Annotated in this window: 41 protein-coding genes, 2 tRNA genes, 1 other RNA gene and 5 pseudogenes (2 of these 49 only partly in view); 27 read left to right on the top strand and 22 right to left on the bottom strand. The window is 70.8% G+C overall.

Annotated features, from left to right (window positions below; genetic code table 11):
* From OP04_RS10590 to OP04_RS10580, 3 genes and pseudogenes are all read left to right on the top strand, one after another.
* A pseudogene (locus OP04_RS10590) lies at positions 1–19 on the top strand (GGDEF domain-containing protein) (its annotated part extends 626 nt beyond the left edge of the window); the annotation flags it as partial.
* Positions 20–64: 45 nt separating this feature from the next.
* The gene (locus OP04_RS10585; protein ID WP_033339338.1) at positions 65–1225 is read left to right on the top strand and encodes a L,D-transpeptidase; all 1161 of its coding nucleotides are present in this window, start codon (positions 65–67) and stop codon (positions 1223–1225) included.
* Positions 1226–1447: 222 nt separating this feature from the next.
* The gene (locus OP04_RS10580; RefSeq protein ID WP_051797430.1) at positions 1448–1987 is read left to right on the top strand and encodes a calcium-binding protein; all 540 of its coding nucleotides are present in this window, start codon (positions 1448–1450) and stop codon (positions 1985–1987) included.
* Between the two features lie 44 nt (positions 1988–2031).
* Here OP04_RS10580 and leuA read toward each other — a convergent pair whose 3' ends face one another.
* Positions 2032–3765: a 2-isopropylmalate synthase gene (gene leuA / locus OP04_RS10575; RefSeq protein ID WP_033339337.1), complete on the bottom strand. Its 1734-nt coding sequence runs from the start codon at positions 3763–3765 to the stop codon at positions 2032–2034.
* A 283-nt stretch (positions 3766–4048) separates the two neighbouring features.
* Positions 4049–4855: a hypothetical protein gene (locus OP04_RS10570; protein ID WP_085066358.1), complete on the bottom strand. Its 807-nt coding sequence runs from the start codon at positions 4853–4855 to the stop codon at positions 4049–4051.
* Positions 4856–5134: 279 nt separating this feature from the next.
* Between OP04_RS10570 and OP04_RS10565 the strand changes: the two genes are divergently transcribed.
* The 3 genes from OP04_RS10565 (at position 5135) to OP04_RS51555 (ending at position 7887) form a co-directional block, all read left to right on the top strand.
* A complete protein-coding gene (locus OP04_RS10565) occupies positions 5135–6400 on the top strand; it encodes an aspartate kinase (RefSeq protein WP_033339336.1) in 1266 nt (421 codons plus the stop codon).
* A 6-nt stretch (positions 6401–6406) separates the two neighbouring features.
* Positions 6407–7483 carry an aspartate-semialdehyde dehydrogenase gene (locus OP04_RS10560; RefSeq protein WP_033339335.1) on the top strand — a complete coding sequence of 359 codons (1077 nt, stop codon included), beginning with the start codon at positions 6407–6409 and terminating at the stop codon, positions 7481–7483.
* Positions 7484–7680: 197 nt separating this feature from the next.
* A complete protein-coding gene (locus tag OP04_RS51555) occupies positions 7681–7887 on the top strand; it encodes a DUF397 domain-containing protein (RefSeq protein WP_085066357.1) in 207 nt (68 codons plus the stop codon).
* Here OP04_RS51555 and OP04_RS10555 read toward each other — a convergent pair.
* Positions 7844–8752, bottom strand: a complete 909-nt coding sequence (locus OP04_RS10555) for a helix-turn-helix domain-containing protein (protein WP_269746676.1) — start codon at positions 8750–8752, stop codon at positions 7844–7846. The genes OP04_RS51555 and OP04_RS10555 overlap by 44 nt on opposite strands.
* A gap of 174 nt (positions 8753–8926) precedes the next feature.
* On the opposite strand from OP04_RS10555, the gene OP04_RS10550 reads away from it, so the two are divergent.
* Together OP04_RS10550 and OP04_RS10545 are read left to right on the top strand one after the other, a co-directional pair.
* Entirely contained in the window at positions 8927–9562 is a 636-nt protein-coding gene (locus tag OP04_RS10550) for an HNH endonuclease family protein (protein WP_232323531.1), read from the top strand.
* Positions 9563–9586: 24 nt separating this feature from the next.
* Positions 9587–9817: pseudogene (locus OP04_RS10545) on the top strand (hypothetical protein); the annotation flags it as partial.
* A gap of 184 nt (positions 9818–10001) precedes the next feature.
* Here OP04_RS10545 and OP04_RS10540 read toward each other — a convergent pair.
* The 10 genes and pseudogenes from OP04_RS10540 to ffs all read right to left on the bottom strand — a co-directional run bounded on the left by OP04_RS10540 (position 10002) and on the right by ffs (position 23480).
* Positions 10002–10814 (bottom strand): hypothetical protein, encoded by an 813-nt coding sequence (locus OP04_RS10540; protein ID WP_033339332.1) that lies wholly within the window; start codon positions 10812–10814, stop codon positions 10002–10004.
* 72 nt (positions 10815–10886) lie between these two features.
* Positions 10887–11960, bottom strand: a complete 1074-nt coding sequence (locus OP04_RS10535; protein ID WP_051797426.1) for an ABC transporter ATP-binding protein — start codon at positions 11958–11960, stop codon at positions 10887–10889.
* A complete protein-coding gene (locus OP04_RS10530) occupies positions 11957–13024 on the bottom strand; it encodes an ABC transporter ATP-binding protein (protein WP_051797424.1) in 1068 nt (355 codons plus the stop codon). Before OP04_RS10530 ends, OP04_RS10535 begins: the two co-directional genes overlap by 4 nt.
* Positions 13025–13034: 10 nt before the next feature.
* Positions 13035–14036 carry an ABC transporter permease gene (locus OP04_RS10525; RefSeq protein ID WP_033339330.1) on the bottom strand — a complete coding sequence of 334 codons (1002 nt, stop codon included), beginning with the start codon at positions 14034–14036 and terminating at the stop codon, positions 13035–13037.
* 88 nt (positions 14037–14124) lie between these two features.
* Positions 14125–15861, bottom strand: coding sequence for an ABC transporter substrate-binding protein (locus OP04_RS10520; protein WP_033339329.1), 1737 nt, complete (start codon positions 15859–15861; stop codon positions 14125–14127).
* 99 nt (positions 15862–15960) lie between these two features.
* On the bottom strand, positions 15961–16974 hold the full coding sequence (locus OP04_RS10515; protein ID WP_033339328.1) for an ABC transporter permease: 1014 nt from the start codon (positions 16972–16974) through the stop codon (positions 15961–15963).
* A gap of 420 nt (positions 16975–17394) precedes the next feature.
* Complete coding sequence (gene recR, locus OP04_RS10510) at positions 17395–17988, bottom strand: recombination mediator RecR (RefSeq protein WP_033339327.1); 594 nt, start codon at positions 17986–17988, stop codon at positions 17395–17397.
* Between the two features lie 7 nt (positions 17989–17995).
* Positions 17996–18301: a YbaB/EbfC family nucleoid-associated protein gene (locus OP04_RS10505; RefSeq protein ID WP_033339326.1), complete on the bottom strand. Its 306-nt coding sequence runs from the start codon at positions 18299–18301 to the stop codon at positions 17996–17998.
* Positions 18302–21668: 3367 nt separating this feature from the next.
* Positions 21669–23267 (bottom strand): annotated as a pseudogene (locus tag OP04_RS56780) (DNA polymerase III subunit gamma and tau); the annotation flags it as partial.
* Positions 23268–23385: 118 nt separating this feature from the next.
* Positions 23386–23480, bottom strand: an RNA gene (gene ffs, locus OP04_RS51050) — signal recognition particle sRNA small type.
* 105 nt (positions 23481–23585) lie between these two features.
* On the opposite strand from ffs, the gene OP04_RS10495 reads away from it, so the two are divergent.
* The 4 genes from OP04_RS10495 (at position 23586) to OP04_RS10480 (ending at position 26186) form a co-directional block, all read left to right on the top strand.
* Positions 23586–23670: transfer RNA gene (locus OP04_RS10495), tRNA-Ser, on the top strand.
* 140 nt (positions 23671–23810) lie between these two features.
* Positions 23811–23882 (top strand) — tRNA-Lys (locus OP04_RS10490).
* A 286-nt stretch (positions 23883–24168) separates the two neighbouring features.
* Positions 24169–25788, top strand: a complete 1620-nt coding sequence (locus OP04_RS10485) for a PP2C family protein-serine/threonine phosphatase (protein WP_051797422.1) — start codon at positions 24169–24171, stop codon at positions 25786–25788.
* Positions 25785–26186 carry a response regulator gene (locus tag OP04_RS10480; RefSeq protein WP_033339324.1) on the top strand — a complete coding sequence of 134 codons (402 nt, stop codon included), beginning with the start codon at positions 25785–25787 and terminating at the stop codon, positions 26184–26186. The genes OP04_RS10485 and OP04_RS10480 overlap by 4 nt, the downstream gene beginning before the upstream one ends.
* A 100-nt stretch (positions 26187–26286) precedes the next feature.
* Here the strand turns inward: OP04_RS10480 and OP04_RS10475 are convergent, their stop codons facing one another.
* The 5 genes from OP04_RS10475 to OP04_RS10455 form a co-directional block, all read right to left on the bottom strand.
* The gene (locus OP04_RS10475; RefSeq protein WP_033339323.1) at positions 26287–28515 is read right to left on the bottom strand and encodes an ATP-binding protein; all 2229 of its coding nucleotides are present in this window, start codon (positions 28513–28515) and stop codon (positions 26287–26289) included.
* 4 nt (positions 28516–28519) lie between these two features.
* Positions 28520–30499, bottom strand: coding sequence for an ATP-binding protein (locus tag OP04_RS10470; protein ID WP_033339322.1), 1980 nt, complete (start codon positions 30497–30499; stop codon positions 28520–28522).
* Positions 30500–30598: 99 nt separating this feature from the next.
* On the bottom strand, positions 30599–32038 hold the full coding sequence (locus OP04_RS10465; RefSeq protein ID WP_085066355.1) for an acyltransferase family protein: 1440 nt from the start codon (positions 32036–32038) through the stop codon (positions 30599–30601).
* Positions 32031–33146, bottom strand: coding sequence for a D-alanine--D-alanine ligase family protein (locus OP04_RS10460; RefSeq protein WP_063746575.1), 1116 nt, complete (start codon positions 33144–33146; stop codon positions 32031–32033). Before OP04_RS10460 ends, OP04_RS10465 begins: the two co-directional genes overlap by 8 nt.
* A 3-nt stretch (positions 33147–33149) precedes the next feature.
* On the bottom strand, positions 33150–34217 hold the full coding sequence (locus tag OP04_RS10455) for an alanine racemase (protein WP_033339321.1): 1068 nt from the start codon (positions 34215–34217) through the stop codon (positions 33150–33152).
* A gap of 241 nt (positions 34218–34458) precedes the next feature.
* Between OP04_RS10455 and OP04_RS10450 the strand changes: the two genes are divergently transcribed.
* Both OP04_RS10450 and OP04_RS10445 read left to right on the top strand, forming a co-directional pair.
* The gene (locus OP04_RS10450; protein ID WP_033339320.1) at positions 34459–35631 is read left to right on the top strand and encodes a UDP-N-acetylglucosamine--N-acetylmuramyl-(pentapeptide) pyrophosphoryl-undecaprenol N-acetylglucosamine transferase; all 1173 of its coding nucleotides are present in this window, start codon (positions 34459–34461) and stop codon (positions 35629–35631) included.
* A gap of 800 nt (positions 35632–36431) precedes the next feature.
* A complete protein-coding gene (locus OP04_RS10445; RefSeq protein WP_033339319.1) occupies positions 36432–37325 on the top strand; it encodes a DUF72 domain-containing protein in 894 nt (297 codons plus the stop codon).
* Here OP04_RS10445 and OP04_RS10440 read toward each other — a convergent pair.
* A complete protein-coding gene (locus OP04_RS10440) occupies positions 37291–38499 on the bottom strand; it encodes a hypothetical protein (protein ID WP_085066354.1) in 1209 nt (402 codons plus the stop codon). The two genes, OP04_RS10445 and OP04_RS10440, sit on opposite strands and share 35 nt — an antisense overlap.
* A gap of 64 nt (positions 38500–38563) precedes the next feature.
* Between OP04_RS10440 and OP04_RS49460 the strand changes: the two genes are divergently transcribed.
* The 6 genes and pseudogenes from OP04_RS49460 to rho form a co-directional block, all read left to right on the top strand.
* The gene (locus OP04_RS49460; RefSeq protein WP_051797418.1) at positions 38564–39256 is read left to right on the top strand and encodes an HAD family hydrolase; all 693 of its coding nucleotides are present in this window, start codon (positions 38564–38566) and stop codon (positions 39254–39256) included.
* Between the two features lie 225 nt (positions 39257–39481).
* Positions 39482–39892, top strand: a complete 411-nt coding sequence (locus OP04_RS10430; RefSeq protein WP_033339317.1) for a TOBE domain-containing protein — start codon at positions 39482–39484, stop codon at positions 39890–39892.
* Positions 39889–40683, top strand: a complete 795-nt coding sequence (modA, locus tag OP04_RS10425) for a molybdate ABC transporter substrate-binding protein (protein ID WP_033339316.1) — start codon at positions 39889–39891, stop codon at positions 40681–40683. The genes OP04_RS10430 and modA overlap by 4 nt, the downstream gene beginning before the upstream one ends.
* Entirely contained in the window at positions 40661–41461 is an 801-nt protein-coding gene (locus OP04_RS10420; protein WP_033339315.1) for an ABC transporter permease, read from the top strand. The genes modA and OP04_RS10420 overlap by 23 nt, the downstream gene beginning before the upstream one ends.
* Entirely contained in the window at positions 41458–42489 is a 1032-nt protein-coding gene (locus OP04_RS10415) for an ABC transporter ATP-binding protein (protein ID WP_033339314.1), read from the top strand. Before OP04_RS10420 ends, OP04_RS10415 begins: the two co-directional genes overlap by 4 nt.
* Before the next feature lie 260 nt (positions 42490–42749).
* Positions 42750–43865, top strand: a pseudogene (gene rho, locus OP04_RS10410) (transcription termination factor Rho); the annotation flags it as partial.
* On the opposite strand, the gene OP04_RS10405 reads toward rho, so the two are convergent.
* Both OP04_RS10405 and OP04_RS10400 read right to left on the bottom strand, forming a co-directional pair.
* Positions 43862–45562 carry a LamG domain-containing protein gene (locus OP04_RS10405; protein ID WP_033339313.1) on the bottom strand — a complete coding sequence of 567 codons (1701 nt, stop codon included), beginning with the start codon at positions 45560–45562 and terminating at the stop codon, positions 43862–43864. The pseudogene rho and the gene OP04_RS10405 overlap by 4 nt on opposite strands.
* 117 nt (positions 45563–45679) lie before the next feature.
* Complete coding sequence (locus tag OP04_RS10400; RefSeq protein WP_033339312.1) at positions 45680–47455, bottom strand: hypothetical protein; 1776 nt, start codon at positions 47453–47455, stop codon at positions 45680–45682.
* Positions 47456–47694: 239 nt separating this feature from the next.
* On the opposite strand from OP04_RS10400, the gene OP04_RS10395 reads away from it, so the two are divergent.
* The 3 genes and pseudogenes from OP04_RS10395 (at position 47695) to OP04_RS10385 (ending at position 50541) form a co-directional block, all read left to right on the top strand.
* Entirely contained in the window at positions 47695–48669 is a 975-nt protein-coding gene (locus tag OP04_RS10395) for a hypothetical protein (RefSeq protein WP_085066351.1), read from the top strand.
* Positions 48666–50008: pseudogene (locus tag OP04_RS48440) on the top strand (methyltransferase family protein); the annotation flags it as partial. The gene OP04_RS10395 and the pseudogene OP04_RS48440, both read left to right, overlap by 4 nt.
* A complete protein-coding gene (locus tag OP04_RS10385; RefSeq protein WP_033339311.1) occupies positions 49909–50541 on the top strand; it encodes a TetR/AcrR family transcriptional regulator in 633 nt (210 codons plus the stop codon). The pseudogene OP04_RS48440 and the gene OP04_RS10385, both read left to right, overlap by 100 nt.
* Here the strand turns inward: OP04_RS10385 and OP04_RS10380 are convergent.
* Positions 50533–51219, bottom strand: coding sequence for a TetR/AcrR family transcriptional regulator (locus tag OP04_RS10380; RefSeq protein ID WP_033339310.1), 687 nt, complete (start codon positions 51217–51219; stop codon positions 50533–50535). The genes OP04_RS10385 and OP04_RS10380 overlap by 9 nt on opposite strands.
* A gap of 357 nt (positions 51220–51576) precedes the next feature.
* On the opposite strand from OP04_RS10380, the gene OP04_RS49455 reads away from it, so the two are divergent.
* The 4 genes from OP04_RS49455 to OP04_RS49450 all read left to right on the top strand — a co-directional run.
* Positions 51577–52302, top strand: a complete 726-nt coding sequence (locus OP04_RS49455) for a C40 family peptidase (protein WP_051797414.1) — start codon at positions 51577–51579, stop codon at positions 52300–52302.
* Positions 52303–52330: 28 nt separating this feature from the next.
* Entirely contained in the window at positions 52331–52984 is a 654-nt protein-coding gene (locus OP04_RS10370) for a class I SAM-dependent methyltransferase (protein WP_033339309.1), read from the top strand.
* Between the two features lie 72 nt (positions 52985–53056).
* Positions 53057–55390: a putative bifunctional diguanylate cyclase/phosphodiesterase gene (locus tag OP04_RS10365; RefSeq protein WP_051797412.1), complete on the top strand. Its 2334-nt coding sequence runs from the start codon at positions 53057–53059 to the stop codon at positions 55388–55390.
* A 531-nt stretch (positions 55391–55921) separates the two neighbouring features.
* On the top strand, positions 55922–57671 hold the 5' portion of the coding sequence (locus OP04_RS49450; RefSeq protein WP_198153783.1) for an Hsp70 family protein. Its footprint extends 1127 nt past the window's final position; the window shows 1750 of its 2877 coding nt (coding positions 1–1750); it begins with the start codon at positions 55922–55924; its stop codon lies beyond the right edge, outside the window.

Genomic DNA, 57671 nt, shown 5'->3' with positions numbered 1-57671 from the left:
CGCGGTGGCCACCACCTGAGCCGATCGGGTGGCAGGAACCGGACATCGGTCGCAGGATGGGTGAATGCGACTGAGCACCCGAGCACTGAGCCTGGCCCTCGTCCCGGCGCTTGCCTTCGGGCTCGCGGCCTGTGGCGCCGACTCCTCTGACGGGGGTGCGCCGGAGCCGAGTACCCCCGCGGCCGCGCCGCTGGCGGTCACGCCGGCGGACAAGCAGGCGGGCGTGCCCGTCTCCGCGGAGATCGGCGCGGACGAGAAGCTGACCCAGGTCGCGATGACCGACGGCCAGGGCGCCGCGGTCGAGGGCGCGCTGCGCGCGGACGGCAGCAGCTGGGTCCCGGCCGACCCGCTGAGCTACGACACGACGTACACGGTGAACGCGACCGCGGGCGAGCGCACCGCCACCACCACGTTCACCACCATGTCCCGCCCGGAGAACCGGATGGACGCGCAGCTGTTCATGGCGGAGGGAAAGACCTACGGCCAGGCTATGCCGATCGTGGTGGAGTTCGGCCAGGGCGGCGTGGCCGAGGCGGACCGGGCCGCGGTGGAGCGCCGGCTTTTCGTGGAGAGCGAGCCGCCGCAGCCCGGCGTCTGGCACTGGGACAGCGCGATCCAGGTCGAGTACCGGCCGGAGCAGTACTGGCAGCCGGGCACGAGGCTGACGATCCGGCTCGGCCTCGGCGGGCTGCCGGTCGGCCAGGACCGCTACGGCAAGGTCGACGTGGACATCACCGCCTCGATCGACACGAAGCGCCGGGAGATCGCGGTCGACAACGCGAGCAAGAAGCTGATCGCGACGGAGGACGGCAAGGAGGTCAAGTCGCTGCCGGTGAGCCTGGGCAAGACGGACGCGCCGTCGTTCTCCGGCACCATGGTGATCATCGAGCGGCTGGACAAGACCACGTTCGACTCCTCCACGTACGGCGTGCCGGCCTCGTCCGCGGACGGCTACCGCACGGACGTGCAGTTCGCGGAGCGGCTGACCTGGAGCGGCCAGTTCATCCACGCGGCGCCGTGGTCCGACGGCGACCAGGGCAGGAACAACGTCTCGCACGGCTGTGTGAACGTCTCCACGGACGGCGGGAAGTGGGTCTTCGAGTGGGCGCGCGTCGGCGATCCCGTGGTGATCAAGGGGACGGAGCAGCGGCTGCCGACCGGCGACGGCTGGACCGCGTGGAACCTCTCCTGGGACGACTTCAAGGCGGGGAGCGCGCTGAAGTAGGCACGATTCGGGGAGTGGCACGAATTGGGGATAAGCGGTTCGGCGGACGAGTTTAGTTTCTCCTCCGGATGGCGAGCACCGCGTGCGAGCTGGACGAACAGCGGGTCCGTTCCACAGGGGACGCGGCCCGAACGGGGGATGGGGGTCCACACAGGTGGGACCTAGGTTCGGCGATACGCCTACTCAACTCTGAGTGGCCCCTCATTCATTTCGGGACCGGACATGAGATTTGCGCTCCCATGGTGCCTCGTCCTCGCCACGACGACGATCGCGGTCACCGGTGCTCCCGCGCGGGCAGCGGCACCGGGCACCGCGACCTCTGCCGGCGGCGTCGTCACGTTCGCCGCCGTGGCCGGCCAGGCCAACCAGATCACCGTCCGCATCGCGGGGACGGCCCTGGTCCTCGACGACATCCATCCGATCACGGCCGGTGCCGGCTGCCTCGCGGTCGCCGGCGACGGCACCACGGTCCGGTGCGCCGGCGCCACGAAACTCACGCTCGACCTGGGCGACGGCAACGACCTGTTCAGCTCCACGCTGGCCGCGGGCGTCGTGGTGCACGGCGGGCCGGGCAACGACCGGCTGACCGGCGGCGACGGCCCGGACTCGCTCTACGGCGACGCGGGCGACGACTACCTGGACGGCCGCGCCGGTGACGACTGGCTCTACGGCGGTGACGGCGACGACGAGCTGCACGGCGGACTCGGCGCGGACGAGCTGGACGGCGGGCCGGGCCGCAACATCCTCGACGGCGGAAACTGACGGAAGGCCCGGGGCGTGCTGCCCCGGGCCTTCCGTCACGGACGTCAGCGCGCGCGGTTGACCGCGCTGGTCACGGCCTGGATCGAGGCGGTGACGATGTTCGCGTCCAGGCCGACGCCCCAGTACACGACGTCGTTGATCTCGCACTCGACATAGGCGGCGGCCTGCGCGTTCTCACCCGCGGTCAGCGCGTGCTCCGCGTAGTCCAGCACCCGGACCCGGACGCCCAGGGCCTGCAGCGCCTGCACGTACGCGTCGATCGGGCCGTTGCCGACCGCGGCCAGCGGACGCCGGTTGCTCTGGTAGTGGACCTCGGCCTCGATCTCCACCTTGCCGTCGACGCTGCCGGTGGAGTAGCGCTCCAGCACCAGACGCGGCGTCACCTGGTGCTCGACCAGGTAGGACTGCGCGAAGATCTCGAACATGCGCTGCGGGTCGACCTCGCCGCCCTCGCCGTCCGTGACGGACTGCACCACGCCGGAGAACTCGATCTGCAGCCGCCGCGGCAGGTCGAACTTGTGCTCCTCCTTCATGATGTACGCGACGCCGCCCTTGCCGGACTGCGAGTTGACCCGGATGACCGCCTCGTAGGAGCGGCCCACGTCCTTCGGGTCGATCGGCAGGTAGGGGACAGCCCACTCAAAGTTGTCGATCTCCACGCCCGCGCCGGAAGCGTCCGCCGCCAGCGCGTCGAAGCCCTTCTTGATCGCGTCCTGGTGCGAGCCGGAGAACGCGGTGTAGACCAGGTCGCCCGCGTACGGGTGCCGCTCGTGCACCGGCAGCTGGTTGCAGTACTCCACGGTCCGCTTGATCTCGTCGATCTGCGAGAAGTCGATCTGCGGGTCGATGCCCTGGGAGAACAGGTTCAGCCCCAGCGTGACCAGGTCGACGTTGCCGGTCCGCTCGCCGTTGCCGAACAGGCAGCCCTCGATCCGGTCCGCGCCGGCCAGCAGGCCCAGCTCCGCGGCCGCGACCGCGGTGCCGCGGTCGTTGTGCGGGTGCAGCGACAGCACGATCGACTCACGTCGCGGCAGGTGGCGGTGCATCCACTCGATCGAGTCGGCGTACACGTTCGGCGTGGCCATCTCGACCGTGGCCGGCAGGTTGATGATCAGCTTGCGGTCCGGCGTCGGGTCGATCACGTCGATCACGGCGGAGCAGATCTCCAGCGCGTACTCCATCTCGGTGCCCGTGTAGGACTCCGGCGAGTACTCGTAGTAGATCTCGGTGTCCGGCGTGTGGATCTCCGCGTACTTCTGGCAGAGCCGCGCGCCGCTGGTCGCGATGTCGGTGATGCCGTCCTTGTCCAGGCCGAACACCACGCGACGCTGCAGCGTGGACGTCGAGTTGTAGAAGTGCACGATCGCCCGCTTGGCGCCGCGCAGCGACTCGAACGTGCGCTCGATCAGGTGCTCCCGGCACTGGGTCAGCACCTGGATGGTCACGTCGTCCGGGATCAGGTCCTGCTCGATCAGTTGCCGGACGAAGTCGAAGTCGGTCTGCGACGCGGCCGGGAAGCCGACCTCGATCTCCTTGTAGCCCATCTGCACCAGCAGCTGGAACATCCGGCGCTTGCGCTCCGGCGACATCGGGTCGATCAGCGCCTGGTTGCCGTCCCGCAGGTCCACCGCGGACCAGCGTGGCGCGGTCTCGACCCGCCGGGACGGCCACTGCCGGTTCTCCAGCGTGATCGGTACCTGCTCGTGGAACGGCTTGTAGCGGCCGAACGGCATGGTGCTGGGCTGCTGCGTGGCGATGGGGTCGCTGTGCGTGCTCATGGTTGTCTTCAAGCTCCCGTCAGAGGCTTCGCGCGAAGTCAGATCTAGGTGGGCGGCGGCATCTGCGTGCCGGGGCCGACGGGCGGGCGCTCGGTGTTCGTGGCGCGCGCTAGATCACCGCGACGAGGTGCCGGCCTGGGATGGGGCCTCGTCGCGGCGGCGAAGGAGGAGACCCTGCTGCCACATAACGGACTCAGCCTACGTGATCGAATCCGCACCCGCTAACTCACGCCCGGGTGTCCCACACAACAAGATCATTCGTGGGTACGGATGGAAGCCGCCCCTATTCGGCCGCGCCGCTCGCCGTACCCGCTGATGGGGTGGTGCTCTTCGGTTTCGCCGTCTGCGGCGCCGGCGTGGCCATGCCCAGCGCCGGACCCGTCACCACCGGCCCCGGCAGCGAGATCGTCGCCGGCCCCGCGGACGGCGCCTGCGTCAGCACCAGTGTGCCGAAGCTCAGCCGCGCGCCGGTCAGCACGCCGTTCGCGTCGTAGCAGTAGATGCCGGTGTCCAGCGGCGCGTCCAGCGAGGCATAGGTCGACTCGACCGCGTAGCAGTCGCCCGCGGCCCCCTCCACCGCCTTCGCGAACGACACGGAGAGCGGCGCCTGCCGGTCCGTCAGCACCTCGCGCCAGTCCGTGAACGTGTGCTGCACCCGCGGGTCGATGTGTTTCGGCAGCACGCCGGTCGCGTCCGCGATCCGGATGCAGGCCGGCGCGACCGGACGCGTCGTGGACGGCAGCGCGCACTGGAACAGGCCGTCCGCGTTCACCGCGACCGACACGTCCGCCAGCCCGCCCATCGCGCCGCCGGCGATGTCCACCCGCCAGCTGCCGTCCGCCGCGCTCGTGGCCACCACGGTGCGCGGCGCCTTGTCGCCCTCGGTGAGCGTGTAGCCGGCGGTGACCTTCCGGTCCTCCGCGGCGGCCGCGCGCGCGGCCAGCACGGACCGCGCGTTCTCCTGCTGCGGCGGGGCGGAGCCGGACTCCGGCGTGGGTGAGGCCGCCGTCCCGGGCTCGCCGCCGCAACCGGCCACACTGGCGGCGACGAACAGCGCGAGCAGGACCGGGCTCAGTCGGGTCGTCTCCACGCGCCCATTCTCGGCCGCATCCACGCAGTTGATCGTGAACCTTCGTGCACGACACGCCGAGCGGTTGATGCCAGTTTTTTCACCGGTTTTCGGGTTTCAGGACGCCTTGCCGCAGGTGGGAACCGGGATTCCGGCCGGATCGTGGGATCGTATGCGGCCGGTGCGAGAACTCGTCGGTACCCTGGTGAGGCTTACTCGCCGCCGTCGGGCCTTCACCCGGCGGCGTCATGGCGTTCGTTGTCAGTACGTTCGTTGTCAGTACAGGAGGCGTGAGACCCCGTGGCCCTCGTGGTGCAGAAGTACGGCGGATCCTCGGTCGCGACTGCGGAGCGGATCAAACGGGTCGCCGAGCGCATCGTGGCGGCACGGAAGGCCGGCAACGACGTCGTCGCCGTGGTCTCCGCGATGGGCGACACCACGGACGAGCTGCTCGACCTGGCGCATCAGGTCAGCCCGCTCCCGCCCGGCCGCGAGCTGGACATGCTGCTCACCGCCGGCGAGCGCATCTCGATGGCGCTGCTGGCGATGGCGATCCACAACCTGGGCTTCGAGGCCCGCTCCTACACCGGCTCGCAGGCCGGCGTGATGACCACGTCCGTGCACGGGCGGGCGCGGATCATAGACGTCACACCGGGCCGCCTGCAGACCGCGCTCGACGAGGGCGCCATCGCGATCGTCGCCGGTTTCCAGGGCGTCTCACAGGACACGAAGGACGTCACCACGCTGGGCCGCGGCGGCTCCGACACCACCGCGGTCGCGCTCGCGGCCGCGCTCGACGCCTCCGTCTGCGAGATCTACACGGACGTGGACGGCGTCTACACCGCGGACCCGCGGATCGTCTCCAAGGCGCGGCACATCAAGACCATCACGTACGAGGAGATGCTGGAGCTCGCCGCCTGTGGCGCGAAGGTGCTGCATCTGCGTAGCGTCGAGTACGCACGCCGGGCGAACCTGCCCATCCACGTGCGCTCGTCGTACAACACCAACACCGGCACCATGGTCACCGGATCGATGGAGGACCCTTCTGTGGAGCACGCGCTGATCACCGGTGTCGCCCACGACCGCAGCGAAGCGAAGATCACCATCGTCGCGGTGCCGGACGAGCCCGGCGCCGCCGCGAAGATCTTCGAGACCGTGGCCGAGGCCGAGATCAACATCGACATGATCGTGCAGAACGTCTCCACCGAGGGGACCGGCCGCACCGACATCTCGTTCACGCTCCCCAAGGCGGACGGCCCGACCGCGATGGCCGCGCTCAACAAGGTCCAGGAGCAGGTCACGTTCAAGGGCCTGCTCTACGACGACCACGTCGGCAAGGTCTCCCTGATCGGCGCCGGCATGCGGTCCCACCCCGGCATCGCCGCCAAGTTCTTCTCCTCGCTCGGTGAGGCCGGCGTGAACATCGAGATGATCTCCACTTCGGAGATCCGCGTCTCGGTCGTCTGCCGCGACACCGACCTGGACGCCGCCGTGCGCTCCATCCACGACGCGTTCGATCTCGGTGGCACCGAGGAGGCAGTCGTCTACGCCGGCACAGGAAGGTAGGGCGCCATGGGACGGCGCCCCACCCTCGCCGTCGTCGGCGCCACCGGCGCCGTCGGCTCGGTCATGTGCGAGCTGCTGTCGTCCCGCAAGGACGTGTGGGGCGAGATCCGCCTGACCGCCTCCGCCGCCTCCTGCGGCCGGCTCCTCTCCGTCCGCGGCGAGGAACTGGAGGTCCAGGCGCTCACGCCCGAGTTCTTCGACGGCGTCGACGTCGCCATGTTCGACGTGCCCGCCGAGGTCGCCGTCGAGTGGGCGCCGATCGCGGCCACCCGCGGCGCCGTCGTCGTCGACAACTCCGGCGCGTTCCGGATGGATCGCGACGTCCCGCTGGTCGTCCCCGAGATCAACGCCGAGCAGGCCCGCAACCGCCCCCGCGGCATCATCGCGAACGCGAACTGCACCACGCTCACCATCGTCGTCATGCTCGCCCCGCTCCACCGCGAATACGGCCTGCGCGAGCTGGTCCTCGCCTCCTACCAGGCCGTCTCCGGCTCCGGCCAGTCCGGCGTCGACGTCCTGCACGACCAGATCTCCAAGGTCGCCGGCGACCGCGCACTCGGCACCCGCTCCGGCAACGTCCGCCAGTCCGTCGGCGACGACCTCGGCCCGTTCCCCGCCCCGATGGCGCTCAACGTGGTCCCGTGGGCAGGCTCGTTGATGGACCTGGGCTGGTCCTCCGAGGAACTCAAGGTCCGCAGCGAGACCCGCAAGATCCTCGGCCTCCCCGACCTCAAGGTCTCCGCCACCTGCGTCCACGTCCCGGTCGTGACCGGCCACTCCGTCGCCGTCCACGCGGTCTTCGCCTCCGAGGTCGACGCCGAGGGCGCCCGCGAGGCCCTCCGCAACGCCCCCGGCGTCATCCTCGTCGACGACCCCGCCTCCGGCGAATACCCCATGCCCATCGACGCCGTCGGCACCGACCCCGCCTGGGTCGGCCGCATCCGCCGCGCCATGGACGACCCCCGGGCCCTGGACCTCTTCGTCACCGGCGACAACCTCCGCAAGGGCTCCGCCCTCAACACGACCCAGATCGCGGAGCTGCTGGCCAAGGAATTCACCCCGCCGTCATCGTCAGCTCGCTGACGCGGAATTCACCTGAAAGAGATATATCGCCGAGCGGGAATTCACCCAGAAGGTGTGTGCGGAGCCCTCGTGTTTGTGACAGCAGGGTGGCCATTACCCAACTAGAGTCAGCTTTGGTGCTGAGGGCCCGGTGGTGACTCCGCATCACCGGCGATCCGGTCAACGCGTGCCGCCGACCTTGGTGAGGGGCGTCAGTCATGGGTGATGGATCATTGTGGGCAGAGTGGCGCAAAAGCTCCTATAGTGCAGATATCAATTGCGTCGAATTCCGGATCGAGGTGCAGGTTGAGGTCGGCATTCGCGATTCGAAGGATTGCGATGGACCTCGTCTGCGTGTCTCCGGCGCGGCGTGGAAGGCCTTCACGACGGCTGTGTCGTCCGAGGATCTCCCGCCAGTCGATTGATCGCCCGATCAAGGATATCGTTGCTCTCCGTGATTGAGGCGCTGCAGTCCTCCAGTGACCAGAAGAGCTCGATGTATGACGCGGCGGATGAGCTCTTCACGTCGATAGCGATGCCTCCACCCTGATGTTCGATGAATGCAAGCTCGTTGTTGTCGGGTGAGGGAAATTCGAGTACGACGAACGGGCCTCGCAGGCCAGTGTGTGCGCCCCGGTCGAACGGCACTATTCGAACCTCGACATTCGGGGTACCGGCCATTTTGCGCACGTGCCGCAACTGGCGAAGCATGACGGCTGGTCCGCCGACCTCGTGATGGAGTACGGCTTCGTCGAGAATGAAGATCGCACGGAAGGCGTCCACCCTTTGGAGTATCTTCTGGCGTTCCATGTGCAGTTGTACCCGCCGTTCCTTGACCTCATCGCTGTCGGTGGTGATCGGGCGGGATTCGAAGAAGGTGCGGGCGTATTCCTCGGTCTGCAGCAGCCCCGGCACGAGTGCCAGCTCGTATGATCTGCACGTCGATGCTGCGCTCTCGTATTGCAGGAAGTATGCGAAGTCGGCCGTCAGAATGTCGCGAAAACGCTCATACTGCTGTCGATGTGCGTGGCTGGCTATCCGGATCAACTCCTCGACCTGGGCATCGTCCTCAACGCCATAGTGATGGAGTAATACGCAAAGATCCATGACCGAGATGTCCAGAACGCCCCGCTCGATGCGTAGGAGTCTCGACAGTGGTTGCCACCCCAGTGCCGTCGCGACCTCCCGCTCCGACCAGCCGCGTTGTTCGCGCATGGTGCGCAGGGTTGTGCGGAGTCGCTGGCGCAAGACAAGCGGACTCTCGCCCGTATCGTTCGGGCCGCTCGGCACCTCGAACCTCCGGCGAACGTGCGTCGATGAAAGGCGCGAGTACTAATGGTAGTCGCATCCTGTCAAGGGGTAGGTGCTTGACAGGGTGCGTCCCGGTCCTGAGTGGATCTCAGGTCGCGGAATGTCGTACTGATGTCGCAAGCTGTAGGGGTGACACGTTCTCTCAAGGTTGTGATGGCTGCGGTTGCCGCCGCGGCGATGCTGGGGATGGCCGGCTGCCAGGTCGATGTGGGGACCGGCGGCGGGGGTGACGGGACCGGGGCGACCGCGGACCCGGGCACCGGTGCGGCCGACGCCGCGGCGCAGCTCGAGGAGCTGACCGTCGGGAAGGCCGGCTCGATGAGCGGCTACAGCCGGGAGAAGTTTCCGCACTGGCGGAGCACCGGGAAGAACTGCGACATGCGGGACAAGATTTTGCAGCGCGACGGCGAGAACATTCGGCTGGACGGGTGCAACGTGACCGGCGGCAGCTGGTACAGCATCTACGACGCCAAGACCTACGAGGATCCGAGCAAGGTCGACATCGACCACATGGTGCCGCTGGCGAACGCGTGGCGCTCCGGGGCGAACGAGTGGACGAACGAGCAGCGCGGCGACTTCGCCAACGATGAGGAGCGGCCGCAGCTGTTCGCGGTTTCGGCCTCGCAGAACCGGGCAAAGGGTGACCAGGATCCGTCGACGTGGAAGCCGGCGTCGGAGGACTTCTGGTGCACCTACGCTCAGGACTGGATCACCGTCAAGCACTACTGGAAGCTGTCGATCACGAGCGCGGAAAAGGGGGCGCTCACCGACATGCTGGCGAAATGCTGAGAGGGTTGAGGGATGGCTGACGCGGACATCGTCCCCGGGCCGGGCGGCGTGATGACCGACGAGGTCGGCGTGGTGACCGGTGAGCTGACGCTGCGCAGCGAGCTGGTCGACGGCGACGCCGTGCTGCGCGTGCAGTACAAGGACGCCGAGGAGTGGTACGCGGTGACCGGCGGCCGCACCAAGCTCAAGGACCCGGCCGACCTCGACGCGGTGCACGCGATCGCGGTCGGCCTCCTCCACCGCCCCGAGGGCTGATAAACCCCACAATCCAGAACATTTTCCCGCTTCCGGCGTGGTCCGGCAGCGTTGCTCCCGCGGGCACCGGTCGTCGCTGGCGCTCCTCCCTGCCGGTCCCGTCGCTGGTCACCGAAGACCCGCCCGGCCGCTGAATACCGAAATGCCGGACGCAGAAGAGCGCCCGGCATTTCAGGAAGTGCTGCTAGGGGGAGGATCGGACCGCCGAACCGGTGCCGGACCACATGTCCTCCAGCGCCGGCCCGCACTGTGGCTGGCCCTCGAAGACCGCCATGAACTCGGCGATGTCCACCCGGGTGCCGACGCCGGCGGACGGGATGGTGACCGGGCGGCCCAGGTCGTTGAGCAGGAGTTCGATGCTGTCCTGGCCGGCCTCGACGGCGAGGTGCGGGGACGCGCCGGGCGGGACCATGGCGGACATGCGGCGCACCCGGCCCTGCGGGTCCAGCTCGACCTCGCCGGTGACCTCGGTGGCGGTCAGGCCGATGCGCCCGGAGTCGAGCGCGGCCTTCAGCGCGGGCCGGTCCGCCTCGGGAGCCAGTGAGAGCGCCTGCCGAAGGTCCAGCGTGATGGTCAGGCAGCCGTCGGACGCGGACGCCGACGTCACGCCGCGCAGCCAGGAGAGCATGCCGATCGGGGTGGCGGCCAGGCCCTCGGCGCCGAGCCGGGAGGCCTCCCACGAGCCGGTGGTCTCCTCGCCGGACGGCTCCTGGAGCGCGTAGAACGTACCCTCGGTGACGATCGAGCGGTTCTCCACGGTCCATTCCGCGCCGGTCTTGGCCGGGTCGTCGAGTGCGGAGTCGAACTCCGGCTCGGCCAGCGACGGGATCTGGAACCGGGACCGCATCGCCAGCCGGCCACGGTCGAAGTCCACGGCGCCCTCGCAGGAGCCTAGATCACCGCGGCCGGCCGGCATCCGCCAGCAGAACATTGCCGTTCCCGCGGCCCGGGTGGCGTCGACCGCCGCCCGTACCCGCGCGTTGAGCTCTTCCGTCACTTCCGCCCCCTCGTGGTCGTGACCTAGCTCTGCCCAGAATGAGCCAGGTCACACACGACGGGGATGGTTTTCTCACTCCGGGTCGGCGACCACCGTGGCGATCTTGTCGCGGGCCTGCGCGGCCGCGGCCGAGCGTCCGCTGCCGGCCGCGTGCTGCTCCTCGTCGCTGACCGGGAAGTGGCAGGCGACCTGGTGCCCGTCGGCCAGCACGGTCAGTGGCGGCTGCTCGGACGCGCACACGTCCTGGGCCTTCCAGCAGCGGGTACGGAACCGGCAGCCGGACGGCGGGTCGATCGGGCTCGGCACGTCGCCGGTGAGCAGCACGCGCTCACGCTGCGCCTTGTCCCGGCGGGACGGGTCCGGCACCGGCACGGCGGACATGAGCGCCACCGTGTACGGGTGACGCGGGTGCGCGTACAGGTCGTCGCGCGGCGCCACCTCGACCACCTTGCCGAGGTACATGACCGCGACCCGGTCCGAGATGTGCCGCACCACGGAGAGGTCGTGCGCGATGAACAGGTACGTCAGGTCCAGCTCGCGCTGCAGGTCGTCGAGGAGGTTGACGACCTGCGCCTGGATGGAGACGTCCAGCGCGGAGACCGGCTCGTCCGCGACGATCATCTTCGGCTTGAGCGCCAGCGCGCGGGCGATGCCGATGCGCTGCCGCTGACCGCCGGAGAACTCGTGCGGGTACCGGTTGTAGTGCTCCGGGTTGAGGCCGACCAGCTCCAGCAGCTCCTGCACGGCCTTCTTCAGGCCCTGCGGCGTCGGGATCTTCTGGATCTGCAGCGGCGCGGAGACGATGGTGCCGACCGTGTGCCGCGGGTTCAGCGACGAATACGGGTCCTGGAAGATCATCTGGACGTCACGCCGCAGGTCGCGCAGCGGGCCGCGCTTGATGTGCGTGATGTCCTGGCCGTCGAACGTGACCGTGCCGCCGGTCGGCTCCAGGATGCGCGTGATCAGCCGCCCGGCCGTGGACTTGCCGCAGCCGGACTCGCCGACCAGGCCGAGCGTTTCGCCCTTGTTGACGGTCAGGTCGATTCCGTCGACCGCGCGGACGGCCGCGACCTGGCGCCGGAGCAGGCCGGCCGTGATCGGGAAGTGCTTCTGCAGCCCGGTGACTTCGAGAAGAGGGGTGCTCACAGGTTGGGGCTCACTTCCTGGATGAAGATCTCGCGGCGCAGCTCAGGCGGCATGTGGCAGGCGACCGCGTGCGTCGTGCCGGTCAGCTCGGGGCGCTCGGTGAACGACCGGTCCCCGTTGCGGCCCGCGTACGGGCAGCGCGGGTGGAAGGAGCAGCCGGACGGCAGGTTGATCAGCGACGGCGGCGTGCCCTTGATCGGGTTGAGGCGGTCGCGGACCTCGCGGTCCAGGCGCGGCATCGAGCCGAGCAGACCCCAGGTGTACGGGTGCTCCGGCGTGCGGAACACGGCCTCGGCCGGCCCGCGCTCGATCGCCTTGCCGCCGTACATGACCAGGATGTCGTCGGCCAGCTCCGCCACCACGCCGAGGTCGTGCGTGATCATGATGACCGCGGAGCCGAACTCCTCCTGCAGGTCGCGGATCAGGTCGAGGATCTGCGCCTGCACGGTCACGTCGAGCGCGGTGGTCGGCTCGTCCGCGATCAGCAGCTCCGGGTTGTTGATCAGCGACATCGCGATCATCGCGCGCTGCCGCATGCCGCCGGAGAACTGGTGCGGGTAGTCGTCGACGCGGCGCGAGGGCTGCGGGATGCCGACGCGCGCCAGCATGTCGATCGCCTTCTGCTTGGCGGCCTTCTTGCTCCCGCCGTGGTGGATCCGGTACGCCTCCACGATCTGCTGACCGATCGTGAAGTACGGGTGCATCGCACTCAGCGGGTCCTGGAAGATCATCGACATCTTCCGGCCACGCAGCCGGCGTACCCGCTCGTTGTCCGCCTTGATCAGCTCTTCGCCGTCGAGCCAGATCTCGCCGCTGACCTTCGCATTGCTGCGCGTGCGGTGCAGCCCGAGGATCGCGAGGCTGGTCACGCTCTTGCCGGAGCCGGACTCGCCGACGATGCCGAGCGTCTTGCCGCGCTCCAGCCCGAACGACACGCCGTCCACGGATTTCACGATGCCGTCGTCCGTCGCGAACTGCACGCGCAGGTCGCGCACCTCGAGGAAGGACTTGGGCGGAGAGAGGTCGGCCGGGCCGAGCTCGGTGACAGGCACTGAAGTGGTCACAGGAAATCCCTCAGCTCAGCCGGACGCGCGGGTCGACAGCGGCGTAGAGCAGGTCGACGACCAGGTTGGCGATGACGATGAAGAACGCGGCGAACAGCGTGACGCCGAGGATGATCGGGAGGTCGTTCTGCCGGATCGAGGTCAGCGTGGCCTCGCCCAGGCCGCGGAGGTTGAACGTGGTCTCGGTCAGGATGGCACCGCCGAGGAGGCTGCCCAGGTCCAGGCCGAACACGGTGATCAGCGGCGTGAGGCCGGAGCGCAGGCCGTGCTTGCCGACCACGTCACGCTCGCGCAGGCCCTTGGCGCGCGCGGTACGGATGTAGTCCTCGCTCAGCGTCTCCAGCATGTTGGCCCGGGTGAGGCGCGCGTAGGTCGCGGCGAACAGGAACGCCAGCGTGATCCACGGCAGCAGCAGGTTCGTCGCCCACTCCAGCGGGTTGACCGCGAAGTCGACGTACCCGGGCGGCGGCAGCCAGCCCAGCCAGTAGCAGAAGATCGCGGCGGAGACGAGGCCGGTGAAGTAGATCGGGAGCGAGACGCCGGCCAGCGCGGTCGTCATCACGATCCGGTCCGCGGCCCGGCCCTTGCGCAGCGCGGAGATGACGCCGGCGCCGACACCGCCGATCACCCAGAGGATCGCGGCACCCAGCGCGAGCGACAGCGTGACCGGGAGGCGGTCGATCAGGTACGGCCACACCTCCTGGTCGGTCTTGAACGAGTAACCGAAGCAGGGCGCCGCGCAGTGCGTGGTGTCCGGGCCGGCGTCGTAGTCCCGGCCGACGACCAGGCCCTGCAGGAACTTGCCGTACTGGACGTAGATCGGGTCGTCGAGACCCAGCTTGGTCCGGATGCCGTCGAGCGCGGCCGCGTCCGCCGTCTTGCCGACGTAGAGCAGGGCGGGATCACTGCCGGTCAGCTTCGGGACCAGGAAGAAGACGCCGAAGGTCACCATAGTGACGACCAGCAGCGTGATGACGACGTTGAACAGTCGTCGAACGACGTATGCGAACACGAGCCGAGGCCTCCAGGTTCGGCGGGTGCCCCTCCCCGGTAGAGGAGGGACACCCGCCAGGACGTGCTACGAGTTGTTAGCTAAAACCTCAGCTGGAGACACCGAGCGCCTGGAAGTCGTACATGCCCCAGAACTGGTGGATGTAGACGTTGGTCAGGCGCGGGTTGCGGTAGTTGAGGGCCTTGTCGGTGACGAAGGGCAGGATGTACGCGCCCTCCATGACCTTGTGGTTGATCTGCGTGTAGAGCGCGGCAGCCGCGGCCGGGTCGACCGTCTTCGCCTGGTCGAAGAGCGCGTCGATCGACGGGTCCTTGATCTCGGCGAAGTTGAAGTTGCCGTTCTTCAGGATGTAGCGGCTGTCGACCAGCGGCTGCAGGTAACCGGCGCCCGACGGGTAGTCCGCCGCCCAGCCGGAGATGATCAGGCCGTAGCCCTTGGCGTGCACGTTGTCCGGCGCGCCCTGGAGCGAGCTGGCCTGGGCACCGTCGATCTGGTCGATCTTGGCGTCGATGTTGACGGCCTTCAGCGCGGCCTGCAGCGCCTCGGCGGTCTTGACCTCGGCCGGCTTGTTGTTACGGACCGCGATGACGGTCGAGAAGCCCTCCGGCTTGCCACACGCGGCGAGCGCGGCCTTGGCGGCGTCGACCTGCGGCTTGCCCTGCGCGCGACCGTACGGGTCGTACGCCGGCTCCGAGCCCGGGATGTTCGGCGGGAGCATGTTGACGCCGATGTCGCCACCCGCGACGGGGCCGCCACGCGCGGTCTGCAGCGAGGTCGGGTCCGAGGCGAGGATGACGGCCTTGCGGCAGTCGATGTTGTCGAACGGGGCGACCGCGGTGGACATCGCGGCGTACCGGATGAAGCCGGTCGTCGGGGTGTCCGAGTTCGCCTTCAGCGTCTCGTCCTGCAGGATCTTCGTGCGGGCCGCGGCCTGCACGCCGGTCTGCGCGGCGTCGAGGTCGGCGGTGCCGGCCATCAGACGCTGGTCCATGTCGTCGGCGTTGGTCGTGATCGTCATGTTGATCGCGTCCGGGAGCGCCTTGCGCAGCGGGTCGGTGGTGGCGTCCCAGAACTCGTTCCGGGTCCACTTGATGATCTTGCCGGGCTCGTACGACTCGATCTTGTACGGGCCGGACGCGGCCGGCTTCGAGCCGTACTGCGCGCCGGTGTCCCGGGCGACCGGAACCGGGCCCGCGCCCGGCATGGCCAGCAGGTACGGGAAGTCCGCGTACGGCGCGGCCAGGTTGAAGACGATCGTCTTGTCGTCCGGCGTCAGCACCGACTTGAGACCCAGCTTGTTCGGGTCCGAGTCCTTGTACGGGCCCTCGTACTTCTGGCCCTGGTCCAGCTGCTCCATCAGGTAGACGGGGCCGCCCGGCACGACGTCCTGCGCGAAGATGCGCTCGATGCCGTACTTGACGTCCTTCGACGTGATCGGCGTGCCGTCGTCGAACTTCAGCCCGTCGCGCAGCGTGTAGGTGTAGGTCTTGCCGTCGTTGCTGAGCACACCCTCGGCGCCGGCCAGGTCGGGGACGAGCTTCATGCCGTCCGCGCCGGGCTTGGCGTCGTAGGCGACCAGCGTACGGGTGTAGAGCCGGTTCAGGTTCCAGACGAACGCGTAGTAGCCGCGCGCCGGGTCGAGGCTGTCGACGTCCTGCGAGCTCCAGAGCTCGAGGGTGCCGCCCTTCTTGTCGGACGCGTTCAGCACGCCGGTGAGCGCCGCGTTCTGAGCGTTCTTGGCACCACCGTTGGACGAGTCGGTCCCGCCGCCGCCACCGCAAGCCGCGGTGACACTCAGGGCGAGAGCAGCCGTAGCGGCCACCATCGCCTTCCTCTTACTAAGCACTGCTGCCTACCTCCTGGACGTGCGACCGAGGTCGCGACTGGTGCGCTGGTGGTGCGAAATTGATGCGCGGTGAAAGGTCTAGTGCGCCTTCGGGTCGAGGGCGTCGCGAAGCCCGTCGCCGAACAGGTTGAAGGCGAGCACGGTGATGAAGATGCACACGCCCGGAATGATCATGTACGTCGGATCAGACTGGTAGTAGCTCTTCGCGTCGTAGAGCATGCCGCCCCACGAGGGGTTCGGCGCCTCGATGCCCACGCCGAGGAAGCTGAGCGACGCCTCGGTGATGATGTTCGTCGGGATGATCAGGGTCGTGTAGACCAGGATCGGCGCCGCCAGGTTCGGCAGCAGCTCCCGGAACAGGATCCGCCCGGTGCGGGCACCCAGGCTGCGGGACGCCTCGATGAACTCCCGCTCGCGCAGGGACAGCACCTGGCCACGGACGATGCGCCCGATGTACGGCCAGCCGAAGAAGCCGATCACGCCGATCAGCACGGCCATCCGCGACAGCCGGCCGTCCAGGCCGAAGAACGAGTCCGGCAGCACCGAGACCAGCGCGATCGAGAACAGCAGCTGCGGGAACGCGAGCAGGAAGTCCATGATGCGGCTGACCACCGCGTCGACCCAGCCGCCCATGAAGCCGGCCGCCAGGCCCAGGATCGCGCCCAGGATCGTGGAGACCAGCGCGGCCAGGAACGCGACGAAGATGGACGTCTGCGCACCGAAGATGATGCGGCTGAACACGTCGCGGCCGGACGTCGGCTCGACACCCAGCCAGTGCTCGCCGCTGATGCCGCCGAACGAGCCCAGCGGCAGGCCCAGCGTGGGGTCGATCAGGTCGTTGTTGAAAGCGTCGATCGGATGACCGATCAGACTCACGATCGGGGTGGCGAAGATCGCGACGAGCACCAGGAAGCCGACGAAGGCGCCACCCGCCGTCGCCACCCTGTCCCGCTTGAACCGACGCCAGGCGATCTGGCGCAGCGAGCGACCCTCGATCGCCTTGCCGGTGGTGCTGTTGACACCGCCTTCGGCCGGATCGGCGACGTCGTGCGTCGACTCCTCAGAGAGGGACGCGCCCGGTCCACTGACCATCCGTGCCTCGGTCCTCCTCCGGCCGCCGGACCGCAGGCGCCGCCGCAGCGACAACCGGGCTGGCACACGGCCGCCGGCTTTGCACGGTGGATCACCCGCGGCTTACGGCAACCGGTCGATTGTCGTGAGCCTCGAGTGCCCGCGCTCCTACCGACGGCCTCAGGTTGGGGCGGTGGGAAGGCAGCGCGGACACGACGACGGGTTTGCCGTCGACGAGATGAACAGTCCACTGACGATGGCACCGCGGTCAACGCTCAGAGTGACCATGTAACCAACTTCAGGCCACGCCGTGATGATGGCGTGACCTGAATGGGATCAAGCACGGAAAAACAGGGCAAATCAACTTTGAACCCTGGCGGAACATGTCTGTTACGTCTGGATTTCACTGGCAAAACGAGGACTTTTCGCAGCGTAAGATGCTTACACTGCGCGACGGCCCTCGAAGGCGCGGCCCAACGTGATCTCGTCCGCGTACTCCAGATCGCCGCCCACCGGCAGCCCGCTCGCCAGCCGCGTCACCGCGATCCCCATCGGCTTGATCATCAGCGCCAGGTAGGTCGCGGTCGCCTCGCCCTCGGTGTTCGGGTCGGTCGCCAGGATCAGCTCCCGCACGTCCCCGTTCCCCAGCCGGATCAGCAGCTCACGGATCTTCAGACTGTCCGGCCCGATGCCCTCCAGCGGATTGATCGCGCCGCCGAGCACGTGGTATCGACCGCGGAACTCGCCGGTCCGCTCGATCGCCACCACGTCCTTCGGCTCCTCGACCACGCAGAGCACCTCGTTGCCGCGGCGCGGATCACGGCAGATCCGGCACTGCTCCTCCTCGGCCACGTTGTAGCAGGTCACACAGAAGCGCACGGACTCCTTGACCTTCCGCAACGCCGCCGCCAGCCTCGCCACGTCCGTCGTGTCCGAGGACAGAATGTGGAACGCGATCCGCTGGGCGCTCTTCGGACCCACGCCGGGCAGGCGTCCCAGCTCGTCGATCAGATCCTGAATGGCACCCTCGTACATGACCGGCTCAGAACCCCATGCCGAGTCCGCCGAGCCCGCCCGTGACCGGCCCCATCTTCTCCTCGGTCAGCGTGCGCACCGCCTCGGACGCATTGTGCAGCGCGGCCAGCACCGCATCCTCCAGCGTCTCCGGATCATCCGGATCGATCACCTTCGGGTCGATCTTCACGGACCGCACCTCACCCGTGCCGGCCATCACGACCGTCACCAGCCCGCCACCGGCCGTACCCGACACCTCGGCCTCCGCCAGCTCGGCCTGCGCCACCTGCGCCGCCTGCTGCAACTTCGCCGCCTGCTTCATCAACTGCTGCATGTTGGGCTGTCCCCCGGGACGCACGGCAGCTCCTTCACATCGTCTCTCATCAGCGGCTGTCGCCGCCCCATCGCACCGCCGCCCAGCGTAGCCGGATCACTCCCGTCACCCGCCGGTCGCCTCATCAAGAGCCGGATATACCCACTCACGCCGGGGTACAGCAGCGTTGCTCCCGCGGGCACCGGTCCCGCGTCACAAGGTCAACCCCGAACAGGCTCCGCCGCGCGGACCCGCCCGCCTCGGCCACACCTCGGCGCACGTGGTGACAGGACCCAGGCTTGACAGCGATCGGCAGGCGTCACTGTCCGACCTTCTCTCGACCACGGTCTGCTCAGCTCGCCAGGCCGCTAAATGCCGAAATTTCGGGCGCGAAGCGCTCGCGTCGCCACAGAAGCGGTGCGCGATCCACCGCCGGTCGCTCTAAAGGCCGCGTCGGTGGTGAGGCTGCGGGCCGACGCCGCCGTCTGGCCGACGCCGCCGTCTGGCCGACGCCGCCGTCTGGCCGACGCGGTGCCGCACGGTCGACAGCCGGTGGCTGGGGTCGATGCGTGCGGTCGCGGACGTGCTGCAGCAGCCGGGCGATGGTGTGAGGACAAAGGCGGCAGCGGAGGTTGATCGTGCCGGTGCGGTCTGATCGAGGTCAGCCTTTTGTCAATGATTCGTGGCGGTCCAGTTCACCCCCGGCGCGCTCGGCGGCGTGCAACCGGTCCGCAGGGCCGTTGCGACTGGTCTCGGCGCACGGCCAGTGGCGGGAGGCGGCCGGCCTTCGAGTATCGGGCGCTCCGCGCCCGATATTTCGTCTTATTACGGCCGGGCACTGGGTGTCGGCGCTGATCATCTCGGTGACAGATACGTGAGCCACCTCATGGCTGACTCAGAAGGTGGCTCACGTATCTGTCGCCGTGCGGGTCCGGCGTGTCGGCCGGATGTGACCGTGCCGGGGAGTCGGCCGGGACGGTCACATCTCGGCGATCTTCTCGGCGCCGAAGGCCTGCTTGAGTAGGAGGAACGCCTGTTGTTCGCTGCTCTGCCGGGCGGCCTGCTCGTCGACCACCTCGTCCAGCGGCTCGTCGCCGGGGTCGAAGCCTTCGAGATCTTTCGCCGTCGCCTCGACGGGCTGGTGGGCCTGGGCGGCCGCGGCAGCTGCGGCCGCGGCGTTGGCGGCGGCTACCGCCGCGGCTGCCCGGCCCTGCGTGGGGCGGACCGGCTCGGCCGCGAGGGCCGCGGCCTGTTTGGCCTGGCCGGAACGGCCCTGAGCCGCTGCCACCGCGTTGGCCGCGGCGCGGCTCGCCGCGGCCTTGGCACTGGCGATCGCGGGATTCTTCGACTGCCCGGCCGCACCCCCCGGACTCGCCGCTCCCTGCGAACCGGCTCCGGACGAGCCCGACGAAGCCGGTGCCGAGGGGATCGGCGGCGCGGAGACCGAGGCGGACGAGGCCGGCCCGGCGGATGCCGGGGCGGCGAAGGCGGGCGCGACGGATGCCGCGGCCCCGGCGACCGCGGCGGCGGAAGCCGATGCGCCGGAGAACGGTGCGGCAGGCACGCCGGACACCGATGCGCCCGAGGTCTGACCGCCCGTCACGGATGATCCCGAGTAGGCCTGCGAGGTGCCACCGACCGCCACCGGGCCACCGCCCTTGGGCAGCGGACCGTCGTAGTCAGGGTCGTAGGGCGGCTCCTCGTCCTCCGAGAAGTCGTCCCAGGCGCTGTCGCCACCGGCGGCCGGCGCTACCGGCGAACGGGACGCGGCTGGTGCCGCAGCCTCGGCCGGTGCGGACGCCGCGGGGCCGCGCTGACCGCCACCACCCGGAACAGCCTGCTTTCCCTTCGCACCCGCTGCGGCGGCACGCGCCGCGGCGAGACCTCCGGCGGCAGCACGCCGCGAAGGTTCGGCAGCTGCCGTCACCTGACTTTCCGGCATCGCTGTGGAATCGCCGGGCCCGCCGACGCCCGCCTGTACCGGTTCTGGCCAGCCTCCGTTGTCGGCCGGGCTTGGCGTGCTGCCGGGTTGTACCGGTTCTGGCCAGCCTCCGTTGTCGGCCGGGCTTGGCGTGCTTCCCGGCTGTACCGATTCGGGCCGGCCGCTGTTGCCGGCCGGGCTTGGCGTGCTGCCAGGCTTTGCCGGTTCTGGCCAGCCTCCGCTGTCCGCTGTGCCGGGCACGTTTTCTGGCCGGGCGGGTTCCGACCGGTTGCCGCCGTTGGCAGAGCCAGGCGCATTTCCTGGCTGGACCGGCTGCGGCCAGGCGCTGCTGCCGATCGGCCCGTTCCCACCGCCCGGCTGTGCCGGACTCGGCCAGCCGTCATCGGCGGCCGACGCGGGCGTGCCGGCGGGCTGGACGGGATCAGGCCAGCCATCGTCGTCAGCCGGCGGTGCCGCTCCGACGCGGCCGCCGCCAGACTGCGGGGGGCTCGACCGGGCACTACCGGCCGGTTGGTCGCTCCCTTGGTGAGCGTTGCGGCCCAGCTGCGTGCTGCCGTCCGGGTGCGTGCTGCCGCCCGGCGCAGCGATGTCGGCCGGGCGTGTGCTGTCGCCCGGCTGCGCGGGGCTCGGCCAGGCGCTGCCGGACGACGAAGCGCTGCCCAGCGACGAAGCGCTGCCCGGCGATGAAGCGTCGGCGGGCGGGATCGCGGGCGTGGGCCGGGGCTCCTCCGCGTGGGGCCGGGCGGGGGAGCTGGGGGAGGGTACGGCGGCAGGTGTGGGCCAGCCCGCGTCCTCGGCCGCCGTGGGGGACGCGGACGTCGCTCCCGGAGAAGGCCCCGATCTCGGGTCCGTCTCGGATAACGAGCGCGTGGGGGCGGAGGGAGGCGTGGGGTGGCCGGCGGTCTGGCGCTGGGCGGGGGCACGGCCGCCGGGGCGGGAAGAGGGTGCGTCGAGGGCGCCGGCGGCACCGGCGGGCTCGCAGCGGATCTGCCAGCGGACGCCGAACAGCTCGTAGAAGGCGTCGCGGAGCAGGGACTCCTCCGGCGTACCGGCGAAGAGGTCTATGTGTTTGGGGTGCTGGAACGTCAGGACCAGCGTGTCGCCCTCGACGGCGCGGACCGTGGCGTGTCGGAGCATCGCGCCGGCGCGTTTGCTGCGGGTGTTGACGAAAGCGTGGGCCTCGGGCCACCAGCGGCCGCGGAGCTCGGCCACGTCGGGGCCGTCGGTACCGGCGGGCGCGGACGAGGGGCCGGTCGCGGGCTGGGACTGCGCCGCCTGCGCCGAACCTGCCTGCGCCGCGGATGCCTGTGCCACAGATGACTGCGCCGGGCCACCCTGCACCGAGCCGCCCTGCGCCGGCCCGGTCGGCGCCGCCTGCCCGGCCCGATGCTGAGCAAGGCTGGACTGTGCCGCTCCATGCTGAGCCAGGTCTGCCTGCGGCGAGCCCGCGGGCCCCCCGGCCTGCGGCGAACCCGCCGCCACGCCGGCCTGCGGACCTGCGGACCCTCCAGCCTGCGATCCGACCAGCCCATCAGGACCGGCCTGAACCCCGGCGCCGGTCTGAGCACCAGCGCCGGTCTGAGCACCAGCGCCGGTCTGAGCCCCGGCATCCGCCTGAGCACCAGCACCGGCGGCAACCGGTTCCGAAGCGCCCGCGGGAGCACGGCGCCCACCCGTCGCCTGCGAAGCGGCCTGCCGCGCCGCCGCGGCACCACCCCCGCCGGACGACCGCGCCGCGGCCTGACGCGCGGCAGCGCGAGGATCGAGCCCCCCGTCACCCGCCGGTGCAGCCTCGACCGGACCCGTGGCGGCCACACCCGGACCGGCCACGACCGGCGTCGGCACGGCCGCGCCCGGGGCAGGCTGGAGCCGTACCGCTGAAGGATCTTGAAGTGCACGCTCCATGCGCTCGAGGCGCTGCAGCAGCGCGCTGGAGGACGCATCCGCGCCCGGCAGCAGCATGCGGGCGGTGATCAGCTCCAACAGCAGCCGAGGGCCGGTCGTGCCGCGCATCTCGACCAGGCCGTTGTGCACGATGTCGGCGGCACGGGACAGCGTGGCGGCGCCGAAGCGGCCGGCCTGCGTGGTCATCCGCTCGATCTCGTCGGCGGGGCCGTCGATCAAGCCCTTCGCGGCCGCGTCCGGGACCTGCTGCATGACGATCAGGTCACGGAAACGTTCGAGCAGGTCGGTGGCGAAGCGGCGCGGGTCGTGGCCGGCCTCGGCGACGCGGTCGATCGCGGCGTACGCGGCAGCGCCGTCGGAGGCCGCCAGCGACTCGATCATGTCGTCGATCAGCGCGGAGTCGGTCACGCCGAGCAGCGCGACCGCGCGGGCGTAGGTGACACCCTCCTCGCCGGCGCCCGCGATCAGCTGGTCGAGCACGGAGAGCGTGTCCCGGGCGCTGCCGCCGCCGGCGCGGACCACCAGCGGGAAGACCGGCGCCTCGACGGTGACGCCCTCGGCGGCGCAGAGCTGCTCCAGGTACGGCCGGAGCGTGCTCGGCGGGATCAGCCGGAACGGGTAGTGGTGGGTGCGGGACTTGATCGTGCCCAGCACCTTCTCCGGCTCGGTGGTCGCGAAGATGAACTTCACGTACTCCGGCGGCTCCTCGACCAGCTTGAGGAGCGCGTTGAAGCCGGCCGACGAGACCATGTGCGCCTCGTCGATCACGTAGATCTTGTAGCGGCTGTTGGCCGGCGCGAAGAACGCCTTCTCCCGCAGCTCACGCGCGTCGTCGACACCACCGTGGCTGGCCGCGTCGATCTCGATCACGTCGATCGATCCGGCGCCGTCGTTCGCCAGCGACTTGCAGGACATGCACACGCCGCACGGCTCGGGCGTCGGCCCCTGCTCACAGTTGAGTGAACGGGCCAGGATCCGCGCCGAACTCGTCTTGCCGCAGCCACGCGGCCCCGAGAAGAGGTAGGCGTGATTCAACCGGCCGCTGCGCAGCGCCTGGCTGAGCGGCTCGGTGACGTGCTCCTGCCCGATGACCTCGGCAAACGTTCGCGGCCGGTACTTGCGGTAGAGGGCCAACGCCACTGCCGTCTCCTCTCGACCGCGCCATTCTCCGCCGTCGCGACCGGGACGGCCACCACGGGGGTCTGACGCGTGATTGACAGCGGCGCGGAGGTGCGATCAACCTGGTGAACCCAGGGATGCGAAGGCTCCCCGTGCACCTGCCAGAGCCCGCTTATCCTTGCTGCCTTCCGGCCCTGGGGAGGTTCACGGGATAAACACCGCACGGGGAGCGAGGCCAACTCTACCCGGCCGGGCGACGGCGCGTGGCGGCAGGGGCCGAGAGTCCGGTCACGGGAACCCCGATGCGCGCCGTCCCGGCGGCACGGTATTGTCTGCGGCGGAGGATTCGCCTAGAGGCCTAGGGCGCACGCTTGGAAAGCGTGTTGGGTTAACACCCTCACGAGTTCGAATCTCGTATCCTCCGCTCTAACAGCGGAAACACCGGACCGGATCCCTACGGGGACCGGTCCGGAGTCGTTTCGGGCCCGGATCCGAGGCTCACCAAGCGATGCCGGGGATATGGTTTAGGCGTCCGGCGGACCTCGCAGGTACCCTGACAGCCGCGGGCCGCTAGCTCAATGGCAGAGCTGTGGACTTTTAATCCATAGGTTCGGGGTTCGAGTCCCCGGCGGCCTACGCGCCTGGGCGCTCCCTGTCCGCGGAATGCGCGGACCGGGGGCGCTTCGGTTATTCCTCTCCGGGGGCCGAGCCCCCGGACGCCCCACGGTCTGGTGGGAGCGTCAGGCTGGGCGGTGGCGGTTGCATCCGCGCAAACCCCAACCCACCTCAAAAGCCTCAACCCTTAAACCCGCTGTGCTGGGGGTACGGGGTGGGGGCGCGGGCCAGTACATTACTGAGCGTGTTGGCTGGGGGTGGGGGCGTGGGCGGCTGGGCGGAGGCGTTGCATCGCCTTTGGCGGGCCATGGGGGGCATCGGCGATCGGGAGGATCTGGCCGAGCTGGTGCTGCCGCCGTTGCAGGAACTTCCGGGCGTGGTGGCGGTGTGGGGGCTGCGGCATCGGGTGAGTGACGGGGCTGTTGCCGAGTATCGGTGGACCGGGGTGCCGCTGGAGAGTGAGCCGGATCGCGCGGTGGCGCGGCGGCTGGCGGTGTGGCGTGACGGGGACGCGGTCGTTGTTGACACGGCCGGCGAGACGCTTGCGCGTCACGGTGCCGCGCGGGTGATCGTGGCGGGGTTCGAGGTGCCGGGGGAAGCGGCGGGGACGTTTCTGCTGGTGGTTGACGCTGAAGCTGACGTGGGGCGGCTGTCCGGGTGTCTGTGGCAGGTGATCGATGTCACGCGGGAGGCGATTTCGCGGCTGAGGCGGCGGCGGGCGGACGACGACCAGCAGATTCGGGATGCGCTGCTGGCGGAGGCGTCGCTGCAGATGGACGCGGTGCTGGACCCGGGGCAGACCATGCATCGGGTGGCGCGGATGACGGTGCCGGCGATCGCCGAGGGCTGCCTGGTCTATTCGCGGGAGGGCGCGGGGCTGGTGCTGCGCAGCGCGGTGCACGTGGACATGCGGCGGCTGGCGGGGCTGCTGGCGGACGAAGCGGCGGCGTCGGGGCTGCGGGCGCTGGCGGAGCGCGCGGTGTCGGGGGACGGGGAGCGGTCCGAGCCGGGCGACGCGGAGAAGGTGGGCGCGCGGCTGCTGCACGCGCAGGTGCTGCGGGCGCGGGACCGGGTGCTGGGCGTGCTGCTGTTCTTCTTCGACCGGGCGGAGAGCCGGCTCCCGCATGCGACGTTCCTGCGGGATCTGGCGCAGCGGGCGGCGCTGGCGGTGGACAACAGCGAGATGTACGAGCGCCGTCGCCGTGAGGTGGTGACGCTGCAGGAGCACCTGCTGCCGGGCCGGCTGCCGTCGGTGCCGGGCATCAGCGTGGCGGCGGCGTACGCGGTGGGGGACCGGGCGCTGGACGTGGGCGGCGACTTCTACGACCTGGCGGTGCGCGCGAACGGGGTGGTGGCCGCGCTGATCGGTGACGTGTGCGGGCGTGGTGCGGCCGCGGCGGCGCTGACCGGGATGTCCCGGCACACGCTCGGCACGCTGCTGCAGGAGGGCGTGTCGCCGGCGCGTGCGCTGAGCCGGCTGAACTCGGGGCTGCGCCGCGACGGGTCCTGGCGGTTCGTGACCGCGGGCGTGGCGCTGCTGCGCGAGACCAAGGCGGGGCTGAGCGTGCAGTGGACGTCCGCGGGGCACCCGGCGCCGCTGGTGGTGCGCAGGGACGGCCGCACGGTGCCGGGGCGCGGCGGCGGGCTGGCGCTCGGGATCATCGACGAGGCACGTCTGGGCCGGTCGCGGCTGCTGCTGGCGCCCGGTGACACGCTGCTGATGTTCACCGACGGGCTGACCGAGAGCCGGGACCGTGCGGGGCGGATGTTCGAGGACGTGGCGCTGCACGAGACCGCGCGCCGGCTCCGGGACCTGCCGGTCGACGAGATGGTCCGCGAGCTGAGCCAGGCCGCCAAGGATTTCGGCACGACCGGGGCCGACGACATCGCCGTTCTGGCGATCAGAGCCGGAGTGGAGCAGCGGTGAACGAGGACCTGATCATGGTGGTGGAGGACTCCGACGAGGACGTCGAAGCCATCGGCCGGGCGATCGGGCGGTCGCATCCGGACACGCGGGTGGAGTTCGTCCGGTCCGGCGCGGAGGTGCTGCCCCGGCTGACCGCGGACGGCGCGATCCGGCCCGGCATGGTGCTGCTGGATCTCAACATGCCGGGCGAGAGCGGGCTGGACGTGCTGCGCCGCCTGCGCGCGCACCCGGACCTGGCCGGCCTCACGGTCGTGGTGTTCACGTCGTCGGAGGACCCGGCCGAGTCGGACGCCTGCTATGCGGCCGGCGCGGACAGCTACATCTACAAGCCGATCAACTTCGCGCTGTTCCAGACCGTGCTGCGGCAGACGCTGGACTACTGGCGATCCAGGGCCTGACCGCCGTTGGGGGCCGGGCTGCGGCGTGGCCCAGCTTCCGCCTGGCCGCACGGCGCACCCAGGCGAAACCTGGCTCCGGCCCCCAAACGGCGATCAGACCCTAGAGGGGAAACACCGCCCAGATAGTGGTGCCGCCGCCGGGGGAATCGTCCGCCCAGACGCGGCCGCCGTGCCGCTCCACGATCCGGCGCACGATCGCCAGGCCGGCGCCGGAGCCGTCCACGCCCTCGGCCCGCGCGTGCAGCCGCCGGAACAGGTCGAACGCCTGCTCGCGCAGGTGTGCGGGCATGCCGATGCCGTTGTCCCGGACGTAGACCGCGGGCTCGTCGTCCACGGTCGCGGCGCCGACCTCGACCGTGCGCGGGCCCTCCGGACGCGCGTACTTCGCGGCGTTCACCAGCAGGTTGACCAGGATCTCGTCGAACAGCACCGGGTCGGCCTTGACCGTGGCCACCGGCGAGACGCTGACCCGCACGCCCGCGGTCTCCAGGCGCGGGCCGGCCACCTCCAGCGCCTTCGCCACGGCCGAGTCCAGGTCGATCTCCTCGCGGTGCAGGTCGGTACGCCCCAGCCGCGAGTAGTAGAGGAGCGCGTTGAGCAGCTCGTCCATCCGGGTGGCGAGCCGCTGGATGGACGCGAGCCGACGCGCGGTCGCCTCGTCCATCCGGTCGGTGCTGTCCTCGATCAGGAACGTGGCCTGGTTCGCGATGCCGCGCAGCGGCTCCTTGAGGTCGTGCGCGGCCGCGTGCGCGAACGAGTCCAGGTCGACGTTGCTGCGGTTCAGCTCCGAGTTCAGCGTGGACAGACGGCGGTTGTGCGCGAGCGCGACCTGCATGATCGCCCGGCCCAGCTCGACCGCCATCGCCAGGTCCGTGGCGGTCCAGGGCGCGCTCCGGCCGCGCACCGTGGCCAGGAAGACCGCGGTGGAGCCGCGCGGCGTCAGGCGCTCGCCGTGCGGGCCGAGCACGACCGGCCGGTCCGGGTCCGCGGCCCAGCGGCGCGGCACGGTGCGCTCCCGGCGCAGCCAGACCACGCGGTCGCCGGTGTCGCTCAGCGGCAGCACCAGCGCGCCGTCGACCGTGCCGGTGAACGCGGCCATCGCGGGCAGATCCTCGCCGAGCCGGTCGCTGTGCCACGGCTCGCCGGCCGTGGACGGCGGCAGCGCGGCCCAGAGCGCGTCCAGCACCTCCGGGCCGGGGTCGGCGCCGTGCACGGACGTGCGGCCGTCGAGCCGCACCGCGACCGTGTCGCACTCCAGAACCTGGTCGAAGCCGGCCGGGTCGGACAGATCCTCCGCGATCCGCTCGATCAGCCGGGCGATCATGGTCCGCGAGCGTTCCCGGGCCGCGGTGTCGTCCCGTTCGCGCAGCGCGGCCAGGTGCAGCGACAACGCCACGCCGAAGAATTCGCAGGCCGCGCGCAGTTGCGGGCCGAGCGTGTGCGGCGCGTTCCCGTGGCAGGCGATCAGGCCCCACAGCCGGCCGCCGGACAGCAGCGACACGGACATCGACGAGGCCACACCGATGTTGCGCAGATACTCCAGGTGGTACGGCGAGACCGTGCGCAGCACGGACAGCGACAGGTCCAGCGGCGCACCGGTCTCCGGCAGCACCTCCGGGACGAGGCGTGCGGTCTCGTCGTCCACGTCCGAGATCACCCGGATCCAGTTCCGCTCGTAGAGGCGGCGGGCCTGCGGCGGGATGTCCGTGGCCGGGAACCACAGCCCCAGCCACGGTTCCTGGCCCTCGGCCGTCTCCTCCGCGATCACCTCACCGGGGCCGTCCACGGACTCGAACCGGTACGCGACCACGCGGTCGAACCCGGTGATCGCCCGGATCTCCCGCACCGCGGCGCGGGCCGCGTCCACCACGGTCACGGCCTGCTGGAGTCGTACCAGCGCGGCCCTGATCGGTGGGTAGAACGCGGTGAACGCGGCCGGCGCGGGCGAGGCGGGCTCGAACTCCAGCACCAGCAGCCCGTCCGCGTGGTGCACGGTGACGTCCAGCCACCCGCCGCCGAGCTGCACCGGCATCATCGCGGTCTGGCCGGTGTCCGCGTCGGCCAGCGCGTGCAGCGCGCTCAGCTGCGCCGCGTCCAGCAGACCGTCCGCCGGTGCGCCGACGGTCGCGCCCGGCCCGAGCAGCGCGGACGCATTCTCGCTGGTGGCCGCGATGGTGCCGGCCCGGAGCGCGACCAGCGCGCCGTAGGATTGGACGCCGCCGAGCCGGTGGATCGGCTCGCGGACGCACTCGGACAGGTCGAACGAGGTGCCCGCCGCCCGCTCCGCGGCAAATGCGCGGTCGGTCAGCCACGATCCGTGGTTGTTCACACCCTCACACTTCCAGCTGCCACAGCCGTTCGGCCACCCGTTCCACTCCGCGGGTCAGGTGGCGCCGGTACGTGCTGAACGGCACGCCCAGCTTCTCGGCCGCGGCCTCCTGGGTCGGGGCCCGGTGGAAGTACGTGGTGGCCAGCGCGCGGTGCAGCTTTCCCTCGCGGGCGTCGTCGCGCAGCGAGTCGACCGCCTCCACGATCAGGTCCCGCAGCGTCTGGGCCGGGTTGCCGCCGCGGTCGCCGATCAAGTGCGTGCCCAGCAGCGGGTTGCTCTCCAGCGCGTCCGGCAGGTGCCAGTTCTTCAGCGCGTCGCGCACGGCGGCGTCGAAGTCGGCCCGGGACAGCACCGTGAACGCGGGACGCCCCGGCCGCGCGTCCGGGCCGAAGAGCAGCCGCGCGTTCAGCGCGGTGATCCAGGCGTCGACCGGCAGCGCGCGCCAGTCGTGGCCGAACACGCCGTGCGGATGCCCGTCGATCATCATCCGCGCGCCGCCCGCGACCGGGTGGTGGTCGGTGAAGGCCATCAGCGGCAGCAACCGGTCCGGCTCCGGCACCACCACGAACGACCAGGCCAGGCGCGCGGACCGGATCCACGCCTCCAGCGACTGCAACTGCATGAGGATCCCGGCCTGCGCCGGCCGGCGATCGATCGGCGGGTAGAGGTAGCGGGTGATGAACACGTGCTCGCCGGGGCGTGGCGGCGCCGTCTCGGCCCCGGCCCAGGCCTGCGCCACGGCCGGGTCCACGGCCAGCTCCTCCGGGTCCGGCTCGGTGAGGCGCAGGTGCGCGGCGAATGCGATCAGCGTGTGGTCGGACGCGCGGCGGTACGCCGTGAACGCCTCCGGCCGCCGGTCCAGCCAGAAGCGCAGGATCGCGGAATCGGCGCCCATACGTCGTACCCACGGATGATCTTCGGGGTGGAGCGGCGTGGCGTAGACCTCGCCGTCCGTGCGCACCGGGTTGATCTCGTAGGGCGCGACCACGTCGTTGGCGCGCAGCAGGTGCCAGAGCGCGCGCATGGCGGGCTGCACGGCCTCGCCGGACGCGGTGCGCGCCCGGTCCAGCATGTGCGTGGCGACGTTGTGGTGCAGGCGCTCGTAGCCCTGCGGGTCACGCCAGCGCAGGTCCGCCTCGAGCGCGCTGCGGACCACGCCGTGCGGGTGGAGCCCGTTCCGGTCCGACCGGATGAACGGCAGCCGGCGCAGCCAGTCGAAGATCTCGGCCGCCCGGTTCCCGACCACGGCGCGCAGCAGCTCCTCAGTGGTGCTCTCCGCGTGCGCGCTGACCTCCAGCGCGTGCCGGTGCGCGGGCGACGGCACCTCGCCGACCAGCTGATCGATGAGCGTGGTGAGCACGTCCCGCGACGGCGTCCAGCGCGACACCGGGAGCTCGCGGGAGGCGGCGGACGCGGCCAGGCTGAGCGCGAGCGGATGGCCACCGGCGAACGCGAGCACGGACTCGTGCAGCACATCCGGCACGCCGCGCAGCCGGAGCAGCTCGGCCGCCTCGCCCGGGTCCAGGTCGCCGAGCGTGGCGACGCGCAACAGCTCCGACCAGGACACATCGGACGCCCAGAGTGGATCGGGCGGCTCCTGGCCGGCGAGCACCGCGACCGCGCCCGCGGGCAGCTTCGGCAGGTACGTCTCGCGCATCCAGCCTTCGAGGCCCTGGCATCGCTCGAACGAGTCGACCAGCAGCACCAGGCCCTCGGCGACCTCGATCTCGAACCCGGCCGCGTCCACGGCGCCGCCGTCGATCTCCACCACGGTGCGGCCGGCGTCGCGCGCCTCGTCCGCGAAGCGGCGCAGCAACGTGGACTTGCCGACGCCGCCGGCGCCGTGCAGGTAGAGCACCGCGTATGCGCCGGGGCCGCCGGCCAGCGCGTCCCGGAAGCCGGTCAGCTCACGACGACGGCCGACGAACGACTGCTGCCGGGCTGCCCGCAGACGCTCCGCGAGTCGCCCGCCTTCGTGAACCATGAAGCGATTATCACGACTCGTGATCGACGACCGCTCGACGCGGCCATGTCGGGAACCCGATCGGCGGATCCAGCCGCGCCGATCGGGTTCCGGACGATGTCACCGGCCGTACTGGCCGTCGCTCCAGCCCTGGGTCCGCAGCTGCTGCGTCGGCGCCTCGTCCCAGGCCGGGGCCTGCGGCGTGACCGGTTCCGCCTGGCGGTAGACGTTGACCGGCTCCAGCTTCTCGACGACCGGTTTCTCCTCGACCTTCGGCGGTTTCGCCGCGCCGCCGCCGGGCAGGTCGAACAGGAAGGTGCCTCCGGTCAACTGCAGGCCACGGTAGAGCGACAGGCACATCCACACCAGGAACGCGGTCAGCAGCACCGGTTCCACCAGCGCGAGCAGCAGCTGGCCGGCGGTGCCGAGGTTCGACGAACCCTCCAGCGCCGCGATGTGCCAGAGGCCGAGCAGTGGCATGTGGATGATGTAGATCGGCAGCGTGTTCTGGCCGAGCCAGGCGAGCCCGCTGCCGATCCGCGGCACGGTCGCCAGCCGGGCCGCGAGCTGGAAGCCGGCCACGACCGCGATCAGGCTGGCGATCGGCCAGACACCGAACCAGGCGTTCGCGCCGGGAATCGCGGTGACGGCCAGGATGACCACCAGGAACACCGCGGTGGACCCGAGCAGCAGACGGCGGTCCTTCGTGTCGGCCAGCTTGTTCAGCTGCTGCTTGTAGCGCAGGCCGATCAGGAAGAAGAGCAGGTTCTGGAAGAGCTGGCCGCGGTTGCCGGGCCAGGTGAAGAGGTCGGTGGACGCGATCGCGTTGATGACGAACGCGACGCCGATCAGCGCGGGCGCCGGGACCTTCAGCGACACCTTGGCGATCGTGAAGTAGATCGCGAGCGCGTACAGGTACCAGAGGTTCGTCGGCGTGATCGTCAGCTCCTCCAGCACCTGCAGCGCGTTCTTCGCGTGCAGCGTGTCGAAGTTCGCCGGGACCGGGGCGAGCAGCACGGTGTGGATCAGCAGCCAGACCGCGTAGAGGTAGAAGAACTTGGCGATCCGCGAGCGGCGGACCACGGACCACGGGCGCAGCGCGGCGTTGGCCGCGAACATGCCGGAGATGGCGAAGAAGACCGGCATGCGCAGCGGGAGGAAGATCTCGCCGAGCGTGCCCCAGACACCGGGCAGCGGCACCGGTATCTGCCAGTTGATCTGCAGGTAGTGCTTCATGATCACGTGCCAGAGCACGACCAGAAGGATGCAGACGCCCTTGGCGGTGTCGGCCCACTGGGACCGGGGTTTCTTCGGTGCCGGGGTGGGCATCTCCTCGGCCGGAGCCTCCGGCGCTGCGTGCGCGGCCTGTGCGGGCACACTCTGCTCGGTGTATGCCGGCCGTTGGCCGTACGACTGCCGCTGCCACGGAATGCCGTACCCGTCCTGCTGGTACGCCGGATCCTGAGGGAACGGATGCCGGTAACCCGACCCGGCCACCGGATTCGGCCGGGTCGGTTCGTCGTCGGGTATGCCGGATATATGACCTGGATAATTAGTCATCTATGTCAGCCCGCACCGCGGACGGCGTCGGGTGCTGCCGGAGCAGCGCCGTCTCCACCAGAATGTCCAGCAGATCCGAGTAGCTCACGCCGGCCGCCTGCCACATCTGAGGGTACTGCGACATCGACGTGAAGCCGGGGAACGTATTGACCTCGTTGATCACCGGCACCACGCCGCCGTCCGCAGTCTCCCGCAGGAAGAAGTCGACGCGCAGCAGGCCGGTGCAGTCCAGCGCGTGGAACGCCTTCACCGCGGTCTCCGCGACCGCGGCCGTGACCTCCGGCGGCAGCTTCGCGGGGATCTCGAAGACCGTGCCCACGTCGGTGTACTTCGCCTCGAAGTCGAAGAAGCCGAAACCGTCCGGCACGCGGATCTCCAGCGACGGGCCCGCCTCGACCCGCCCGTCCGCGAACTCCAGCACGCCGATGTCCACCTCGCGACCCGGCACCGCGGCCTCGACCAGCACCTTCGGGTCGCTGCGGCGCGCCTTCTCGACGGCGGCGTCCAACGCGGCCCAGTCGTCGACGCGGGAGACGCCGATGCTCGACCCGGCGCGGGACGGCTTCACGAAGACCGGCAGTCCCAGGCGCTCACGGTCGGCCTCGCTCACGGTCTCGTCCGGGCGGCGCAGCACCACGCCGGGCGCGACCTCGATGCCCTCGGAGACCAGGACCTTCTTGGTGAACTCCTTGTCCATCGAGACCGCGCTCGCGAGCACGCCGTTGCCGATGTACGGCAGCCCGGCCAGCTCCAGCAGCGCCTGGATGGTGCCGTCCTCACCGTACGGCCCGTGCAGGCAGGGGAAGACGATGTCGACGTCGCGCAGCGCCTCGAGCGCGTCGGAGATGCTCCCTATCGGCAGCGGCCGGGTCGCGCCGCTGTCCGGCGCGGTCATCCGGAGCAGCGCGTCCACGTCGATCTCGGTGGCGTCCGGCTCGTCCTGCCCGGCGATCCAGACGCCGTCGATGGTGATCCGGACCGGCAGCACCTCGTAGCGCTCGCGGTCCAGGTGCGTCAGCACGCTCGCGGCCGACTTGCATGACACGTCGTGCTCGCCGCTGCGTCCGCCGAAGATCACGGCGATGCGGGTCTTCCCACGCTCGGTCAAGGTTCAGGCCTCCGTGTGTAGAAGATGGCGTCGGGGTAGCCGCACGCCGATGCCGGTGAGAAGTTCATGCGGGTTCGTGCCGGCGAGCTCGGCCTGCTCGACGGCCGTGGGCTCGCCACGGTCGCCGGGGCCGAGGAACACCGCCTCGTCCCCCTCGGTGACCGGCAGCTCGCCGACGTCGACGACCAGGTGATCCATGGCCACCGGGCCCATGATCGGCCGTCGCACGCCGTGGATGAGCACCTCGGCAACGCCGCCGAGCCGGCGCGGCACACCGTATCCGAAACCGAGCGGAAGCACCGCGCGACCGTCGCCGGCCTGCACCACCCCGGCGCGCACGGTCATCGCCGGTCGAAGATCAAAATCAACACCGGGCACCGGGGGTACGCCGTAGAGCGCGATTCCCGCCCGCCCGAGGTCGAAGCGCGCGGTCGGCACCTGGAGGATGCCGGCCGAGTTCGCCAGGTGCAGCGTCGCCGGAGCCAGCCCGGCCGCGCGCGCCAGGTCGATCGCGTCCGCGAACGCGGCCTGCTGCGCGGCCAGGCTCGGGTGATCCGTCTCCTCCGCGTTGGCCAGGTGCGACCAGAGCCCGGTGATCCGGACCTGGCCGGCCGACTCGTACTTACGTGCCCACCCGAACAGCTCCGGCCAGGTGCTCCGCACGGCACCGCCGCGGGAGAGCCCGGTGTCCGCCTTGATGTGCACGTCCAGCGCGACGCCGCGCCGCTCGGCCTCGGCCGCGATCGCGTCGAGGTGGGACAGCGTCGCCACGGACAGCGTGATCCGCGCCTCCGCGAGCGCGGCGAGGTCGTCCTGCGGGCCGCACATCCAGGCCAGGATCGGCACGTCCAGCCCGGCAGCGCGCTGCTCCAGCGCCTCGAACGCGGACGTGACGCCCACCCAGCCCGCGCCGGCCTCGACGGCGGCGCGCGCGGCTGCCACGGCACCGTGCCCGAAGCCGTCCGCCTTGACCACGGCCATCAGCGCGGCGTCGCCCATGGCGCGCTTCAGCACGCGCGTGTTGTGCGCGATCGCCCCCAGATCGACGATCGCCTCAGCAGATGTCGCCATAGCCCTCTCGGATCCCCCCGAGGCCAGCGTGCCTCAGCCGAGCACCATGCCCGGTGGCGCTGCTCAATCGGAAGCTCATGTCGTGCTCATGCCAAGTGGTGTTCGTCACTAGCTCACCCTATGTGATTTCAGGTCTCACGCAGCGTGCTGACCTGCGGATATGTGGTCGCCGCATTGACCGGTGGGTGCCTCTCGCTAGACTCGGGGCGGCTTCTGGCGCGACACCGCTTGCGAAGGACGTATGACCATCTACAGCAGTGCCGCCCGGGTGGGCGAGATAAAGATCATCGTCACCGGCGGCGGGACGGGCGGTCACACATATCCTGCGCTGACCACGATCCGGACCATTCGTGAGCGACTGGCCCGAGCCGGGGCCGAGCCGGAGATCCTCTGGGTCGGAGTCTCGCACGGTCTCGAGGCCAAGATCTCGGTACAGAACAATGTGCCGTTCAAGGCCATCACCACCGGCAAGCTCCGGCGGCACATCAACGTCAAGGACCAGCTGCGCAACGTGGCCGACGCGTTCCGCATCCCGTGGGGCGTGGTTCAGGCCATCGCCACCGTCGCCAAGGCCAAGCCGGACGTGGTCATCTCCACCGGCGGCTACGTGTGCGTCCCGGTCGGCGTCGCCGCCTGGCTGCTGCGCCGCCCGCTGGTCATGCACGAGCAGACGCTCGCCGTCGGCCTGGCGAACCGGATTCTCTCCCGCTTCGCCACCCGCATCCTGCTCAGCCACGAGTCGTCGATCGAACACCTGCCGGAGAAGGCGCGGCCCAAGGCCGTGGTCACCGGCAACCCGATCCGGCCCGAGGTCTTCATGGGCCAGCGTGACCGCGCGCTCGCCGGCTACGGCCTGGACCCGCGGCTTCCGCTCGTCTACGTCACCGGTGGCGCCCAGGGCGCGCTCCAGGTCAACAAGATGGTCGCCGAGGTGCTGCCGGACCTGCTGACCCGTGCGCAGGTGCTGCACCAGTGCGGTGACTACTCCTACGAGATGATGCGCGAGACGCACGCGTCCCTGCCGCCCCACCTGCAGCATCGGTACACCGTCTTCCCCTACATCCACGACGAACTGCCGGACGTGCTCGCCGCCGCCGACGTCGTGGTGGCCCGCAGCGGTGCCGGCACGGTCGCGGAGCTCAACGCGCTCGGCAAGGCCTGTGTCTACATCCCTCTGATACCCACCCAGGGCGACGAACAACGCCGTACCGCCCGCCACCTTGCGGACCAGGGTGCCGCCCGCATGCTGGCCGCCGAGGACGCCACCGCCGACCGCCTCCGCGCCGAACTGATCGCCCTCCTCGACGACCCGGGCTACCGCCACCAGATCTCCGAGGCCGCCCGCGTCCACGGCCGCCCCGACGCCGCCACCGCCGTCGCCGACGAGGTCCTGGCCGCCGCCCACCGCGGCTAGCCCGCCCGCGTCCACGGCCGCCTCGTCGCCGTCGGGTCGTGAGGGGTTCCGTTACTGAGTCCTCCCGACACCGTCGGGTGACGCCTCGCAGGCGTGAAAATTCTTCAGCTACGGGCCGCGGCGGGACCTGTTTTCCGGTCAGCTTTCGGCGTCGAGGTCCGGGCCCGCCGTGTTAACCGGGCACTCGATGCCCGAAATTTCGTGAAATAGCAGCCCGCGGGCGATCGTAGCCTCACGCTGATGCCGAAGCTCAGTATCTTCCCACTCTGCGGGTGGTTGCGGTCCGCACGCTCCCGGGGCCGCGGTCCCACGCGGGGCAGGGAAAGACCCGACCTCGCCCAGATGCTGGACGAGAAGCTATGGCGGGACTCGTATGTAGCCGCTCCGCGCCCGACATCTCGGGAAAGTCTCCGGCGCTGCCCAGCGGCTGCCGTCCCCGACTCGGCTGCACGGCGGAACGATCATTGACCGATACGAAAAGGAGGTCAACAAGGCTTGTTGACCTCCTTTTCGTATCGGTCAATGATCGTTTGGTTACGACGGGGTGGCTGCGGGCGGTTCCGCTTCTATGGCGGGCAGCAACAGTGGTTACTTTATGGCGAAATTTCGGGCGTCCGACAGGGGCGGGGAAAGCGGAGCGCCAGCGGAGTCTTTGCCCGCCCCGAGGTTTGCCCGCGGGAGCATGCGGGCCGGACCACGCCGGAAGCGGGAAGATCTGGATCTTGATCTTGCCGTAGGCGGCGTCACTCCTTGGGGGCCTGCGTTTGCCGGATGCGGTGAGGCGCGGTGCACTGAACTACATGGGTGGGATTCGGGTCGGGACGTCGGGCTGGGCGGATCGGGAGTTGATCTCGTCGGGTTGGTATCCGCGGCAGGTCAATGATCCGGCGGGGCGGCTGGCGTACTACGCGGAGCGGTTCGACCTGGTGGAGGTGGACACCACCTACTACGGGATTCCTGCGCCGGAGACGGCGCGGGCGTGGGCGGAGCGGACGCCGGACGGGTTCACGTTCAACGTCAAGGCGTTCTCGTTGTTCACCGGGCATCCGACGCCGTCGGGCGCGATCCCGGCGGCGCTGCGGCCCGCGGACGGACCGGAACGGCTGCGGCGCAAGGATCTGGAACCCGAGGCGTACGAGCGGCTCTGGACCGGGTTCCACGACGTGCTGGCGCCGCTGGCGGACGCGGGGAAGCTGGGCGTGGTGCTGCTGCAGTTCCCGCCGTGGCTGGCGCGCGGGGACAGGGCCAAGGCGAGCATCATCGCGACGGCGGACCGCTGCCGGCCGCACCGGGTCGCGGTCGAGCTGCGGCATCCCAGCTGGTTCAACGAGACGGAAGTGCTGGACACGCTGCTGTTTCTGCAGGCGCACGACCTCTCGCACGTGGTGGTCGACATGACGCAGGGGCTGGAGTCGTCGATTCCGGCGGTCACGGTGAGCACGGCGGACCCGGCCGTGGTGCGGCTGCACGGGCACAGCGCGGCCTGGGAGTCCGGCGACAAGAAGGAGAAGTTCCGCTACGAGTACGCCGACGACGAGCTCGCCGCGTGGGCGGAGCGGCTGCGGGAGCTGGCCGGCGAGGGCGACGACCTGCACGTGCTGATCAACACGTGCTGCGGCGACACCGCGCCGCGGGCCGCGCTGCGCCTGGCCTCGCTGCTCACGGCGTCTGCGACTCGACCGTCACCTGCTTGACGTTGACGTTCTCGATCTCGGCATCGGGTGCGCCCGAGGTCGTCGGGCGCGCCGTCGGCGGGTTCGCCCGCGCCTCGGCCGTGGACGGCGGCTCCGAGCTCGGCACGCGGTCCAGCACACTGTTCGCCTGCTTGTCGATCAGGCGGGTGACCAGCTGCTGCGCGTATCCGAGCACGACCGAGTAGGCGAGGATCTGCCGCGGGCTGTCGAGCCCGGACAGGCCGGGGATGAAGTCGCCGGCCAGCAGCATCAGCGCGAGCGGGGCGACCAGCGCGCCGGCCGGGAGTTTCAGGATGGCCAGCGCGACCGGCACGCCGTAGGGCGTGGCCGTGCCCCGCATGCCCCGGATCCCCACGGCCGCGCTCAGCGCGCCGCCGACCATCCCGAGCAGCGTGACCAGCGCCAGGTCGCCGCCGGTCGGGCCGTTCTGCCCGGTCGGGCAGCTCTGCGTCAGCACGGCCGGGATGTCGCGCGGCTCGATCGCGCTCACCTCGTTCGCCTCGACGGTCGCCTGCACAGCCGCGTCCGCCGGGATCGCGTTCGAGAAGCACAGGCTGATCAGCGCCGGCTGCTGCGATCCGAGGTAGGCCAGGCCGCCGGCCAGCAGGAACAGCCCGATCGTGCTGATGATGATCAGGTTACGGAAGCTGCGGACGCGCGTGTACTGCTCGTCCGTGGCGACGAAACCCCACTGCAGCGCGGTGCGGTAGACCGCGCGCTCCCGCGGGCCGACCACGGTCCAGGACTGGCTCAGCTGCGCGTGCATGTCGACCCGCCGCGGATCCGTGGTGGTCAGCGTGTTCTCCACCAGCGCGACCACCGCGGACCGGCCGGCCAGCAGGTCGGCTTCCGGCATCAGCTGCACCATCAGCACCTCCGCGTTGTGCAGGTGCATCCAGGCGCTGTCCACGGCCGCACCGGACCACCAGTCGCGCAGGCCGGCCAGCGGGCTGAAGAACCCGTGCGGTTTGATCGCGCGCTCCGCCGAGGCCAGGTGCTGCTCGACCGCGGCGACCGTCTCCGCCGGCGCGTCCGGCGTGAGCACCCGCACGTAGCTGCGGAGCAGATTGACCCGCGCGGCGACGGTCTCCCGCCACACCGCGGGCCGTCCGTTGCGCGCCGACGCGGGCGCGGGGACCGGCGGAAGCTTCGCGTCCTCTGTGGAGACAGCCATGGACATCACTGAATTCCGGTCGCGCGGGGAAGTCAATACGCGAATCGGTGGGATGATGCACCCCGTGCAGCCCACTCGCATTCTCTTCGACTTCTTCGGCACGCTGGTCGACTACTCGCGCAGCCGCACCGCGCAGGGCTATCCCAAAACCTATGCGACGGTACGGAACTGGGGCGTCGAGGTCAGCTACGAACGGATGCTCGCCGAGTGGTCAGCGACCTGCCTGGAACTGGACCGCATCTGCGAGGCCGGCCACCGCGAGTACTCGATGCTGGAGGCGGCCGCACACTTCCTCCCCAAGATCCTCGGCCGCCGGTCCACGCTCGCGCAGGGCGAGGAGTTCGTCGACGCGTACCTGGGCGAGTGGAACACCGGCGTCACCTACCCCGACGGCATCACCGCCTACGTCGAGGGCCTGGCCGCCCGCTACCAGCTCGCCGTCGTCACCAACACGCACTGGGCCTCCCTGGTCCCGCGCCACCTGGTCGCCATGGGCCTCTCCGGCGCCTTCGCCGAGGTCTTCACGTCCGTCGAGCTCGGCCGCCGCAAGCCCCACCCGACCGTCTACGCGACCGCGCTGGCCGCGCTCGGCGCCCGCCCCGACGAGACCGTCTTCGTCGGCGACACCTTCGAACCCGACTTCCTCGGCCCCGAGGCCGCGGGCATCCGCGCCTACCTCATCGACCCGCGCGCCCAGGCCCCCATCCCCGCCGACCGCCGCCTGACCAGCGTCTTCGACCTGGCCCACCGACTCTAGATCTTTCCGCTTCCGCCGTGGTCACCGTCCGCATGCTCCCGCGGGCAGCGAATCCGTGGCCGGAAACCGGGGCGAGCCGCCAACTGCGCGCGGCCTTCCTCGACCAGCCGATCCAGTCCGTGATCAGCGCAGGTGGCGGGGACGTGCTTTTTGGGGAGGTCACGTTGCGGTTGCGGGGGTCACAGGGCGTATCGGGTGGCGGATGCGAGCCATAGGATCGGATCTGTGACGCGTTTTCGGATCGGGGAAGCGGCGGGGCTGCTCGGGGTGAGTGCTGACACGGTGCGCCGGTGGATCGATGCGGGGCGGCTGGTGGCGGTGCGGGACGAGCAGGGGCAGCGGCTGATCGACGGGGTGGATCTGGCCGGGTTCGTGCGGGAGCAGCACGAGCAGGCGGACCCGGCGTCGGAGACCTCGTCCGCGCGGAACCGGTTGCGGGGGATCGTCACCGCGGTCACCAAGGATGCGGTGATGGCGCAGGTGGACGTGCAGGCGGGGCCGTTCCGGATCGTGTCGCTGATGAGCCGGGAGGCCGTCGACGAGCTGGACCTGCGGGTCGGTTCCGTGGCGGTCGCCGTGATCAAGTCGACCACCGTCGTCATCGAGACGGCATCTTTGGGGAGGAAGACAGCATGAGGCTGCGCGGAACCATGGCCGTCGTGACCGCGATGGTGCTGCTCGCGGGCTGTGCGAGCAACGAGGGCGACGAGCCGGCAGGCAACGGGGGCTCGGCGGCGCCGGGCGTTGCCGGGGACGCGCTGACCGGGCAGCTCACCGTGTTCGCGGCGGCGTCGCTGACCGAGTCGTTCGACCGGATCGGTCAGGATCTGCAGGCGCGGAATCCGAACCTGTTCATCACGTTCAACTACGGCGGCAGCTCCGGGCTGGCCACGCAGATCAACGAGGGCGCGCCGGCCGACGTGTTCGCCGCGGCGTCGCCAGCGACGATGAAGACGGTCGTGGACAAGGGTAACAACGCGGGCGAGCCGGTCGTGTTCGTCAAGAACCAGCTGGTCATCGCGGTCGCGAAGGGTAACCCGAAGGGCATCACCGGGCTGGCGGACCTGGCGCGGCCGGACCTGAAGGTCGCGCTCTGCGCCGAGGAGGTGCCGTGCGGCGCGGCCGCGAAGAAGGCACTGGCCGGCGTGACGCTGACGCCGGTGACGCTGGAGCAGGACGTGAAGGCCGCGCTGGCCAAGGTGAAGCTGGGCGAGGTGGACGCCGCGCTGGTCTACCGCACGGACGCGAAGGCCGCGACCTCCGATGTGGACGGTCTGGAGTTCCCGGAGTCGGCGGGCGCGATCAACGACTATCCGATCGTCGTGCTGAAGGACGCGCCGAACACGGCGGCGGCCGAAGGTTTCATCAAATTTGTCCAGACCGAAGGCGTCGCGGTGCTGACGGATGCCGGCTTCCAGGCGCCGTAGGCAGCGGGTTCCGGCAGCGCTGCTCGTACCGGCGCTGCTGGGCCTTGCCTTTCTGGTGCTGCCGCTGGCCGGGCTGCTGATCCGGGCGCCGTGGGCCACGCTGCCGCAGCGGCTCGCCGAACCGCACGTGCTGGCCGCGCTGCGCCTGTCGCTGCTCACCGCGACGCTGGCGACCGCGCTCTGCCTGCTGCTCGGCGTGCCGCTGGCCTGGCTGCTGGCCCGCGTCGAGTTCCGCGGCCGTGGCCTGGTCCGCGCGCTGGTCACGGTGCCGCTGGTACTGCCACCGGTGGTCGGCGGCGTGGCGTTGCTGCTGGTCTTCGGCCGGCGTGGCATCGTCGGTCAGTGGCTGGACCAGGCGTTCGGGATCACGCTGCCGTTCACCACCGCGGGCGTGGTGCTGGCCGAGGCGTTCGTGGCACTGCCGTTCCTGGTGATCGCGGTGGAGGGCGCGCTGCGCGGCGCGGACGCGCGGTACGAGGAGGCCGCCGCCACGCTGGGCGCCGGGCGCTGGACCACGTTCACGCACGTCACGCTGCCGCTGGTGGCGCCGGGCATCGCGGCCGGCGCGGTGTTGTGCTGGGCGCGGGCGCTCGGCGAGTTCGGCGCGACGATCACGTTCGCCGGGAACTTCCCGGGGCGGACGCAGACCATGCCGCTCGCGGTCTACCTGGCGCTGGAACGGGACGTGGAGGCCGCGATCGTACTCAGTCTGATCCTGCTGGTGGTGTCCGTGACGATCCTGGCCACGCTGCGCGACCGCTGGGTCGGCGCCGCATGATGCTGGATTCCCGGCTGGTCGTCGACCGGGGCGCGTTCCGGCTGGACATCGCGCTGTCCGTCGCGCCCGGCGAGGTGGTGGCGCTGCTCGGGCCGAACGGCGCGGGCAAGACGACCGCGCTGCGCGCGCTCGCCGGCCTGCAGCCGATGGACGAAGGGCACATTCGCCTGGGTACGGATGATCTGACCGCGCTCCCGCCCGAGCGCCGCCCGATCGGCGTGGTGTTCCAGGACTACCTGCTGTTCCCGCACCTGTCCGCGCTGGACAACGTGGCGTTCGGCCCGCGACGGCACGGCGTGCGGCGGCAGGAGGCGCGCGCGACCGCGCTGGACTGGCTGACCCGGGTGGGCCTGGCGGATCAGGCGGCGAAGCGGCCACGGCAGCTCTCCGGCGGGCAGGCGCAGCGGGTGGCGCTGGCGCGCGCGCTGGCCGTACACCCTCGGCTGCTTCTGCTCGACGAGCCGCTCGCGGCGCTGGACGCGCGGACGCGGCTGGACACCCGTGCGGAGCTGCAGCGGCACCTGACCGCGCATCCCGGCGCGACCGTGCTGGTCACGCATGATCCGCTGGACGCGCTGGTGCTGGCGGACCGGCTGGTGATCGTGGAGGACGGCCGGGTGGTGCAGGAGGGTGACGCCGCGACCGTGACGGCGCGCCCGCGTACCGACTATGTGGCCCGATTGGTGGGTTTGAACCTCTATCGCGGACGGGCACATGGTCATCGTGTCACGCTGAACAACCTCACGCTGAGTGTGGACGATCAGCAGGACGGGGAGGTGTTCGTGGCGTTCCGGCCGTCGGCGGTGGCGCTGTACGCGGAGAAACCCACCGGCAGCCCGCGGAATATCTGGGCCGCGACGATCGCTGGAATCCAACGGCACGGCGACAACCTGCGGATAGAGTTGGCCGGGCCGATCGCGGCCGCTGCGGATGTGACACCGGCCGCAGCCGCTCAGCTCGACCTGGCCCCTGGCCGAACGGTGTGGGCGGCCGTCAAGGCCACCGAGACCCATGCTTACCCCGCGTAGCCGAATCCGGTCAGTGGGGTTGCGGGTCTTGACGGGACGGGATACCGTTGCCGCAGTTTCCTCGGAAGCCGGGCGCTAGTTACGACGCCGCCCGAGGTCCCTCGCCGCACCACACGCCGCGGCCCCCAAGCTTTTCCCGGATCGCTCTCCGACGCATATTCGGATATCGAGCGATTTCTACCATCAAAGGAGACTCCTAGATGAGCCCTACCCACACACTTGACCGCCACGCCACCACCCGGCGTCGTGCGAGAAAGCCCCAGCAGCCGACCCAGGCCCCCACCGGCGACCTCGCCATGGTCGACGGCATCCTGGACGTGCAGGACCGGCACGCCTACCTGCGCGTCGACGGCTACCTGCCCTCCGAGGAGGACGTGACCGTCCCGATGTCGCTGGTCAACCGCATCGGCCTGCGCCGCGGCGACCACCTCACCGGCAGCGCGGTCGGCGGCCAGCTGACCAAGGTCCTCACGGTCGGCGGCGAGGACCCGGAGGAGGCCCGGCGCCGCCCCGACTTCTACCGCCTCACGCCGCTCTACCCGCAGCAGCGCCTCCGCCTGGAGACCACCGCGGAGAGCCTGACCAACCGCGTGATCGACCTCGCGATGCCGATCGGCAAGGGCCAGCGCGCGCTGATCATCTCGCCGCCGAAGGCCGGCAAGACCATGGTCCTCCAGGCCATCGCGAACGCGATCAGCACCAACCACCCGGAGGCCCACCTGATGGTGGTGCTCGTCGACGAGCGCCCCGAGGAGGTCACCGACATGCGGCGCTCCGTCGACGGCGAGGTCGTCGCCGCGACGTTCGACCGGCCGCCGCACGAGCACACCACGGTCGCGGAGCTGGCCATCGAGCGCGCGAAGCGCCTGGTCGAGCGCGGTCGCGACGTGGTCGTGCTGCTCGACTCGATCACCCGCCTGGCCCGTGCCTACAACCTCCAGGCCCGATCCGGCGGGCGTACGCTGAGCGGCGGCCTCGACACCGGTGCGCTCTACCCGCCGAAGCAGCTGCTCGGCGCCGGCCGCAACATTGAGAACGGCGGCTCGCTGACCATCATCGCGACCGCGCTCGTCGAGACCGGCTCGCAGATGGACACCGTGATCTTCGAGGAGTTCAAGGGCACCGGCAACGCCGAGCTCAAGCTCGACCGCAAGATCGCCGAGCGCCGCGTCTTCCCCGCAGTCGACCTGCACGCCACCGGCACCCGCCGCGAGGAGATCCTCCTCGCGCCGGACGAGCTCGTGATCGTCCAGCGCCTGCGCCGCGCGCTCTCCGCGGCCGAGTCGGGCCAGGCGATCGAGCAGCTGCTCGGTCAGCTGCGCAAAACCGGCAGCAACATCGAGCTGCTGATGCGCCTGGCCCGCTCGAACGGCTAGGACCACCAACCGCCCGCGTACCAACCCGCGATCTCCGCGGCCGGCGTCACGCCCTGCCACGCGTCGAGCGTGCGAAGCCCGCCGATCCACCGATCGACGGCGGCGTCCGGCCCGGTGAAGGAACGCGCGCCGATTGTCATCGGCCTTGACGCGTGCCACGGAGAGGTCCAGGCAGCGGTCGCGACCGCGCCGCCGTTGACGTAGAGCGTCAGCGTCCCGGCCACCGCGTCGTGCACGGCCACCAGATGAGTCAATTGGTCGGGCACCTCGGTCACCGGCGCGGAGGCGGCGGTCGCGGCGATGTCGCCGTCCTCGGTCCAGGCATCCAGCGACCATCGCCCGTCCCGCAGGCCGAGTGAGAACGAGCCCTGCGCCACCGCGGTGCCGTCCAGCTCGTACGGGCGAGCCCACAGTTCAACAGTGAACGACTCGTCGGTGCGGAGCACCGGGATGTCTTCCATGATCATGGAACCGCCGGGGCTGCGGTTGATCTGTGACCGCCCGAACTCGACGGTCTCCGCCCCGCCGGTGGGGTCGTTCGGATTGCCCGCCGGGAACGTGCGATCGAAGACCAACTCCCCGTTCGACCGATCCGGCCAGCTTCCGGTCGTCGTCGTGAAGTGTCGGCTGTAGTCCCCCGGCGCGTCGCAGAGACCCTCGAAGTCGGCAGGCCAGCAGGGTAGCGCGAGCGCGAAGTTCCACGATCCGACCTTCGTCGGCGTGTTCTGCGCGGCGATGTCGATGGCCCGTGCCTTACGGGGGTACGTCTTCAGCTCGGCCACGGCACCGGCGAACGAACCGGCGCCGATCCGGAACGCACCGTCCGACGCCCAAGCGGGCGGGGCGTCGGTCACCGCGGCCACCACCCCGTTGACCCATAGCGTGAGCGTGTGGGCGTCCGCGTCGTGCGAGCCCGCCAGGTGCGTCCAGTGCCTCGTCGCACCGGGCGCGCAGGCCGCGACGGATGCGGCTCCTGCGGTGTCCGAGGCGGCCCGGCCGAAGCACCACGCGCCGTCTTTCAGGTAGAGACGGAGCCCGGCGGCCGCGTCACCGTTCTGCACCAGCAGCGTCCGGTCGCCGGCGAGCGCGTCCGGGCGCGCCCAGACCTGCAGGCTGAAGGAACCGCTCGTGTCCAGCAGCGCGTCCGTGCGGAGGTCGGAGGTGGTGCCGTTGAGCAGTGGATGGGCCACGTCGATGAGCCGGGCGTCCTTCTGCCACACGAGGTCGGTGGTCTCCAGGACCGTGCGGTTTCCGGTCTGGTCCTCCAGCGCGTAGGACTCGGGGTACCAAGGGTCCCATCGATAGAAGGAGAACGACGCGTTCGCCCCGATGACGTTGGGCACCCGCACCTCGACGGAGGCGGCGTCGCTTACACCGTCCGCGGTACGCGCCCACGCACTGAAGAACATCGTGCCCGGAAACTCCGGCGTGACCGCGACGTCCGCGACCTTCTTGCCGTCGCGGTCGACGGCGGGCGCCACCCGGCTGGGCTCGTTGTCGTAGTGATAGGTGAAGGAGATGACGGCCGGGTCGTCGCTGCTGAGCGTGGCGGTGAACGGGTCGTCGATGTCGATCGGAGTGTGGGTCACCGTGATTGTCGGCGGTGCGGGGCGGGCAAGGGCGACCGGATCCGCGTAAGCGGCGCCCGGAACGAGAATGACGGCCAGCGCCACCGCGCCGGCCAGGACAGAGCGCATCGGCACTCCCGTGTCGATAGAACGAGATCAAACGCCCGGACGCTACGTGATCTTGTCGTCGCTCTGCAATGGACTTTGGCGGGCCGGGCCAGAACAAGCCTGGCCCGGCCACGAGGGTCAGGACGGGTAGTTCACGATCGTGCTGGTGCCGTAGGAGCCGACGACGGGTGTGCCCGCGTCGTTGATGGTCTTCTCGATGCCGCCGCTGCCGTTGAGGAAGACGGTGACGGCGTCGTGGAAGCGGACCGCGGGACGCACCGGTGACTCGATGCCGCGCGCGGCCCGGATGTCCACACCCTGGTTGAAGTAGGCGTAGACGCCCAGCCCCCAGGCCTCGTGCGTGCGCACGGACGGCGACACCTTGTAGGACGCCCAGCCGAGCCCGGTCGGGCTGGTCCAGGCGGCCTGCGACGGCGGGTCGTACGGCAGTTCGCTCTGGTAGAAGACGGTCCGGCCGCGCTCGCCGTTCCAGACCGTCTGCCACTTCTGGTAGTGCTCGACGAAGAGCCCGTAGGCGGTCACGTCGTCACCGTTGATCACCACGCCGACGTCGCCGGTGTTGCGGGTCCAGCCGATGCCGTTGCCGTGGTCGCCGCGCCAGGCCCAGATGTTGTCGATGAGCGTGTCGTCGCTGTGCACGGCCAGGCTGGTGCGCGCCTTGCCCTCCCAGGGGCCGCCGATCCGGAAGAACACGTCCTGCAGCGAGGTCGGGTTCCGCGAGTGGTCGCGTGACGACCACGTCGAGCCGATCGTGACGAGCGTGTCCGACTCGCGCGGGCCGGCGTCGACCAGCAGGCCGGCGATCCGCACGCCGTCCACGTCCGCGACCTCGAGCGCGGCGCGCCCGGTGTCCGGCGCCAGGCTGGGCATGCCGATGCCGAGCACGACCGTGTCCGGCCGGTTCACCTTGATCGAGTCGCGCAGGTGGTAGACGCCGGGCGTGAACAGCAGGTGCTTGCCGAGGCCCAGCGCAATGTTGATCTTCGTGGCGCTGTCGCCCGGCTTGGCGATGTAGAAGTCGCCGAGCGACAGCGACTTCCCGGGCGCGTTGCCGCCGGACCACGTGGTGCCGGAGCTGTCGCGACGCAGCCCCGGCACGAAGACGCGGTACTTCCCGCGCGCGTCCACGTAGAGGTACGGCTTCTCGCGCGTGACCGGGCTGGTCGGCAGCGTGGTGTAGGGCGGGTCCGGGAAGCCCTGCGCCGGAGCGCCGGTCACGCCGGAGAAGACCTGGTTCCACACGCCGTTGGTCCACTGGTCGCCGAGTTCTGAGTCGCGGGTCAGCCACTGCTGCTGGGACCCGTTGATGGTGATGCCGTCCACCTTGGAGTCCGCGATGTATCCGCCGCTGGAGAAGCCGCCGTTGCCCGGCTCCAGCCAGAGCGTGCCCTTGATGTGCACGCGGCGCATCGGCGAGGCCTGCGAGACCGCCCACTGGTTGGACCAGTCGGTCGGCGTGACCGCGAGGTTCTCCGCGCCGCGCCAGAAGTTGGTCAGCGCGGAGATGCCCGCCGCGGAGCCCGGATCCGGTTGCCCGACAACGCGTACCGCGCCGGTGATGTCTACATCGTCCGGTGAGGCGCCGAGCCCGGCGATGGTGGTGTAGTAGCCGAGCCGCGCGTCGAGACTGTAGGCGCCGGGCTTGAGCAGCACGGCGTACCGGCTGGTGCCCATCTCGTTGCGTTCCTGCTCCGCGAAGAGCGCGTCGAGGCGCGCCTGGATGTCCGCCGCCGGAGTGGCGGAGTCGTAGACGAAGACGTTCGGCCCGAGGTCCGGGGCGCCGCCCCAGTTCGCCAGTGCCACGCCGGGCTGGGGGATCACCCCCGCCGCGGTGACGGCCGCTGTCACGACGCCGAGCGAGATCGCCCGTCGCCGCATGGAAATGGTGCCCATCGACCTGCCTATCAAGATCAAAGACCAGCCTCGTGAGTACGTCTGAGAGCGCTCTCTCGCGCCACCGCATCGACGGGTCTGATGAAGAAGGGGGACGTTGATGTTTCTACCCGGTTACGCAGCGGGACGCCTCGGCCGTTCGGCGCATTTCCCGGCCCTTGAGCACTTGCTCAAAATCCGTTACCCTCCGGTTTTGAGCGACCGATTAAACCGATCGCTCAAAACCGGGAGGGGGAGTCATGACGGACGAGGAACACTGGTCGGAGCACATGCGGCAGGAGTGGAACATCGACCAGGATGCGCGCCGCCGTCAGCAGGACCGGGAGCGTCGCGCCGGTCTGTGGCGGTCGGCCCGTCCCGTGTTCGCCGTCGCCATCGCGGTCGCCGGTGCGTCAGGGTTCGCCCTCGCGGTGGCGAGTGACCGGGTGGACAGCGCGCTCTTCTTCGTCCTGCTCCCCACCGCGCTCGCCATGGCGCTGGTCTTCGTGCCCGGCCGGACGAGCTACGGCCAGGTGACCGTCGCCGTCACCATCCTCATGCTGCTCAGCTCCGTCTTCCTGCACGAGGGCGTGATCTGCGTGGTGCTGGCCATGCCGCTGGTCTACGGGGTCGCGCTGGCGGTGGTCGGGATCGTCGATGCCGCGCGCCGCAACGGCCGCCGGGGCTACGCGCTGCTCCCCGTCCCGCTGCTGGTGCTCACCGCGGGCCTGGAGGGCGTCACGCCGGAGCTGCGGGTCGACCCGGACCAGTCGGCCGTCGTCGTCCGTACCGTCGCGCTCTCCCCGGCCGAGGTGGCGGCACGCATCGCGGCCGGGCCGAGGCCCGCGGACCTGCGCTCGGTGCCGTTGCGCCTGCTCGGCGTGCCGATGCCGCAGCACATCGCCGGCCAGGGCCTCGACCCCGGCGACACCTGGGTCTTCGGTTACCACGACACCTCGCACGGCGCCGGCGGCGGCATCACCACGCGCGTCCGGGAACACGCGGACGGCCGGCTCGCCTTCGACATCGTCCGTAACGACTCGATCACCTCGCGCTGGATGGAGTTCACCGGCGCGGAGCTGAGCTGGCGGGCCGTGGACGCCGGGCACACCGAGGTCCGCATCGCGCTGGACTACGTCCGCGGCCTGGACCCGAGCTGGTACTTCGGCCCGCTGCAGGACGGCCTCACCACGGCCGGCGCCGGCCACTTCCTCGACATGATGCGGTTGTCGTGACCGCGGTCCGGTACGCCTGCCTGCTGGTACCACTGGCCCTCGTCCTGATCGGACTGCGCCTGGAGCGGAACCGGGACGCGCGTGCGGCCGCGATGCTGGCCGGTATCTCCGCCGCGATCGGCATCAGCGCGCTGGACACCGGCCCCTGGTGGAGTTTCGCGCCGGTGGACGGCACCTTCCACGGTCTGCCGGTCGACCTGTGGCTCGGCTGGGCCGCGCTCTGGGGCACGGTCCCGGTGCTGTTCCGCCGCACGCTCCCGTGGCCACTGATCGTGCTGCTGCTGGTCTGGCTGGACCTGGTCGCCATGCCCCGGCTGGCACCGCTGGTGATCCTCGGTGAGCACTGGTGGCTCGGCGAGACGATCGGCGCGCTGGTCGTGATGCTGCCGTCCGTGGCGCTCGGTGTGGCGGGCGCGGACCGGAAATGGCTGGTGGCAAGGGCTCTCGGGCAGCTGGTGGTGTTCGCCGCGCTCGCGCTGTGGCTGGTCCCGCGCATCGCGTTCACGTTCGACGGCGCGACCTGGCCACGGGCGCACCCGGCCGTGCTCGCCCAGCTCGTGCTGCTGGCCTCCGTGCCGGCGCTGCTCGCGGTGCGGGAGTTCGTGGTGCGCGGCCGGGGCACCGCCTACCCGTGGGACCCGCCGGACCGGTTGATCACCACCGGGCCGTACGCCTACGTCGCCAACCCGATGCAGATCAGCATCGTCGCGCTGATGCTGCTGCTGGCCGCCGCCGCGCGCAGCTGGGCGATGCTGGCCGCGGCCGGGCTCGCGGTGGCGTTCAGCGCCGCGCTCGCGGAGCCGCACGAGCGGGACGCGCTGGCCGCACGGCACGGCGAGTCCTGGCGTGAGTACCGGCGGCAGGTCCGCGACTGGTGGCCCCGCTGGACGCCTTACGCCGCAAGCGTTCCGGTGCTCTGGCTGGACCGGGACTGCGGTCCGTGCGCGGCGACCACGGCGTTCCTGCACGCCCGTTACCCGCACGGGCTGGTCATCGCGCCCGCCGACCGGCACCCGGGCGTGATCTGGCGGGCAACCTACTCGGGCGGCGACGGCCACACGGAACGGGGGGTGGCCGCCGTCGCCCGTGGTCTCGAACATCTCCATCTCGGCTGGGCCTACGTCGGCTGGTTCCTCCGGCTGCCCGGCGTGAACGCGCTCGCGCAGGCCGTGACGGACGTGTTCGTCGCCCCGCCGCACCAAGCCGGTACGGTCAACGGGAATCTCGCAGGGAGGCCGGATGTCGGACACCAAGCAGCGGCTGCTGGACGGCGCGCTCGCCGCCGTCACTGAGCATGGCATCAAGGGCGTCTCGGCCCGGACCATCGCGGCCGCGGCCGGCGTCAACCAGGCGCTGGTCTTCTACCACTTCGGCAGCGTGGACGACCTGCTCAGCGCGGCCTGCAAGATGCACACCAAGGCGCGCGTCGCGGTCTACTCCGCCGAGTTCGCCCAGGTCACCTCGCTGCGCCAGCTGCTGGACGTGGGCCGGAAGCTGCAGGTCCAGGAGCGGGAGCTGGGCAACGTCTCAATCCTGGCGCAGCTGCTCGCGGCCGCTCAGGGCGACCCGAAGCTGGCCGAGCCGGTCTCGGAGGCGTTGCAGTACTGGGTGGACGAGATCGAGGCCGTGCTGCGCCGGCTGCTCACCGGATCGCCGTTCGCGGAGGTGGCGGACCTGGGCGGGCTGGCGAAGGCGGTCTCGGCCGCGTTCGTCGGCATCGAGCTCTTCGCCGGCGTGGACCCGGCGGGCTCGGAGCACGCGATGAGCGCGCTGGAGCAGCTCGCGGTGCTGGTCGAGGTGGTCGACGACCTCGGCCCGATCTCGCGTCGCGCGCTCAACGCGAAGATCAGCAAAGCGGTGCGGTCACGGTAGTCCCAGCGCGTCCGCGAACGAGTCCATCTCCATGGTCAGCAGCGTGGCCGGGTCGTGGCCCATGCCGGTGAACGCGCCCTGCACCTCCAGGCTGACCACGCCGTGCAGGCGCGACCAGAGCAGCACCTGACCGGCCAGCACCAGCGCCGGGTCCGCGTCCGGCGCGTGCAGCGCGGCCCACTCGGCGGCGCCGGGCGAGTCCGTGGCCCGCATCTGCGCGATCAGCGCCGCGCCGGCCGGCCAGTCGCGGCCGGCGCCGATGACCGGCAGGAACGAGCTGAACACGTCGCGCGCGTGGTCCACGGTCTCCGGCGGTGCCTGGTACGTCGGGGACGGCGTGCCGGCCAGCAGTTCGAAGCGGTGCGGGTTCTCCACGGCCCAGGCGCGGTAGGCGCCGGCGAGCGCGTGCAGGCGGGCGCGCGGGGTCTGCTCCCGCACCGCGGACGCGGCCTCGGCGATGTGCAGCGCCGCGCTGTCGTACCCCTCGATGATCAGCTCGGTGAGCAGGTCGTCCTTGCTCCCGTAGTACTTGTAGAGCGCCGGGCCGGAGACGCCCAGCTGCTTGGCGATCGCGTTCAGGCTGAGCGCGGCCACGCCACCGGCGCGGATCTGGACCAGCGCGGCCGCTTTGATCTCGGTGCGGACCTGGTCGCGGTACCGCTGGCGGGGCGTCGTCATGTAGCTAACGTTATAACGTCTAGCTTGGTTCGCCTACCCGTGACCGCGCCTGCACATTTCGCCCAAATTCCGTATTTGCCGGAATTCATGCGCTTTGTCGCGTGACATGCGCAGAATGAACGCCGTGACAGACAGCTGTCCGGGTTCCCAGGCCGCGCCGCAGAGTTGCGGATGCGCTCCCCGGTGGTTCAGGCCACCGGTTGCCGGGGATGCGCGAGAGTGCCCCGGGCCAACATTGGAGGCATCACGCACGTCCCCACTGCCCGCCGGGCACTGACCGGCGTTCTGGCGATCACGGTCGCCGGAATCGCCGCTGCCGGGCCCGCCAACGACTCTTCCGCCAGTGAACGGGCCGCAATGCCCGCGACCGCGGCGGCGGCCGGCACCACGCCGGCCGACCGTCCGATCCAGCTGGACGGCCTGCGCACCGGCATCCACGCCACCGTCCACACCGGAGCGAAGCCGGCCGGCGAGGTCCGCACCGTCCGCCGGAAGCTGGAGCGCACGGCCGGACGCAGCGTCCGCAAGACCGTGCAGAAGGCCCGGCCGAGCCTGACCCGGCGCGTCGTCACGGTGAACAGGCACCGCGCCACCACGCACCGCGTCGCGGTGCCGCAGGCCCGGATCTCGGAGGAGCGCGTCGACCGCGTGGTGCGGAAGGCACACAAGAAGCGCAAGGTCCGGGAGTCGTACAAGACCCACAAGACCCGCAAGCAGGTGAAGGCCAGGACGCGCGTCCGCGCCACCGGCGAGCTCGGCCAGGTGCTGGACTACGCGCTGAACCAGGTCGGCAAGCCGTACCGCGCCAACGCGGCCGGACCCGGCTCGTACGACTGCTCCGGCCTGGTCTCGGTCGCGTACCGCAAGGCCGGCGTGAAGCTGCCGCACTCCAGCCACGCCATCGCCCGCAAGGGCAAGAAGGTGCGCCGCGCCGACCTGAGGCCCGGCGACGTGGTGCTGCCCCAGTCCGGGCACGTCAGCATCTACGTGGGCGACGGGAAGATCGTGCACGCGGCCACGCCCAGGTCGGGTGTCGTGGTCTCGAAGATGTACGGCTTCTCCACCGCACGCCGGATGCTCTGAGAGACACCGGCTCCGGCACAATGCGGCGATGTCGCAGAAAGTCACCGCGCACGCTCGCCTCGCCGACCTGCCGTTCCTGCCGGAGCTCCGGCTCTACCAGGCCGGCCCCGGAGTCGGTCTCTGGTCGCACAGCGGCGGTGAGTACTCCAGCGACAGCCCGCCGCCGTTCTGGGCGTTCGCCTGGGCCGGCGGTCAGGGACTCGCCCGCTACGTGCTCGACCACCCGGACCTGGTCGCCGGCCGGCGCGTGCTGGATCTGGCCGCCGGGTCCGGGCTGGTCGCGGTCGCGGCCGCACGCGCGGGCGCGGCAGCGGCCACGGCCGTCGACGTCGACCCGGACGCGCTGGACGCGGCCCGGCTCAACGCGGCGGCGAACGACGTCACGATCGGCGTCGCCCGCCTGGACCTGCTCGACCCGGACGCGCACGCCGCGGCCGACGCATACGACGTGGTGCTGGCTGGCGACCTGTTCTACACCGAGGCGGTCGCCGGCCGGGCGCGGGCGTTCCTGCGCCGCGCGGCCCGGTCCGGCGCACTGGTGCTGGTCGGCGACGCCCGGCGCGGATTCCTCCCGGAACGGCTCTTCCAGGAGATCGCGGCCTACGAGGTCCCCGTCCCGCCCGCCATCGAGGAGTCACGTCTCCGGCGGGCCATGGTCTACCGGCTCGAAGTCCTTAACTAGCCGCCCCGATGCCGATGGGACCCATGCGGGTCTCCACGGCGATGCCCGGCGAGCCGGCAGCGGAGGTGGTACGTGAGCGTGGGGACAGGTGCCGTCGCGCGCCCGTTCCGGCCGACGCCGCAGATCGTCGCCGCGATCGTGCTCGCCGTGGCCGCGTCCGCGTGGTGCGTGATCGGCCTGTGGTACGAGTGGCCCATGCCGCTGATGGGCTGGGCGCCGCTGCCGGTGCTGGGCCTGCTCGCCGCGTACGAGTGCCGCGCCGCCGCCCGGGTCCCCGGCACCGGGACCGCGGTACGCCGCTTCTGGGCCGCGATCGCCGCGGCCAGCGCGTTCGTCTTCGTCGGCTCGGTCAGCATGTGCTACGACTGGCTCTACCGCGACGCGCTGACCAGTCCGCTGACCGCGGTGATCCTCGTGGCCGGGCTGGTCGCCGCGTACTGGGGCCTCTTCCAGCTGCCCAGCCGGGCCCGTACCGCCGGTGAGCAGTTGCGGTTCGCGCTCGACGCCGGCGTCATCGTGGTCGCCGTCTCGCTCTTCGCCTGGCACTTCTCCCTCCGGCACGTGGAGAGCTGGCGCTCCTCGACCGGTTCCGACTTCGCGGTGCTCGCCACGGTCGCGGTCGCGGCGGTGGCGCTCATCGCGTTCGTCAAGGTCGCGCTCACCGGCACCGGCGGCGTCGACCGGCACGCGCTGCACCTGCTCGCGCTCGGCATGGGCGTCGGCTCGGCCACGGCCGTGCTCAGCCCGGTCTTCGCCACCCGGCCCTACCTGAACGGCGGCATGCTCGCCGTACCCATCGCCTATCTGTTCGTGATCCTCGCGGCCGACCGGCAGCGCCGCGCCGGACGGGAGCGCGCCGAACCCGCCTCCGGCCGGGTCAAGGTCAGCCTGGTCCCCTACGCCGCCGTGGTCACCGCCGGTGTGCTGCTCATCCAGGATCGGCTCGGCGGCCCCGCCGAGCCGATCGTCGTCGCGGTCGCGGTCGTGCTGCTCACCACGCTGGTCATGGTGCGCCAGCTGACAGTGCTCCGGGAGAACGCGCGCCTGCTCGCCACCGTCGACGCGAACCTCGCGGCGCTGCGCAGCGCCTGGGACGACCTGGACACCGCGCAGACCCAGCTCGCCCACCAGGCCTCCCACGACGCGCTCACCAACCTGGCCAACCGCGCGCTGCTCGCCGAGCGTGTCGACCAGGCCACCGCCGCGGGCGAACGGTTCGCCGTGCTGCTCATCGACCTGAACGACTTCAAGGCCGTCAACGACTGGCTCGGGCACGCGGCCGGCGACCGGCTGCTGGAGATCGTCGCGGAGCGCCTGCTGCACGCCGTGCGCACCGAGGACACCGTGGCGCGGCTCGGCGGCGACGAGTTCGCCGTGCTCATGCCCGGCCTCGACGCGGCCTCGGCCGGCGAGAGGTGCGCCGAGATCGCGTCGCGCGTGCAGCGACCGGTGGTGATCGAGGGCCACCAGCTCGAGGTCAGCGCCGGCATCGGCCTGGCCGACAACGGCAACGCGGCCACCGGCGCGGACGTGCTGCGGCGCGCCGACGTCGCCATGTACGTGGCCAAGGCGCAGAACGCGGTCTTCGTCCGCTACCACCCTGACATGGACCAGATCGCGGCCGAGGAGGCCCGGCTCGCCGCCGACCTGCGCCAGGCGATCGAACGCCACCAGCTCCACCTGCTCTACCAGCCGGTCGTCGAGCTGCCCTCCGGCCGTACCGTCCGCGTCGAGGCACTGATGCGCTGGCGGCACCCGACCGACGGCATGGTCCCGCCGGACCGCTTCATCGCGATCGCGGAACGCAGCGGCACCATCGACACGCTGGGCGAGTGGGCGCTGCGCGAGGTCTGCCGGCAGATCGTGTCCTGGCAGGCCGCGGACCAGACCGACATCGAGGTCAACGTGAACGTCTCGGCCCGGCAGCTGCGCGCGCCCGGCTTCCCCGAGCTGGTCACCGCGATCCTCGCCGAATACGGCGTCCCGCCCGACCGCATCACGCTGGAGATCACCGAGACCGCGGTCTTCGACGGCGGCCCCGCCGTGGAGAGCCTGCGCACGCTGCGCGGACTCGGCTTCAAGGTCGCGCTGGACGACTTCGGCACCGGGCACTCATCGTTGAGCCTGCTCACCACCTGCCCGGTCGACATCATCAAGGTCGACAAGTCGTTCGTCGCCGGTATCACCGGCACCGGCCAGCAGGCCGTCATCGTCACCGCGCTCATCCAGATCACCGCCGGTCTCAACCTGCACGCGGTCGCGGAGGGCGTCGAGACCGCGGACCAGGCCGCCCGCCTGCACGCGCTGGGCTACCGCTACGCCCAGGGCTACTACTTCGACCGGCCGCTCCCCGCGGACGACGTGGTCTCCCGCTTCCGGGTCGACCGAGCGAAGATCGCTTCTTAAAGCCATTTCCCGCTTCCGGCGTGGTCACCTTCCGCATGCTCCCGCGGGCACCGGTCGTCGCTGGCGCTCCTCCCTGCCGGGTCCGTGGGTGGTTCCGAAAGATCAGAACCTTTCCGGGCGTACCCCCTCTGGGCTGGCCCTTTGCTCTGCTTACCTGTTTGTGGGTCTCGCCTTGCCCGCGCGTGACCGTGCCGTCTCGGCGCGACCGCCGGGCTGCGTTTCGCGTCGGCTCGGCTCTGCTCACCCGCTCTGCTTGCCAGGCCGCATATCGGCCCGAAGCGCCGCACATCACGCCGCTTCCCGGTAGGTAAGCAGAGCAAAGTCGCGCGGTGGGCATCGATGGATCGCGGCCGCAGCCAAATGGGCGATTTGCCGGGAATTTCGGGTTATTGCGTTGTATTGGTGAGTGCGAATCAACCGGTATGGCCGTTCGGACCGTGGAAATCGGGCGTCCGCGTGTCGAGGGATGTCGCAGGTGGTAGGTAGCATCCGGCTCCGGGTGTGGCAATCGCCCGGTGGGGAGAGATAGCAGTGACCGGACCGGCTCGCCTGGCCGTCGACCTGGGAACCACTCACACGGTGGCGGTGGTCGAGCGAGTGGGACAGCAACCACGCGCGCTGCTGTTCGACGGCTCACCCATCCTGCCGTCCGGGGTCTTCCTGGCGGCCGACGGCGTCGTGCACACCGGCCGGGACGCGGCCCGGCTCGGCGCGGGCGACCCGGAGCGGTTCGAGCCGCACCCCAAACGACGCGTCGACGAGGGCTCGGTGCTGCTCGGCAGCGCGGAGACCGGCGTCGCCGACCTGCTGCGCGCGATCCTGGTCCGGGTCGCGGAGGAGGCACGCACCGCCGGCGTGGACCCGGCCGGCGCGGTGCTGACCTGCCCGGCCGACTGGGGCGCACCCCGGCGCGCGGTGCTGGCGGACGCGGCCCGGCGCGCGGGCCTGGGCGAGGTCCGGCTGCTCGACGAGCCGGTGGCCGCCGCGACGTACTGCACGCAGGTCGTCGGCCAGCAGGTCCCGATCGGCGGCGCGGTCGTGGTCTTCGACTTCGGCGGCGGCACGCTGGACGTGACCGTGGTGCGCCGGGAGCAGGGCGGCTGGCGGGTCGCCGCCACCGGCGGTCTCGACGACCTCGGCGGCCTGGACGTGGACGACGCACTGGTCGGCCACCTGGGCCACATGATCGCGGCGCGGGACGCGTCGGTGTGGCGGCGGCTGACCGCGCCCTCGACCGCGGCGGAGCGGCGCGACCGGCAGGCGTTCTGGGGCGAGGTCCGCGCGGCCAAGGAGATGCTGTCCCGGCAGACCAGCGCGCCGGTGCGCGTGCCGGGCTGGGAGGAGCCGGTCCACCTGACGCGCGACGAGGTGGAGCGCGTCGCGGGCCCGCTGGTCGCGCGCGCGGTGGACGAGACGCGGCGCGTGCTGGAGCGGTCCGGCATCGCGTCAGCACAGCTCAACGGCGTGCTGCTGGTCGGCGGTTCGAGCCGGATCCCGCTGGTGGCGAGCCGGCTGCACGCGCGGCTGGGCGTAGTCCCGTCCGTGCCGGAGCAGCCGGAGCTCCCGGTGGCGTACGGCGCGCTGGCCAACGAGCGGCTCGGCCCGATCGCGGCCGCGCCCGTCTCGGCGGTGCCGACCTCGCCGCCGACCGGTTACCAGCCGGGATACCCGGGTCAGCCGACGTCGGGCGGGCCGGTCCCCGGCGTACCCACGTCGGGAATGCCGGTGTCAGGACAGCCGGCGTCCGGCATGCCGGTCTCGGGCGTGCCGGTCTCACCCCCGGGCGGCCAGGGCCAGAACCCGCAGCCGTTCCCGGGCCAGCCTCCGTATCCGGGTCAGTACCCCGGCGGCATACCCGCGGGCCAGGCGCCGCCGTGGCAGGCGCCGAATGCCGCCGCCCCGAAGGACGCCAAGAAGCGCACCCGTCGTCGCGTCGTCGCGCTGATCACCGTCGGCGTGCTGGTCGCCACGATCGCGACCTGCGGAAATTACAGCGTGAAGGCGATCGGCGGTTGGTGGACGGACCTGCAGAAGGACATCTCCACCGGCATCGACGACCCCAGCCGGGTGGGTGACATCCTGGGCAGCGGCAGCAGCGGTGGCGGTGTCAAGGCCGACGGCGAGCTGGTGCGGATCGGCCAGCCGATCACGCTCGGCGGCGGCGCGAAGGCGGTCGCGGTCGCCGGCCCCACCGTCTACTACGCCCAGGTGATCGGCGCGAACACCGAGGTCATCGCGATGAACGCGGCGGACAACGCGCAGCAGTGGAAGAAGTCCGTGG

It is taken from the genome of Catenuloplanes japonicus (assembly GCF_000717135.1).
In the GTDB taxonomy this organism is placed as follows: Bacteria; Actinomycetota; Actinomycetes; order Mycobacteriales; family Micromonosporaceae; genus Catenuloplanes; species Catenuloplanes japonicus.
Note: the sequence above shows the minus strand (reverse complement) of the source record. Positions and strands in the feature narration are given on the sequence as shown.

Bases quoted from the DNA above. Each gene is read 5' to 3' on its own strand.
- OP04_RS10585 (WP_033339338.1), top strand. From the start codon at position 65: ATGCGACTGAGCACCCGAGCACTGAGCCTGGCCCTCGTCCCGGCGCTT.
- OP04_RS10580 (WP_051797430.1), top strand. From the start codon at position 1,448: ATGAGATTTGCGCTCCCATGGTGCCTCGTCCTCGCCACGACGACGATC.
- leuA (WP_033339337.1), bottom strand. From the start codon at position 3,765: ATGAGCACGCACAGCGACCCCATCGCCACGCAGCAGCCCAGCACCATG.
- OP04_RS10560 (WP_033339335.1), top strand. From the start codon at position 6,407: ATGGGACGGCGCCCCACCCTCGCCGTCGTCGGCGCCACCGGCGCCGTC.
- OP04_RS51555 (WP_085066357.1), top strand. From the start codon at position 7,681: ATGGGTGATGGATCATTGTGGGCAGAGTGGCGCAAAAGCTCCTATAGT.
- OP04_RS10550 (WP_232323531.1), top strand. From the start codon at position 8,927: ATGGCTGCGGTTGCCGCCGCGGCGATGCTGGGGATGGCCGGCTGCCAG.
- OP04_RS10520 (WP_033339329.1), bottom strand. From the start codon at position 15,861: ATGGTGGCCGCTACGGCTGCTCTCGCCCTGAGTGTCACCGCGGCTTGC.
- OP04_RS10515 (WP_033339328.1), bottom strand. From the start codon at position 16,974: ATGGTCAGTGGACCGGGCGCGTCCCTCTCTGAGGAGTCGACGCACGAC.
- recR (WP_033339327.1), bottom strand. From the start codon at position 17,988: ATGTACGAGGGTGCCATTCAGGATCTGATCGACGAGCTGGGACGCCTG.
- OP04_RS10505 (WP_033339326.1), bottom strand. From the start codon at position 18,301: ATGCAGCAGTTGATGAAGCAGGCGGCGAAGTTGCAGCAGGCGGCGCAG.
- OP04_RS10485 (WP_051797422.1), top strand. From the start codon at position 24,169: ATGGGGGGCATCGGCGATCGGGAGGATCTGGCCGAGCTGGTGCTGCCG.
- OP04_RS10470 (WP_033339322.1), bottom strand. From the start codon at position 30,499: ATGGTTCACGAAGGCGGGCGACTCGCGGAGCGTCTGCGGGCAGCCCGG.
- OP04_RS10465 (WP_085066355.1), bottom strand. From the start codon at position 32,038: ATGACTAATTATCCAGGTCATATATCCGGCATACCCGACGACGAACCG.
- OP04_RS10455 (WP_033339321.1), bottom strand. From the start codon at position 34,217: ATGGCGACATCTGCTGAGGCGATCGTCGATCTGGGGGCGATCGCGCAC.
- OP04_RS10450 (WP_033339320.1), top strand. From the start codon at position 34,459: ATGACCATCTACAGCAGTGCCGCCCGGGTGGGCGAGATAAAGATCATC.
- OP04_RS10445 (WP_033339319.1), top strand. From the start codon at position 36,432: ATGGGTGGGATTCGGGTCGGGACGTCGGGCTGGGCGGATCGGGAGTTG.
- OP04_RS10440 (WP_085066354.1), bottom strand. From the start codon at position 38,499: ATGGCTGTCTCCACAGAGGACGCGAAGCTTCCGCCGGTCCCCGCGCCC.
- modA (WP_033339316.1), top strand. From the start codon at position 39,889: ATGAGGCTGCGCGGAACCATGGCCGTCGTGACCGCGATGGTGCTGCTC.
- OP04_RS10420 (WP_033339315.1), top strand. From the start codon at position 40,661: ATGCCGGCTTCCAGGCGCCGTAGGCAGCGGGTTCCGGCAGCGCTGCTC.
- OP04_RS10415 (WP_033339314.1), top strand. From the start codon at position 41,458: ATGATGCTGGATTCCCGGCTGGTCGTCGACCGGGGCGCGTTCCGGCTG.
- OP04_RS10405 (WP_033339313.1), bottom strand. From the start codon at position 45,562: ATGCGCTCTGTCCTGGCCGGCGCGGTGGCGCTGGCCGTCATTCTCGTT.
- OP04_RS10400 (WP_033339312.1), bottom strand. From the start codon at position 47,455: ATGGGCACCATTTCCATGCGGCGACGGGCGATCTCGCTCGGCGTCGTG.
- OP04_RS10395 (WP_085066351.1), top strand. From the start codon at position 47,695: ATGACGGACGAGGAACACTGGTCGGAGCACATGCGGCAGGAGTGGAAC.
- OP04_RS10385 (WP_033339311.1), top strand. From the start codon at position 49,909: ATGTCGGACACCAAGCAGCGGCTGCTGGACGGCGCGCTCGCCGCCGTC.
- OP04_RS10380 (WP_033339310.1), bottom strand. From the start codon at position 51,219: ATGACGACGCCCCGCCAGCGGTACCGCGACCAGGTCCGCACCGAGATC.
- OP04_RS49455 (WP_051797414.1), top strand. From the start codon at position 51,577: ATGCCCGCGACCGCGGCGGCGGCCGGCACCACGCCGGCCGACCGTCCG.
- OP04_RS10370 (WP_033339309.1), top strand. From the start codon at position 52,331: ATGTCGCAGAAAGTCACCGCGCACGCTCGCCTCGCCGACCTGCCGTTC.